Annotated in this window: 61 protein-coding genes (2 of these 61 running past the window's edge); 33 read left to right on the forward strand and 28 right to left on the reverse strand. The window is 45.3% G+C overall.

Features of this window, described 5'->3' with window-relative positions:
• Positions 1-310: the 3' end of a multidrug resistance ABC transporter ATP-binding protein/permease BmrD gene (gene bmrD / locus M1D98_RS05175; RefSeq protein WP_456280062.1), read on the forward strand. It extends 1,712 nt beyond the left edge of the window; only the last 310 of its 2,022 coding nucleotides appear in the window; the start codon falls outside the window, past its left edge; the stop codon is at positions 308-310.
• Positions 311-354: 44 nt separating this feature from the next.
• On the opposite strand, the gene M1D98_RS05180 is transcribed toward bmrD, so the two are convergent.
• From M1D98_RS05180 to spaC, 6 genes are all read right to left on the reverse strand, one after another.
• Positions 355-975, reverse strand: a complete 621-nt coding sequence (locus M1D98_RS05180) for an NAD(P)H-binding protein (protein WP_435576777.1) — start codon at positions 973-975, stop codon at positions 355-357.
• Positions 976-1,013: 38 nt separating this feature from the next.
• On the reverse strand, positions 1,014-1,139 hold the full coding sequence (locus M1D98_RS05185; protein WP_082022483.1) for a hypothetical protein: 126 nt from the start codon (positions 1,137-1,139) through the stop codon (positions 1,014-1,016).
• Between the two features lie 105 nt (positions 1,140-1,244).
• On the reverse strand, positions 1,245-1,448 hold the full coding sequence (gene sspB, locus M1D98_RS05190) for a beta type acid-soluble spore protein SspB (RefSeq protein ID WP_121642235.1): 204 nt from the start codon (positions 1,446-1,448) through the stop codon (positions 1,245-1,247).
• Positions 1,449-1,658: 210 nt separating this feature from the next.
• A complete protein-coding gene (locus M1D98_RS05195; RefSeq protein WP_082022484.1) occupies positions 1,659-1,877 on the reverse strand; it encodes a YheE family protein in 219 nt (72 codons plus the stop codon).
• Between the two features lie 149 nt (positions 1,878-2,026).
• Positions 2,027-3,388 (reverse strand): YheC/YheD family endospore coat-associated protein, encoded by a 1,362-nt coding sequence (locus M1D98_RS05200; protein WP_121642236.1) that lies wholly within the window; start codon positions 3,386-3,388, stop codon positions 2,027-2,029.
• Complete coding sequence (gene spaC / locus M1D98_RS05205; protein ID WP_435576778.1) at positions 3,378-4,469, reverse strand: spore coat associated protein SpaC; 1,092 nt, start codon at positions 4,467-4,469, stop codon at positions 3,378-3,380. Before spaC ends, M1D98_RS05200 begins: the two co-directional genes overlap by 11 nt.
• Before the next feature lie 269 nt (positions 4,470-4,738).
• Here spaC and M1D98_RS05210 point away from each other — a divergent pair, with 269 nt between their 5' ends.
• Both M1D98_RS05210 and M1D98_RS05215 read left to right on the forward strand, forming a co-directional pair.
• Entirely contained in the window at positions 4,739-5,872 is a 1,134-nt protein-coding gene (locus M1D98_RS05210; protein WP_121642238.1) for a DUF445 domain-containing protein, read from the forward strand.
• A gap of 92 nt (positions 5,873-5,964) precedes the next feature.
• On the forward strand, positions 5,965-6,318 hold the full coding sequence (locus tag M1D98_RS05215; RefSeq protein ID WP_010329229.1) for a YlbF family regulator: 354 nt from the start codon (positions 5,965-5,967) through the stop codon (positions 6,316-6,318).
• Positions 6,319-6,362: 44 nt separating this feature from the next.
• Here the strand turns inward: M1D98_RS05215 and M1D98_RS05220 are convergent, their stop codons facing one another.
• Positions 6,363-7,436, reverse strand: a complete 1,074-nt coding sequence (locus tag M1D98_RS05220; RefSeq protein ID WP_121642239.1) for a DNA alkylation repair protein — start codon at positions 7,434-7,436, stop codon at positions 6,363-6,365.
• A 486-nt stretch (positions 7,437-7,922) separates the two neighbouring features.
• On the opposite strand from M1D98_RS05220, the gene M1D98_RS05225 reads away from it, so the two are divergent.
• Complete coding sequence (locus M1D98_RS05225) at positions 7,923-8,789, forward strand: Cof-type HAD-IIB family hydrolase (protein ID WP_010329231.1); 867 nt, start codon at positions 7,923-7,925, stop codon at positions 8,787-8,789.
• 111 nt (positions 8,790-8,900) lie between these two features.
• A complete protein-coding gene (locus M1D98_RS05230; RefSeq protein WP_268574236.1) occupies positions 8,901-10,406 on the forward strand; it encodes a coproporphyrinogen III oxidase in 1,506 nt (501 codons plus the stop codon).
• Between the two features lie 221 nt (positions 10,407-10,627).
• On the opposite strand, the gene khtU is transcribed toward M1D98_RS05230, so the two are convergent.
• The 3 genes from khtU to M1D98_RS05245 all read right to left on the reverse strand — a co-directional run bounded on the left by khtU (position 10,628) and on the right by M1D98_RS05245 (position 12,729).
• On the reverse strand, positions 10,628-11,845 hold the full coding sequence (gene khtU, locus M1D98_RS05235; RefSeq protein ID WP_435576779.1) for a K(+)/H(+) antiporter subunit KhtU: 1,218 nt from the start codon (positions 11,843-11,845) through the stop codon (positions 10,628-10,630).
• 7 nt (positions 11,846-11,852) lie between these two features.
• A complete protein-coding gene (gene khtT, locus M1D98_RS05240) occupies positions 11,853-12,350 on the reverse strand; it encodes a K(+)/H(+) antiporter subunit KhtT (RefSeq protein WP_010329234.1) in 498 nt (165 codons plus the stop codon).
• Between the two features lie 61 nt (positions 12,351-12,411).
• Positions 12,412-12,729, reverse strand: a complete 318-nt coding sequence (locus M1D98_RS05245) for a hypothetical protein (RefSeq protein ID WP_010329235.1) — start codon at positions 12,727-12,729, stop codon at positions 12,412-12,414.
• A 185-nt stretch (positions 12,730-12,914) separates the two neighbouring features.
• Here M1D98_RS05245 and M1D98_RS05250 point away from each other — a divergent pair, with 185 nt between their 5' ends.
• Positions 12,915-13,682, forward strand: coding sequence for an enoyl-CoA hydratase (locus tag M1D98_RS05250; RefSeq protein ID WP_268551735.1), 768 nt, complete (start codon positions 12,915-12,917; stop codon positions 13,680-13,682).
• 20 nt (positions 13,683-13,702) lie between these two features.
• Here the strand turns inward: M1D98_RS05250 and M1D98_RS05255 are convergent, their stop codons facing one another.
• Positions 13,703-13,888, reverse strand: coding sequence for a YhzD family protein (locus M1D98_RS05255; RefSeq protein ID WP_010329237.1), 186 nt, complete (start codon positions 13,886-13,888; stop codon positions 13,703-13,705).
• Between the two features lie 126 nt (positions 13,889-14,014).
• Between M1D98_RS05255 and M1D98_RS05260 the strand changes: the two genes are divergently transcribed.
• The 6 genes from M1D98_RS05260 (at position 14,015) to yhaL (ending at position 21,753) form a co-directional block, all read left to right on the forward strand.
• Entirely contained in the window at positions 14,015-14,911 is an 897-nt protein-coding gene (locus M1D98_RS05260) for an ATP-binding cassette domain-containing protein (protein ID WP_435576780.1), read from the forward strand.
• Entirely contained in the window at positions 14,904-16,163 is a 1,260-nt protein-coding gene (locus tag M1D98_RS05265; protein ID WP_010329239.1) for an ABC transporter permease, read from the forward strand. Before M1D98_RS05260 ends, M1D98_RS05265 begins: the two co-directional genes overlap by 8 nt.
• 106 nt (positions 16,164-16,269) lie before the next feature.
• Positions 16,270-17,496: a metallophosphoesterase family protein gene (locus M1D98_RS05270; RefSeq protein WP_456280063.1), complete on the forward strand. Its 1,227-nt coding sequence runs from the start codon at positions 16,270-16,272 to the stop codon at positions 17,494-17,496.
• 4 nt (positions 17,497-17,500) lie between these two features.
• Positions 17,501-20,398 (forward strand): AAA family ATPase, encoded by a 2,898-nt coding sequence (locus M1D98_RS05275; RefSeq protein WP_435576895.1) that lies wholly within the window; start codon positions 17,501-17,503, stop codon positions 20,396-20,398.
• A gap of 73 nt (positions 20,399-20,471) precedes the next feature.
• A complete protein-coding gene (gene yhaM, locus M1D98_RS05280) occupies positions 20,472-21,416 on the forward strand; it encodes a 3'-5' exoribonuclease YhaM (protein WP_010329242.1) in 945 nt (314 codons plus the stop codon).
• 124 nt (positions 21,417-21,540) lie between these two features.
• Positions 21,541-21,753 carry a sporulation protein YhaL gene (gene yhaL, locus M1D98_RS05285; protein ID WP_010329243.1) on the forward strand — a complete coding sequence of 71 codons (213 nt, stop codon included), beginning with the start codon at positions 21,541-21,543 and terminating at the stop codon, positions 21,751-21,753.
• Positions 21,754-21,793: 40 nt separating this feature from the next.
• Here the strand turns inward: yhaL and M1D98_RS05290 are convergent, their stop codons facing one another.
• Positions 21,794-22,660 carry a peptidylprolyl isomerase gene (locus M1D98_RS05290; RefSeq protein WP_010329244.1) on the reverse strand — a complete coding sequence of 289 codons (867 nt, stop codon included), beginning with the start codon at positions 22,658-22,660 and terminating at the stop codon, positions 21,794-21,796.
• A 159-nt stretch (positions 22,661-22,819) separates the two neighbouring features.
• Here M1D98_RS05290 and yhzE1 point away from each other — a divergent pair, with 159 nt between their 5' ends.
• On the forward strand, positions 22,820-22,906 hold the full coding sequence (gene yhzE1 / locus M1D98_RS05295; protein WP_003327753.1) for a sporulation protein YhzE1: 87 nt from the start codon (positions 22,820-22,822) through the stop codon (positions 22,904-22,906).
• 123 nt (positions 22,907-23,029) lie between these two features.
• A complete protein-coding gene (gene yhzE2, locus M1D98_RS05300; RefSeq protein ID WP_003155248.1) occupies positions 23,030-23,116 on the forward strand; it encodes a sporulation protein YhzE2 in 87 nt (28 codons plus the stop codon).
• 55 nt (positions 23,117-23,171) lie between these two features.
• Here the strand turns inward: yhzE2 and M1D98_RS05305 are convergent, their stop codons facing one another.
• Positions 23,172-23,354, reverse strand: a complete 183-nt coding sequence (locus tag M1D98_RS05305; RefSeq protein ID WP_082022485.1) for a hypothetical protein — start codon at positions 23,352-23,354, stop codon at positions 23,172-23,174.
• A 107-nt stretch (positions 23,355-23,461) separates the two neighbouring features.
• Positions 23,462-23,980: a DUF3267 domain-containing protein gene (locus M1D98_RS05310; protein ID WP_010329245.1), complete on the reverse strand. Its 519-nt coding sequence runs from the start codon at positions 23,978-23,980 to the stop codon at positions 23,462-23,464.
• Between the two features lie 207 nt (positions 23,981-24,187).
• Here M1D98_RS05310 and M1D98_RS05315 point away from each other — a divergent pair, with 207 nt between their 5' ends.
• Positions 24,188-24,529 carry a YhaI family protein gene (locus M1D98_RS05315; RefSeq protein ID WP_010329246.1) on the forward strand — a complete coding sequence of 114 codons (342 nt, stop codon included), beginning with the start codon at positions 24,188-24,190 and terminating at the stop codon, positions 24,527-24,529.
• On the opposite strand, the gene M1D98_RS05320 is transcribed toward M1D98_RS05315, so the two are convergent.
• Entirely contained in the window at positions 24,526-25,137 is a 612-nt protein-coding gene (locus tag M1D98_RS05320; protein WP_010329247.1) for an HTH-type transcriptional regulator Hpr, read from the reverse strand. The two genes, M1D98_RS05315 and M1D98_RS05320, sit on opposite strands and share 4 nt — an antisense overlap.
• Positions 25,138-25,314: 177 nt before the next feature.
• The gene (locus M1D98_RS05325) at positions 25,315-25,671 is read right to left on the reverse strand and encodes a YtxH domain-containing protein (RefSeq protein ID WP_010329248.1); all 357 of its coding nucleotides are present in this window, start codon (positions 25,669-25,671) and stop codon (positions 25,315-25,317) included.
• Positions 25,672-25,800: 129 nt separating this feature from the next.
• Between M1D98_RS05325 and M1D98_RS05330 the strand changes: the two genes are divergently transcribed.
• On the forward strand, positions 25,801-25,992 hold the full coding sequence (locus M1D98_RS05330; RefSeq protein WP_010329249.1) for a hypothetical protein: 192 nt from the start codon (positions 25,801-25,803) through the stop codon (positions 25,990-25,992).
• A gap of 73 nt (positions 25,993-26,065) precedes the next feature.
• On the opposite strand, the gene M1D98_RS05335 is transcribed toward M1D98_RS05330, so the two are convergent.
• The 3 genes from M1D98_RS05335 to M1D98_RS05345 all read right to left on the reverse strand — a co-directional run bounded on the left by M1D98_RS05335 (position 26,066) and on the right by M1D98_RS05345 (position 28,371).
• Positions 26,066-26,584 carry a tryptophan transporter gene (locus tag M1D98_RS05335; RefSeq protein ID WP_010329250.1) on the reverse strand — a complete coding sequence of 173 codons (519 nt, stop codon included), beginning with the start codon at positions 26,582-26,584 and terminating at the stop codon, positions 26,066-26,068.
• 123 nt (positions 26,585-26,707) lie between these two features.
• On the reverse strand, positions 26,708-27,787 hold the full coding sequence (gene serC / locus M1D98_RS05340) for a 3-phosphoserine/phosphohydroxythreonine transaminase (protein ID WP_456280064.1): 1,080 nt from the start codon (positions 27,785-27,787) through the stop codon (positions 26,708-26,710).
• A gap of 146 nt (positions 27,788-27,933) precedes the next feature.
• The gene (locus M1D98_RS05345; RefSeq protein ID WP_010329252.1) at positions 27,934-28,371 is read right to left on the reverse strand and encodes an HIT family protein; all 438 of its coding nucleotides are present in this window, start codon (positions 28,369-28,371) and stop codon (positions 27,934-27,936) included.
• Between the two features lie 484 nt (positions 28,372-28,855).
• On the opposite strand from M1D98_RS05345, the gene ecsA reads away from it, so the two are divergent.
• Genes ecsA through M1D98_RS05360 form a run of 3 tightly spaced genes read left to right on the forward strand, consistent with a single transcriptional unit; the run spans position 28,856 to position 31,549 of the window.
• Positions 28,856-29,599: an ABC transporter ATP-binding protein EcsA gene (gene ecsA, locus M1D98_RS05350; protein WP_010329253.1), complete on the forward strand. Its 744-nt coding sequence runs from the start codon at positions 28,856-28,858 to the stop codon at positions 29,597-29,599.
• On the forward strand, positions 29,592-30,818 hold the full coding sequence (locus M1D98_RS05355; protein ID WP_456280065.1) for an ABC transporter permease: 1,227 nt from the start codon (positions 29,592-29,594) through the stop codon (positions 30,816-30,818). The genes ecsA and M1D98_RS05355 overlap by 8 nt, the downstream gene beginning before the upstream one ends.
• 20 nt (positions 30,819-30,838) lie before the next feature.
• A complete protein-coding gene (locus M1D98_RS05360) occupies positions 30,839-31,549 on the forward strand; it encodes an EcsC family protein (protein WP_456280066.1) in 711 nt (236 codons plus the stop codon).
• A 17-nt stretch (positions 31,550-31,566) separates the two neighbouring features.
• Here the strand turns inward: M1D98_RS05360 and M1D98_RS05365 are convergent, their stop codons facing one another.
• From M1D98_RS05365 to hmoB, 4 genes are all read right to left on the reverse strand, one after another.
• Positions 31,567-32,757, reverse strand: a complete 1,191-nt coding sequence (locus tag M1D98_RS05365) for a M20 family metallopeptidase (protein ID WP_456280067.1) — start codon at positions 32,755-32,757, stop codon at positions 31,567-31,569.
• Between the two features lie 67 nt (positions 32,758-32,824).
• Entirely contained in the window at positions 32,825-34,216 is a 1,392-nt protein-coding gene (locus M1D98_RS05370) for a hypothetical protein (RefSeq protein WP_456280068.1), read from the reverse strand.
• A gap of 67 nt (positions 34,217-34,283) precedes the next feature.
• Complete coding sequence (locus M1D98_RS05375; protein WP_456280069.1) at positions 34,284-34,604, reverse strand: hypothetical protein; 321 nt, start codon at positions 34,602-34,604, stop codon at positions 34,284-34,286.
• A 43-nt stretch (positions 34,605-34,647) separates the two neighbouring features.
• Entirely contained in the window at positions 34,648-35,148 is a 501-nt protein-coding gene (hmoB, locus tag M1D98_RS05380) for a heme-degrading oxygenase HmoB (RefSeq protein WP_456280070.1), read from the reverse strand.
• 122 nt (positions 35,149-35,270) lie between these two features.
• On the opposite strand from hmoB, the gene M1D98_RS05385 reads away from it, so the two are divergent.
• From M1D98_RS05385 to M1D98_RS05410, 6 genes are all read left to right on the forward strand, one after another.
• Positions 35,271-37,415 carry a transglycosylase domain-containing protein gene (locus M1D98_RS05385; protein ID WP_121642249.1) on the forward strand — a complete coding sequence of 715 codons (2,145 nt, stop codon included), beginning with the start codon at positions 35,271-35,273 and terminating at the stop codon, positions 37,413-37,415.
• A 126-nt stretch (positions 37,416-37,541) separates the two neighbouring features.
• Complete coding sequence (hemE, locus tag M1D98_RS05390) at positions 37,542-38,603, forward strand: uroporphyrinogen decarboxylase (RefSeq protein WP_010329261.1); 1,062 nt, start codon at positions 37,542-37,544, stop codon at positions 38,601-38,603.
• 72 nt (positions 38,604-38,675) lie between these two features.
• A complete protein-coding gene (hemH, locus tag M1D98_RS05395; RefSeq protein ID WP_121642250.1) occupies positions 38,676-39,608 on the forward strand; it encodes a ferrochelatase in 933 nt (310 codons plus the stop codon).
• Positions 39,609-39,622: 14 nt separating this feature from the next.
• Positions 39,623-41,035, forward strand: coding sequence for a protoporphyrinogen oxidase (gene hemY, locus M1D98_RS05400; protein WP_456280071.1), 1,413 nt, complete (start codon positions 39,623-39,625; stop codon positions 41,033-41,035).
• A 145-nt stretch (positions 41,036-41,180) separates the two neighbouring features.
• The gene (locus tag M1D98_RS05405; RefSeq protein ID WP_010329264.1) at positions 41,181-41,756 is read left to right on the forward strand and encodes a TetR/AcrR family transcriptional regulator; all 576 of its coding nucleotides are present in this window, start codon (positions 41,181-41,183) and stop codon (positions 41,754-41,756) included.
• Positions 41,757-41,826: 70 nt separating this feature from the next.
• Entirely contained in the window at positions 41,827-44,154 is a 2,328-nt protein-coding gene (locus M1D98_RS05410) for a YhgE/Pip family protein (RefSeq protein WP_456280072.1), read from the forward strand.
• Positions 44,155-44,401: 247 nt separating this feature from the next.
• On the opposite strand, the gene fabHB is transcribed toward M1D98_RS05410, so the two are convergent.
• Complete coding sequence (fabHB, locus tag M1D98_RS05415; protein WP_121642253.1) at positions 44,402-45,379, reverse strand: beta-ketoacyl-ACP synthase III FabHB; 978 nt, start codon at positions 45,377-45,379, stop codon at positions 44,402-44,404.
• A 130-nt stretch (positions 45,380-45,509) separates the two neighbouring features.
• On the opposite strand from fabHB, the gene M1D98_RS05420 reads away from it, so the two are divergent.
• The 3 genes from M1D98_RS05420 (at position 45,510) to M1D98_RS05430 (ending at position 48,160) form a co-directional block, all read left to right on the forward strand.
• Positions 45,510-46,286 (forward strand): YhfC family intramembrane metalloprotease, encoded by a 777-nt coding sequence (locus M1D98_RS05420; RefSeq protein WP_121642254.1) that lies wholly within the window; start codon positions 45,510-45,512, stop codon positions 46,284-46,286.
• 413 nt (positions 46,287-46,699) lie between these two features.
• A complete protein-coding gene (locus tag M1D98_RS05425) occupies positions 46,700-47,740 on the forward strand; it encodes a M42 family metallopeptidase (RefSeq protein WP_121642255.1) in 1,041 nt (346 codons plus the stop codon).
• Between the two features lie 12 nt (positions 47,741-47,752).
• Positions 47,753-48,160 (forward strand): ASCH domain-containing protein, encoded by a 408-nt coding sequence (locus M1D98_RS05430; RefSeq protein ID WP_010329270.1) that lies wholly within the window; start codon positions 47,753-47,755, stop codon positions 48,158-48,160.
• 36 nt (positions 48,161-48,196) lie between these two features.
• Here M1D98_RS05430 and gltT read toward each other — a convergent pair whose 3' ends face one another.
• Both gltT and yhfH read right to left on the reverse strand, forming a co-directional pair.
• Positions 48,197-49,486 (reverse strand): glutamate/proton symporter GltT, encoded by a 1,290-nt coding sequence (gene gltT, locus M1D98_RS05435; RefSeq protein ID WP_010329271.1) that lies wholly within the window; start codon positions 49,484-49,486, stop codon positions 48,197-48,199.
• 265 nt (positions 49,487-49,751) lie between these two features.
• Positions 49,752-49,889, reverse strand: coding sequence for a protein YhfH (gene yhfH, locus M1D98_RS05440; protein ID WP_010329272.1), 138 nt, complete (start codon positions 49,887-49,889; stop codon positions 49,752-49,754).
• A 157-nt stretch (positions 49,890-50,046) separates the two neighbouring features.
• On the opposite strand from yhfH, the gene M1D98_RS05445 reads away from it, so the two are divergent.
• The 4 genes from M1D98_RS05445 to lcfB all read left to right on the forward strand — a co-directional run bounded on the left by M1D98_RS05445 (position 50,047) and on the right by lcfB (position 54,157).
• Positions 50,047-50,781, forward strand: a complete 735-nt coding sequence (locus tag M1D98_RS05445) for an MBL fold metallo-hydrolase (RefSeq protein ID WP_456280073.1) — start codon at positions 50,047-50,049, stop codon at positions 50,779-50,781.
• Between the two features lie 12 nt (positions 50,782-50,793).
• The gene (gene lplJ, locus M1D98_RS05450; RefSeq protein WP_456280074.1) at positions 50,794-51,789 is read left to right on the forward strand and encodes a lipoate--protein ligase LplJ; all 996 of its coding nucleotides are present in this window, start codon (positions 50,794-50,796) and stop codon (positions 51,787-51,789) included.
• A 64-nt stretch (positions 51,790-51,853) separates the two neighbouring features.
• Entirely contained in the window at positions 51,854-52,498 is a 645-nt protein-coding gene (locus M1D98_RS05455) for an SDR family oxidoreductase (protein ID WP_456280075.1), read from the forward strand.
• Positions 52,499-52,615: 117 nt separating this feature from the next.
• A complete protein-coding gene (lcfB, locus tag M1D98_RS05460; RefSeq protein WP_121642259.1) occupies positions 52,616-54,157 on the forward strand; it encodes a long-chain-fatty-acid--CoA ligase LcfB in 1,542 nt (513 codons plus the stop codon).
• 39 nt (positions 54,158-54,196) lie between these two features.
• Here lcfB and M1D98_RS05465 read toward each other — a convergent pair whose 3' ends face one another.
• A complete protein-coding gene (locus M1D98_RS05465; RefSeq protein WP_121642260.1) occupies positions 54,197-54,592 on the reverse strand; it encodes a hypothetical protein in 396 nt (131 codons plus the stop codon).
• Between the two features lie 145 nt (positions 54,593-54,737).
• Here M1D98_RS05465 and M1D98_RS05470 point away from each other — a divergent pair, with 145 nt between their 5' ends.
• Positions 54,738-56,015, forward strand: a complete 1,278-nt coding sequence (locus M1D98_RS05470) for a M48 family metallopeptidase (RefSeq protein WP_121642261.1) — start codon at positions 54,738-54,740, stop codon at positions 56,013-56,015.
• Positions 56,016-56,053: 38 nt separating this feature from the next.
• On the opposite strand, the gene M1D98_RS05475 is transcribed toward M1D98_RS05470, so the two are convergent.
• Positions 56,054-56,609, reverse strand: partial view of a S8 family peptidase gene (locus M1D98_RS05475; RefSeq protein WP_010329279.1) — the 3' end only. Its footprint extends 590 nt past the window's final position; only the last 556 of its 1,146 coding nucleotides appear in the window; the start codon falls outside the window, past its right edge; its stop codon occupies positions 56,054-56,056.

Consider the following 56,609-nt stretch of genomic DNA (forward strand, 5'->3'; position numbering starts at 1 on the left):
GCGGCAATTAATATCTTTCGCAAGAGCTCTGGCCTTTGATCCCGCTATTTTGATCTTAGATGAAGCTACGGCGCATATTGATACAGAGACAGAGGCCGTGATCCAGAAGGCGCTCGATGTCGTAAAACAAGGACGCACCACTTTCGTCATCGCCCATCGGCTTTCAACAATCAGAAACGCAGATCAGATTTTGGTCCTTGATAAAGGAGAAATTGTTGAGAGAGGGAACCATGAGGAATTAATGGCGGTCAAAGGACAATACTATCAAATGTATGAGCTGCAAAAAGGCAAGAAACATTCCATCGCATAATGCTCACAACCCCAAAACAATCGTGTTTTGGGGTTGTTATGTAGTTAATAGGCCAGTCCGGCACGATATCCGGCATACTCGCCTGTAATGAGCTCATGATATAAAAAATTAGCTGTATCGCCGACCGTAATGCTTGTGCCGCCCTCCGGCAAAACGTTACGCTCCACACGGTACTCGCCGGTTGCTGCTCCGTCCGGGAGGTAAGTGGGGCAGATGATTGTCCAGTCTAAAGATGATTCTTTTAGCATTTCGTATACTTTTGCATGCTCCTTGGCTGCTCGGGTTAGCTTTCGTTTTGATTCACTTGTTTCAAACCGGTACTTTCCCGGTTCATATCGGGAATTAAGAATGCCTGCGGTACCGATCGTAATCACCCGTTTGATATGCTGTTCTTTCATAATGGCGATTATATTTGCCATCGCTACAGACAAGGTATCATCACCATCCGTGCCGAGACAGCTGATCACGATTTCAGCATCCTTCACAACTTTTTCCACATCTTCCCGGCGGCGCGCATTTCCCATGATGAGCCGGTCTTCTGGAAGGGGAAGCCCAGATTGCTGAGCTCTGAGTAGAGCGTACATATCAAATTGTCCATCTGCGGCCGCTTGTTTCAAAAAAGCTTGTCCGACGCGCCCGCTGGCTCCAAATAAAGCGATTCTCATCAAAAAACCTCCTTGCCCCTCATTATAAAAGGATGCTTTCAGTTTGAACAGCGCGGGAAAGAATACCTGTACATATAGGCAGAACGATGGGAAACATATTCATGAAGCATGGATATACTGACGAACTGAACCAGCTCCCAATTCACAAAGGCGATGAATGCCACCCTCATTCCCTCCCTTTTTTTCTAGGATATGTGAAGCGGGAAAAAAGGGTGACAAATAGAAAGAGAGCGCGGAAAATGCGCCCTCTATAGCCAGATATTGAGTTGTTATTGTACGCTGCCGCCCATATGCTGCTGAGCAAAAGAGACTAAACGCTTAGTGATTTCTCCACCGACAGAACCGTTAGCGCGGGAAGTTGTATCCGCTCCAAGGTTAACGCCGAACTCAGAAGCGATTTCAAGTTTCATTTGATCGATAGCCTGAGCTGCGCCAGGAACTAATAATTGATTTGAAGAGTTTTGGTTAGCCATGTGTAAAATCTCCTTTTTGTTTAGTATGGTTGGGTTAACTGGAGTTGCACCAGTCTGTGGACCCGTCTCGGGTGTCACTGCCGCCTCGGCGTAACCCAATGCTTTGCCGGCTTGTTACTAGTATTATGTTAAAATGGCCGAGGACGCATGCGAAAAATTGAGTGGTAAATGTTGAGAAGGCATAAAAAAAGCTTAGCCGTCCAGGCTAAGCTAGTCATAAATATGAAAAAGCATCAGTTCATGTATTTCGTTTGTAAGAGCAGGTTCATCAGCGCGGGCGGGAAACAAATCTCCCCATTCAATTTCACCGCTTTTATGATAGATGCCTTCATAATGGGTTCCTTTATAATAAAACGAAATTCTCCATCCGGGCAGCTTTTCTTTTTGGAACAACGGTTTCCAGCTGAAATGAGAAATCATGGCGGCCACGCTCCTTACTATTGATATCAAATGACCTGGTGACGAACGAATTATTTTTATTGTACCACTGTTTCAGAACATCATTGTAGGCCTAATTGTGAAGCAGTTTGTCCCAGCGACGGATAAAGAAAAGCCCGCTTATCAAAAAAGCGGGCAGATTACGAAGGCCATAGCGCTTCAGGGGAGATAATCGCCTTCTCGGATAGATATGACGCGTATTCAAAGCTTCTTCGTTTTGTCAGAGAATCAACATGATGCAAATTCGGATGAGAAAAAATACTGCGACCCGGACGTGAATTCGCTTCAAACATCCATACTTTACCGTTCTGATCTATGCCAAAATCGAAACCGATCTCCCCGATCAACCCTTCGATATGGTCGTGAAGCACATGGCTTGCTGTCAGTGCTGCAGCAGAAAGCTTTTTAATGACCTCAATTCTTTCAGCGGGATTACCGTATACTTCTGCAAGTGTTTTGACGATTCCGCCATTAGAAAGATGTGTTGTAATGCTGTTTTCTCCGGAAATTTTCACGGCGATTGCTGTCACAGTCCATTTTCCTTTTCTGTTTTTATTGGTATGGACACGGAAATCCGCTGGTTTGCCTTGAAACTTAATCAAATCGACACCTTGCTGAATGAGAAAATCGGACAGATTGTGCTGTTTTTGAAATTCTTTCAGAAATGAAGCGGCATCGGAATATTCAACTGAAGAAAACGTTTTAGCATCATTCGTATGTTTCACTGTCAGGCCATCGTCTGTTTTTGTCAGCTGGTAAATGCCGGTTCCGAGTGCTCCGTTGGCCGGTTTTATATAAACTTTTTTGTATGCGTCACAAAGCTCATCGATCCGCTCCTCAGACGGTGCCAGCGCGGATTTCGGCAGAAAAGGGGCTGTTCTCGGATCTTTTTCGAGCAATTGATGAACGCTCCATTTATTAAAAAACGTTTTATTAAACCATGGAATCTGGTATTCATCGATGAGTCTCTTTTTTGTATGTTGCAAGAGAAGCGAATCTTCAATTTTTCGGTTTGGCAAACGGTCATAAACGACGTTCGGCAGCGGGACGACTTTTTTCTCCCAGCCGTTTTCCCTGTAAAGGAGCCCCTCAATCGTACCTTCCTCCCAATTGATTTGGTGAGCGCCAAACACGAAGCAGTAGCCTCCTGCTTGCTCGTGTAATGTGAGAAGCTTTGAAAAAAAGAGGGAGCGATCCTTAAATGGGCGTTCAAGTGATACGGTAAACCCTGCCGTAAAGATGCCGATTAACGGCCCGATATGTACCGTATGATCATGAATCAGAATGTCAGCTCTGCTTCGATGGGGAAGAAAAAGCTCGTGAAACAGATTTTCAGAGAGAAGGACGGTTTGTTCTAAATGCCGTCTGTAAGAAACGTGGCATCTGACAACCTTCGTTCCGAACGCGGCATGCAAGAGACCGTCTCTTTTCAGCGAAAAGGGCAAAATTAAGGTGTTTTCACTGGTTTTGTCTATGCCGATCAAAAACCGTTTATGATTCACGCGGAAGAACTCCTTTCCGGCTTTGCTCAGAAAACAGATATTGGCAGCGTTTTAGGGGACAAGTGTACATTTGTTCTTTTTGCTCGGGAGAGACTCGCAAAATTGACTTTCTGCCTGGTTTGGAATTAATATCCAATATCCAGATCCTCCCGTCCTTCGCAAGGCATATATCGAGGCCTAGTTCAAACAGAGGCCCATAGCGCTCATCAAGATAATAAGGAACCGACTGGGTAATCGAGAACACGTCATCAAGTAAGACCACTTGCTGTCTTTTCGGTATACCTTCAAACCAAGAATCGAATGTAAGTACATCAGACCCGCCTGACAAATTGGCTAGCAGCCCGTGTTTATATCCGCGTCTCACGGCCTTTCCCACTGTATTCCATTCACCTGCTTCGTTTTTTTCCATGAACAGGCGGATATCACATGGGTATTGCTCTTTATCTTGAATATTTAAATAAGGCTGAAGCAAATAGTGATGCTGTAGCACTTTTTTGCACCATGTTTTAAAAGAAGCATGGTTGGAAAAGGTTTTTGTCTGCTTATCCTTTCCGATGTGATACGTGGCGGTTATGTGTTTCTTGCCGAGCGCCAATAGAATAACGCCTCTGCCTCCTGCGCCGAACGCCGGTTTTAGGATGCAGGCTTTATCCTTGGATAAAAAGGAATGGATTTGCTCATAGCGGCTCACCTTCATCGTCTCCGGAATATAAGGATTGATCACAGCGTGCTGCTGCAAATCATGAAGGACAGTCCATTTATCAGGAAGCCCCCGGCCGATGAATTCTGTTTTCGGATATTTTTTGAGCCATTCAACGATCGGCTTTGCTTTTTGGGATTGTGAATCTTTGCCGTAAAAACAGCGGTCATAAATATATTCTGGAATGGCTAATTCAGTTTCGTTCCAAGTGCTGTTGGCCGAATGATAGACCGAGGCTTTGACACGCAACGTGTCAGGTGAAATATCGAACGGTGTAAACCGGATGAATCGTATGCCGAATTCGGGTGCTCTTTTGGCCAATTCTGCGGAATAATCCGCTTCATGCTGGCGGGATAAGGACATAAAACCGAGTGTTATCATGATGAGACTCCCCCTTTTATTCAAAAGCTGCCGGCGGGTGTCAGCAGCTTTGCGGTAAAAACATTCAGGACGAACGCAGCTGACGGTATTCTACTTTACAGATTACGATTCTTCACCTTGCCCTATTCCAGATAGACAAGCTGATTTTCTGACAATAGGAATTTGTCTCCTCGTTTGCTAAGTGATTGCATCAGCCTCTATAATACGAATAGGTACATGATGAACAATATGAAAAAAGATGAAGCACAGATGGAGGAAGATGAATAGGAATGGGTATTGCAGGAACCTTTATTTTTATGATCGTGATCGGCGCTGCCATTGGCGCGGTGACGAATCATTTAGCAATTCAAATGCTATTTAGGCCATATAAAGCGCACTATTTGTTTGGGAAACGAGTCCCTTTTACACCCGGACTGATTCCGAGAAGACGGGATGAGCTTGCAAAACAAATGGGACTGATGGTCGTCAATCATCTCTTAACCCCTGAAGGCATTAAAAAGCGGCTCGTCTCTGATACAGCCAAAAAGCAGGCTCTACAAGTCGGTGAACAGCTGATTCAAAAGCTGTCACTTTCTGAAATGACAGTAAAAGAAGCGCTTGAAAGAGCCGGGATCAAGCGTCCGGATGAAGCGGCAGACGCATGGATCAGCAGCTGGACGGATGATAAGCTGAATGAGCTTTTCCGCCAATACGAACACCGATCGTTAAAAGAGCTGGTGCCTTTGGAAGTGCAGGAAAAGCTTGAGGAAAAGATTCCGATGATCTCAGAATATATATTGTCACGCGGCATCAATTATTTTGAAAGTGATGAAGGGAAAATCCGTCTCGGCCATATGATTGATGACTTTTTAAAAGAGCGCGGCATGCTTGGAAGCATGGTGCAAATGTTTTTGGGCAATACCAGCCTCGCGGATCGCGTGTTGCCGGAGCTGCTGAAGTTTTTGCGGAATGACGAGACAAAAAGGCTGCTTTCTGACCTTTTGAAAAACGAATGGGGCAAGCTGAAGGAGTATACGTTTTATGAAGCAGATGAAAAATGGAATGCCAAGGCGCTCATTTTCAGCCTGAAACGAAGAGTGCTGCAAACATTTTCGACTGCCCCTTTCTTCAATAAGACGATCGGAACGCTTACTCTCCGGTATGAATCTGAATTGACCCAGCAAATGCTGCCGGCACTGTTAGACAAATTGCTTGAAGGCGTTTCAGCCAATCTTGAAAGCGTCTTAAAACGGATGCGCCTTGAGGAAATCGTCAAGGAGCAGGTGGATCAATTCCCGGTACAGCGTCTTGAAGAAATGGTGCTGTCCATTTCAAAAAAAGAATTTAAAATGATTACCTATTTAGGAGGCCTTCTCGGCGGAATTATAGGTGCGGTTCAAGCGTTGTTTGTCACCCTTTTTTAAGAAGAAATGGTCCTTGATTAATGAAAGGAGCTCCATAGTCTGTTATAGTGGAGTGGTATGTCAAATGGCAATGATGAAAGGAGCTATTTACAATGGCTGTTAATTTTTATGATGTAGCATATGACCTGGAAAAATCATTACGCGGGAGCGAAGAGTTCACCCGTTTAAAAAACCTTTATGATGAAGTAAACGCAGATGAATCTGCAAAGCGCATGTTTGAAAACTTCCGTGATGTGCAGCTTAGACTCCAGCAAAAACAAATGGCAGGAGAAGAAATTACAGAAGAAGAAGTAACGCAGGCTCAAAAAACAGTTGCGCTTGTACAGCAGCACGAAAAAATTTCTCAGCTGATGGAAGCGGAGCAGCGCATGAGCATGCTGATCGGCGAATTGAACAAAATCATTATGAAGCCTTTGGAAGAGCTTTACGGCAGTGTCGAAGGCTAAACAGCAAAATCCCTTCTTGGAAAAGAAGGGGTTTTCTTATGCAGTCAGCAAACTTGGAAATCCAATGAATCTTTTGCCTCTCCATTGATGATTACTGATAATGTATGAATTCCTTTGTAATGTTTTCTGGTGGTTAGATCCCTAAAGGAATGAACTTTTGTGTATGACTTCGTTTCGTTTTTTCTTATGGTTGTTTCTGATATTTTAAATACTTTTTGATGACGCTGGCCTCTTGCTTTTACAAAATCAATTGCGTATTCAATTCTTACTTTTTGATCCCTGTCTGAATGAATAGAGAAAGAAAATTCAAGGCTTTCGCCAATGGCTATACGGCTGGATTGGCATGTGAAATCATGTAATTCTATCAAATCAGCATTTTCATAACCAAACAGCGCTAAGGCCTGTTGATCACCCTTTTTTAATAAGGTCCGATAGGCGTGTTTGATGATCCAATCGGCATAGCGATGTGTTCCGTACCATTGGTCAGCGACTTTTCTCAGCAAGTGAGGGTGCGTTTTTGATATATCGTTAAGGTTATTGGCCACGCTTTTCCTCACATACAAGGACTCGTCCTGCATCAGCTTCTCAAGGATCGGCAGAACGGGGGAAGGGTCCAATTTCAAAGCGGGTATCGTTTTTCCCCACGGCAGCCGGGGTCTGCTTCCTTCGCTCGCTAGTCTTCTCACGTGTTCATTTTCATGCTCAGACCATTTTAGCAATTGCGCAATCATTTTTTCTTGATCTAAAAGCAAAAAAGGCCTTACAGCAAATTCTGAGGTAGAATATTGTGTAAAGTATTCCAATGCCTTTATGGATTCGTCCCAATGCGCTAACCCATACTGTTCCACATAATCAGGGAATAGAATGCCGCTGAGCCCTTTAAAATGAGGGGCTGCATCCCGTAAAATAGCGAGTGCTTCATTGTACGGTTTTGGCAGTGTTTCGTATAAGGAAGCTGTAATGCGGCGCATCCGCTCTTTTAAAGCGAGTTCAGGCCAGTCTTCCTTCAGCAAATGTTCCTCGAAGCGGCCTTGATGAAAACCAGGGCAAGATGCCTTTATATGGTGTATCAATTGAGATATCAGTTTTTCATTGTAAATTTCTTTTAAATCAGCCATCTGATCACCGCTTTTTCATTTATTGTTTATATCGTACGGGAATATATGTTCTGCATCAAGTAGATAGCTCCAAAAATTAACAACAAATCCTACCTTAGTATACATCATTTGGTTACTTTTTTTAGTTAAAAAAACCCTTGTCATCAGCAAGAAAAACTGAGATAATGGCATTGAAAGCGCCTACACTTACCTGATTTCAATTGGATACGGTCGCATATCATGCCGTTATATAGAGGGGATAAGCAACAGAGAGTAAGTGTTCGGAGCGCGTCATTGGTCAAACAAGGGGTTCCTGATACATGATTTTTCGTAAATCGAAATAACGATATTAGGGAAAATGGCAGCTTCGATCGTATCCTATCATCATGCCATACATAAAGTCTGCTGAGCCAGGCTTTTTTTGCTTGGCGGAAAAGGTTGTTCTAAACACAGAGACAGGGTCATATCCTATACACAAGTACAGTCATCAAGGAGGGGGACATCTCTGTGTCAAAACAATTGCTTGCCTTAAACATAGATGGAGCGCTGCTTCGGTCGAACGGAAAGATTCATCAGGCAACGAAAGACGCGATAGAATATGTAAAGAAAAAAGGGATTTACGTCACACTCGTGACCAACCGACATTTTCGTTCAGCACAGAAAATAGCGAAATCGCTTAAGCTGGATGCCAAGCTGATCACCCATAGCGGAGCATACATCGCTGAGAAAATAGACGCCCCGTTTTTCGAAAAAAGAATTTCTGATGATCATACTTTTAATATTGTTCAAGTGCTGGAGAGCTATCAATGCAATATTCGGCTTCTTCACGAGAAGTATTCCATTGGAAACAAGAAAAAGGTGAATTCTAATTTATTGGGGAAAGCACTTATTCATCCCTCTGATCCGATCTTTTATCCCGTCCAGTTTGTTGAATCATTAAGCGATCTTCTCATGGATGAGCCGGTGAGTGCGCCTGTCATCGAGGTGTATACGGAGCACGATATTCAGCATGATATGACAGAAACGATTACGAAAGCTTTTTCGGCGGTTGACGTCATCCGTGTAAGTGACGAGAAGCTGAATATCGTCCCGAAAGGTGTCTCGAAGGAAGCGGGCCTGGCCCTTGTCGCTTCTGAACTTGGGCTGACCATGGATGATGTCGTGGTCATTGGGCACCAGTATGACGATCTTCCGATGATTGAACTTGCAGGTCTTGGGGTAGCGATGGGGAACGCCGCTCCGGAGATCAAGAGAAAGGCCGATTGGGTCACAAGGTCCAATGATGAGCAAGGTGTCGCTTACATGATGAAGGAATACTTCCGAATGCAGCAGCGAAAAGGATTTCTTGATAAGTTCCACATGAAACGTGTGTAAAAAAGCCGCTCGCGCCCTGACAGGTGCGGCGGCTTTTTTGCCGGATTGATTTTAGCGGTTTATTTCTGTACACTAAAGAAAGTTTTGAATTTGATAAATTAGGTGATGAAGTTGCAAATTAAAATAGAAGGCATACATGATGACCGCCTGCATCGGCCTCTGCAAAATATTGCAAATTTGTTTTATGAAGAGTGCGAGCTTGTGTACGGCGGAGAGGAGCACGCAGATGTTGTCATTTCTTTAGACTGCTTACAAACGGAAGAGCGTGTGACGGTTTCGGGAGAGGTGAAGGAAACTGGCATCACGGAACAGCATACAAAATCTTTCTCTCCCGACATGAATGAAAAAGAAGTTTTTAAGCAAGTGAAAAACACGATTTCGTATGTATATCTCAACCTTCTTCAAGCGCACACGGGCATCACGCAAAAGTGGGGAATCCTTACAGGAATCCGGCCGACAAAGCTGCTTCATAAAAAGCTGCAAAGCGGAATGCCGAAGGAGCAAGCGCATGCAGAATTGAGAAAAGACTATTTAATTCACGATGAGAAAATCGAATTAATGCAGGACATTGTTGACCGGCAGCTGGCGGCAGTGCCGGATTTGTATCAAGTGAAAGATGAAGTCAGTATTTATATTGGCATTCCGTTTTGTCCGACAAAATGCGCGTATTGCACATTTCCTGCGTATGCCATCCAAGGGCAGGCGGGCAGAGTCGGCTCATTCTTATGGGGGCTGCATTACGAAATGCAGAAAATCGGTGAATGGCTGAAGAAGCATAATGTGAAGGTGACAACCATTTATTTTGGCGGCGGGACGCCGACAAGCATTACAGCGGAGGAAATGGATCTGCTGTATGAAGAAATGGTCCGCTCCTTCCCGGATGTGAAACACATTCGCGAGATTACAGTGGAAGCTGGCCGCCCTGACACGATTACAGAAGAAAAGCTCGCCGTTTTAAACAAATATGACATTGACCGAATCAGCATCAATCCGCAATCCTATGAAAACGAAACGCTAAAGGCGATCGGACGGCATCATACGGTTGAAGAGACCATTGAGAAATATCATCTGTCCCGCCGGCACGGCATGAATAATATCAACATGGACTTGATTATCGGATTGCCTGGAGAAGGCGTGAAGGAGTTCAGACACAGCCTTGCAGAAACGGAAAAGCTGATGCCGGAATCTCTTACCGTTCATACGCTTTCCTTTAAACGGGCGTCAGAAATGACGAGAAACAAGCATAAGTACAAGGTCGCCGGCAGGGAAGAGGTTTCTCAAATGATGGATGACGCGGTAGCCTGGACGAAAAAACATGGATACATGCCTTATTATTTATACCGCCAGAAAAACATCCTTGGAAACCTTGAAAACGTCGGATACTCTTTGCCGGGACAAGAAAGCATCTACAACATCATGATTATGGAAGAGGTGCAGACGATTATCGGAATCGGCTGCGGCGCGGCAAGTAAATTTATTGACCGCGATACAGGGAAGATCACGCACTTTGCCAATCCGAAAGATCCGAAATCGTACAATGAGCGATTTGAGCACTACACGGAGGAAAAAATCAACTATTTAGAGCAGATTTTTGTGAAAACGACAAAGCAGCACTGATCACAGTGCTGCTTTCAGCGTGTCGACAAACCCTCGCATTCGTTGTCAGTCCTGCGCGTTGGTGCTCACGAATCATAACATTCGCTCCGCTCCAATGCTCGTCCTTCCTAGACTTCAAGGGTTTTCAATCACGCTGAAAAGGTGACAAAGTCCTAAAACAAAAACCGTTTTAGGACTTTGTCTACAATCTGAAGACAGCACTGATCACAGTGCTGCTTTTTTTATCCCCGTTTTCTTGCAGGCTGAACATCGGGCTTCCATTTAAATACTTTGTTCAGCAGGCGGTAGATTCGTTTTGATTCCTTTGTTAAAAGCGGTCCTAAAATCGCCAGAATGAGGACATATAAGGCGGCAAACGGCTTTAATGTGGCTGACAGGCCGCCGGCTATCCCGAGGTTCGCAACAATAATCGAAAACTCTCCCCGTGATACGATCGTCAGTCCGATATTGGACGAAGCCTTATGAGAAAGCCCTGCGCGTCGTCCGGCAACCATTCCGGCGATAAAGTTTCCGAGAATGGTCAGAATCACTGCACCCAATGCAAGCCAAACCGCGTCACCAAGCGAAAACGGGTCAATGCTGAGGCCGAAGCTGAAAAAGAACATCGCGCCGAAGAAGTCACGAAACGGAACGACAAGATGCTCAATTCGATCAGAATGCTCTGTTTCCGAAAAAACCAATCCGAGCAGCAGCGCGCCGATCGCTTCCGCTACATGAATTGTCTCTGAAAACCCGGCGATAAAAAAGAGCGCGGCGAAAATGACGATAATAAACACTTCGTTTGAGCGAATGTCCAACAGTTTATTCAACAGCGGCGGGAGCTTTCTTGCTGCGATAAAAAACAGCAGCATATAACCGAAGGCGATCAAAATGGACAAGAACGCACTCCCGACTGATGTCGCATCACCTAACACAAGGCCGGAAACAACGGACAAATATACGGCAAGGAAGATATCTTCAAACATAATGATGCCGAGGATCAGCTCGGTTTCCGGATTGGCTGTTCTTTTTAAATCGACGAGCACTTTTGCGACAATCGCACTTGATGAGATCGTAATAACGCCTGCGAGGACGAGGACTTCCAGAAAAGAGAACCCGGTGATAAACCCGTAAAGCAGTCCGAGGCTGAAATTGATCAAGATATAAATCGTTCCGCCGACCGCGATTGATTTTCCCGACTTAACCAACTTTCCGACGGAGAATTCGAGTCCGAGATAGAACAGCAGGAACAGCACGCCCATTCGCCCGAAAAACGCGATGATTTCACTGCTTTCTATAAATGTAAGGTCAATAATCCCCGCTTTGGGCGCATGCGGTCCAAGCAGCATGCCCAGCACAATCAGAAACGGAATAATCGAAAATTTAATTTTATTGGCGATCACACTGGCAATCGCCACAAGCACAAGCGCTGTCCCGACTTCAAATACAAGATGGTCCATCGGCCGTTCACACGCCCTCTCCAGAAAGAAAATCGTGAATCAGCTTCTTCAGATGCTTTCTTTCACCTGAGAGGACAAGGGTGTCATTTTCTTCAATAACCGAATCGGCTCCGGGGTGCAAAAGCTTTTCCTGGCTGTGCTTGATGATGGCGATGACAGTGACATCGCAATTCTGGCGGATATCAAGCTCCCCGAGTGTGCGCCCGATCGATTTGGCGCCTTTTTCGACTTTAAACCATTCAATAATGAGATCGCTGAAAGCCATTTCGATGGACTCCAGTGTTTGCGGTTTATAGACCATGCCACCTAGAATAGCGGCAACTTGCCTTGCTTCAGAATCATCCAATGAGATATTGGAAAGAAGCTCATCCGGGTCGCGGTCATGAAAGCGATAAATTTCTCTTCTTCCGTCATCGTGAATGATAATGGTCATCTTTTCGTGGCTTCTCGTTTCGATTTCAAATTTTTTGCCGATGCCCGGCAGATCGTTTTCTTTAATATTCAATGAAAATCCCTCCGAATGTAGTGTTGGCCAAGTGGGTCTGTTACAAACAAAACTTGATCATTTATATTCGGAGGTAATTAGACTGGTATTTGACAGGGACGGCGCAAACCTTTTCCAGCCTGTTTATCAGCGGTTCGTCAAGAGGCTTCACAGACAGCTGCCTGATAGAATGCGCCAGCGGACTGTACTCTTTGTTCAGCTCTGCGATGGACAGGCTGCCCGGCGAAGGCGTTTTGGCCGACTGAGTTTCCTGAGGATATGAGGACATAGGCACATAGCTGTCGGTGGTTTCTTCAAGCTGGGAAGGCAGAACCACGTCCGAAGGGGGAAAGTACACCACAAATAAACTTAACAGTAAACTGACTATCAATTTATCCATGCTTCCCCTCCTCCTTTTCTCATACTCATATCCTTTCTTTCACTATATAAAACTTTATGTTTCCACTCAAATAATATGCGTTTTTCAGTATCTATTGATCTTGAAAAATAAAAAGGTTTATTTGAGGATGGCGGGGAATGTATAAGAGAAAGAAAAAAGCAAACGCATACATGGAGGTGTTTCATATGGAGTTTATTCAGTATGAAGTGAATGGAGCCGTTGCAGAGATTATCCTGAATCGCCCTGATGCCCACCATGCCTTGAATGAACAGATGCTGTCTGAACTGAAAGAGGCGGTTGAAAAGGCGGCTGAAAGCGAGGCGCTCATCGTCCTTCTGAGAGGAACCGGGAAAGGTTTTTCGGCCGGCGGAGATATCCGGATGATGACATCAGAGCATGACCCTGATCAATTTAAGCGGCTGATGGATACGATTGAAGCTGTCACGCTGTCGTTATATCAGATGAAGAAAGTGACAATTGCAGCTATTCACGGCGCTGCTGCGGGACTGGGCTTGAGTTTGGCGCTCTGCGCTGATATTGTGCTCGCGGAAAAAAACGCCGTTCTCGCGATGAATTTTATCGGCATTGGGCTTGTTCCAGACGGCGGAGGGCATTATTTGCTGAAGAAAAGAATAGGGGAAGCGAAGGCGAAAAAGCTGATTTGGAGCGGGAAAAAATGTTCCGCCGCGGAAGCCGCCGATATGGGGCTCCTTGACGGAACATTTGCCGGAGACCCTGCGGAAGGTGCAAGACCATTTATCGAAACCCTGTTGGCCTCACCTTTATTGGCGATGATCGAAACGAAAGCGATTTTTCAAAGCCTTCAGCTTGAAGAACTGAAAATGGTGCTTGCCCTTGAACGCAGCGCTCAAGAGAAAATGAGAAGAACCAAGGATCATCAGGAAGGAATCCGTGCCTTTTTGGAAAAACGAGAGCCGAGGTTTCAAGCGTAACAGATCAGCCGGAAAGCTGATCATCTTTGAAACAAAATCAGCTTTCCGGCTGCATTGACTACACGATGGGTATGACTATAAAGGTCTTTTTCTTTTAACAAGGCTTCACCACGCCATTTAGCCGCTTCTTCATTTTCCGCCTCGAACTGCTCGTTCATCAGTATTTCCCCAGAAGGATCAAAAGCTGTAAGGAAATAATCAGCCATCAGGTCTCCCCTCCATTTTAAGGTTTATCAATCTATCTATATTTATATTCTAATACGGAAATGAAAATCCTTTATTAAATTTGATCCAAAACTAGTATATAATGGGTCAAGGAAGGAGGAGATACGGTGCTTAAGATTGATCACGTAACAAAGACATTTGGAGCTGATAAAGCTGTTGACGGACTGAACTTAGACATTCCGGAACAGCAAATGTTCGGTCTTCTAGGCGCAAACGGAGCGGGTAAAACGACGACGTTTCGCATGATTCTTGGTTTATTAAGCATTACGGAGGGCTCAATCAGCTGGAAAGGCCGTCCTGTGAATTACAATATCAGCAACAAAATCGGTTATTTGCCGGAAGAACGGGGCCTTTATCCGAAAATGAAGGTAAAGGATCAGCTTGTCTACCTTGCCAGATTAAAAGGGATGGAGAAGCAGGAGGCTGTTAGAGAGCTTGGCACATGGCTTGAACGGTTCAATATAACAGATTACGAGAATAAGAAGGTGGAAGAGCTTTCGAAGGGAAACCAGCAAAAAATCCAATTCATTTCGGCTGTTTTGCATAAGCCGGAGCTATTGATTCTTGATGAACCGTTCAGCGGTCTGGACCCTGTCAATGTTGAGCTGTTAAAAGAGGCTGTGATTTCTCTGAAAAACAGCGGTGTTTCTATTTTATTTTCCAGCCACCGGATGGAGCATGTGGAGGAGCTTTGTGAGAACCTTTGCATCCTGCAGAAAGGAAGGCCGGTTGTGCAAGGCAAACTGAAGGAGATCAAGCGTTCCTTCGGAAAAAAGAATGTTACCATTCACTCCGATGACGATCTGGGTTTTTTGCAGTCTCATGAAGGCATTCTCCAATGGAAGGAAACGGCTGGCGGCGTCAAGCTGCAGATCGCTAATGAAGACATGTCTCAAGAGATCTTTGCCATGCTCCAAGGAAAAGGGTTTATCAGAAAGTTTGAGCTTGAAGAGCCGTCACTGCATGATATTTTTATAGAAAAGGTGGGGGCTGTCTATGAATAAATTTTGGATCATGCTTTCTCATACATATAAAAATAAGATAATGTCAAAATCTTTTATTATCTCGACTGTCATTACGGTACTGCTTGTATTAGTTGTAACGAATCTGGAGTCGATCATTTCTTCTTTTCAAGGTGATGATGCGAAAGAGAAAATCGCTGTTGTTGATGAAACAAACGAATTATATCCAATTTTCTCGAGGCAGCTGAAAGCGGTGGATACAAACGGTGATCTTGATGTGAAGCAGTCGAAGCAATCCGCTGACGAGGTCACAAAGCAAGTCAAAGATGAAACGCTTGATGGCATGCTGATCATCAAACGAGATGAAAAAGGGGCCATTTCAGGAACGTATAAAGCGTTAACGATTTCTGATGATAGCACGTATCAAACGTTGCAGCAGGCGCTGACGCAAACCAAAACAGCTGTCGGAACAGCGGAGCTCGGCGTTTCGCAGGAAACGATCAGCAGCCTTTATGCGCCTGTTGCTGTCGGGCAGGAGGTACTGAAAGAAGGGGCGAAGTCTGAGGAAGAGCTTGGCCAGACAGTAGGGCTTGTTTACATTATGCTGTTTGTCATTTATTTCTCAGTCATTATGTATGCCAGCATGATTGCGATGGAGGTCGCAACCGAAAAATCCTCGCGCGTCATGGAAATATTGATCTCAAGCATGCCGCCGATCCAGCAGATGTTTGCAAAGCTGCTTGGCATCGGGCTTGTCGGAATCACGCAGCTTGCTGTCATTATTGCTGTCGGCTCTCTGTCGCTTAAGCTGAACAAAACGGGTGAAACAGCTTCATCTGTCGGCGGTTTTCTTAATCTGACCGACGTTTCCGCAACCACTGTCGTCTATGCTGTGATTTTCTTTTTGCTCGGATACTTTTTATACGCGACACTCGCCGCATTTCTTGGCAGTGTCGTCAGCAGAATAGAGGACGTGCAGCAAACGATCACGCCGATGACGCTTTTGGTTGTCGCCGGTTTTATGATCGCGATGTTTGGCTTGAGTACACCTGACGCAGGATTTATTACGGTAACCTCGTTTATTCCTTTCTTTACGCCAATGATTATGTTTTTGCGCGTTGGGATGCTTGATATTCCGTTTTGGCAGGCAGCTACTGGAATTGGAATCACATTGCTTACCATCGTCATACTGGCCGTCATCGGCGCCAGAATTTACAAAGGCGGTGTGTTGGTTTACAGCAATTCAAGCGCATTCAAAGCAATCAAACAAGCGCTTCGTTTAGCGAAAAATTGATTAAAAAACAGCCTGGGAATCCTCAGGCTGTTTCTTTTTTGACAGAACGTGCATTCGTAAGAATTCGGTGCTAAAATAAGGGTACTTCATCCTGGAAAGGAGCAGAATGTTGACTGATCTAACCTTTATTCATGCGGCAGATCTTCATCTCGACAGCCCGTTTTACGGAATATCGCATCTGCCGGAACCGATTTTTGCCCGGATTAAAGAAAGCACGTTTGCAAGCGTGAGACATATCATGGACGCCGCAGTGAGAGAAAACGTTGATTTCATTTTGCTTGCGGGGGATTTGTTTGATGAAGCCAATCGAAGCTTAAAGGCGCAGCTCTTTTTGAAGAAACAGTTTGAGAGACTGAGAGAAAGCGGGATTTCAGTTTATGTGATCTTTGGAAACCACGATCATCTGGGCGGGGAGTGGACGCCGATTGAATGGCCTGAGAATGTCCACATCTTTTCGTCGGCTGTTCCTGAAGAAAAATCGTTTTATAAAGAAGGCAGGCGCTTAGCGAGCATTTACGGCTTTAGTTATCAGGAAAGAGCCGTGACGGAAAACCAAGCCGCCCGCTATCGGAGGTCGACTGACGCGCCTTTTCATATCGGTATGCTTCACGGTACGCTATCAGGAGCTGAAGGACATGATCCGTATTGCCCGTTTACACATGACGATCTCGTGAAGAGCGGAATGGATTATTGGGCGCTTGGCCATATTCATAAACGCCAGATTCTTTCTGCCGAGTACCCCGCGGTCATCTATCCGGGAAACACGCAAGCACGCCATATGAAGGAGACCGGGGATAAAGGCTATTATCTCGTTCGTGTGGCAAACGGAGACATATCGTATGACTTTCAGAAAGCGCACGATGTCCTGTGGGAAAAAGCGGCAGTTGATGTGACGGAGGCCAAGAATATGACCGTCCTTTTCCAAATGGTTGAAGACGCGTTTTCGAAGCTGCGGACAAAGGGCAGCCCTGTTTGTGTCAGGCTTGTATTGCAAGGGACCGCGCCGCAATGGCTGCTGGAGGCGCCAAGAGGCACTTTGGATGAGCTTCTTGAAGCGTTTCAGGAGCAAGAGGCCGAGGAGGAACACTTCATTTGGCCGTTCTCATTGGAAGACGAAACAGAACATGAAACAAACCTTACAAACCTTGATCCTTTTTTTGGCGGTTTATTTGCAGATATTGACCGCGGCGATCTGTCAGCTGTGCTGGAAGGGCTTGAGCGGCATCCTGTGTATAGAAGGCATGCGGACCGGTTTAGCCAAGAGGAGGTAAAGGAAATAAAAGAGCAGGCACAGATTTTATTGAAAAGACAGCTTAAGGTGCTTGAAACATGAGGCGGTGAACGCTTTGCGAATTAAATCTTTACATATCTACCAATACGGGAAATTTTCCAACCGCACCTTTCACTTTTCCGCCTCACCTGTCCAATTAATCTACGGATTAAATGAGGCAGGAAAAACGACGATCATGTCATTTATTGAAAGCATGCTGTTTGGTTTTCCGAAAACGAAAAAATATGAACCGAAAACAGGCGGTGTCTACGGTGGTTTTCTTGAAGCTGAACATCCAGAATTTGGGCTGTTGAAGATCGAAAGGACGAAAGGGACCGCCGAAAAGCTAAGAGTGTACACAGAAAAGGGCGAAGTGAAGCAGGGAGATGTTTTAAAGCAGCTGTTTCAAGGCACGGACAGGGCGCTGTACAAAGCCATTTATTCGTTTGATGTATTCGGGCTGCAGGAAATTCACGCTTTTAATCGGGACAAGATTGGGGAGTTTTTGCTGTTTTCCAGCTTGTTTGGCGCTGAAGCCGTATCGAAGCTTGATTCAAAGCTGACAAAGGAAAGCGAAAGGCTCTATAAACCAAACGGGCGGAATCCTCAATTAAATCAGGAGCTGGAAACGCTTAAGCAGCTGGCAGCGAAGCTAAAACAGGCTGAAGCAGAGGAAGCGGGCTATCATCAGCTCCTTGAGAAAAAAAGAACGCTCGAAGCCCGTCTTGCAGCTGCAGAAACCGAATTGAAAGAAGCGGCAGGACATATCCGAACCATTGAGGGAGCGATTGAGCTGAAACCGTTGCTAGATGAAAAAGCGGCTCTCGAACAGGCGATGGCACAATATCCGGAGCAGGCAGGACAATTTCCTGCTGACGGACTGCATCAGCTGGAAAAATATGAATCCCACCTTCACCCGAAATCCGCGCAGCTTGAGGCGCTTCGGGTGAAGATGGCGGAACTGGACAAACAGATGCAAAAGCTTAACCCAGATCAAGAAATGTTGGCGAAAGAAGCGCTGATACAAGAACTTTCGGCAGCGTTCCATCTGTATCAATCCTACGGAGAACAGCTCGCCGCCATTCAGGCACAGCTGCGCCAATCGTCCGCACAGACAGCGGCCGGACTGGAACAGCTCAATCAAACGGATGAAAATGAGCTTCTGAATATGAACACGTCATATGACTATGAATGGCAGCTTCAGCAGGCGGTGCAGCAATATGTGCAGGCAAGAGACAGAAAACGGCAGCTTGATGAGACGTTTGAGCTTGCCCGCCAAGAGCTGGAGGAGGCGGAAAAGGCCGTTCATGCCGCTTCATCCGCCATCCTAGAAAACAGCGATAGAAAAGAGAAAGAAGCCGCCCTAAAAGCATATGATGAAGCACAGGGGCATCATCAGGAGCAAGCGAAACTGCGAGAACAGCTGAAGTATGTTGAAAGGCAGCAGGTGAAACAAAAAAAGACTGTCATGGCAGCTGGTATGTTGTTCATTGTTCTCTTTCTGCTGCTGCAGCAATGGATTCCCGCCATCTGCATCGGCGCTGCACTTATTGTGTATTGGCTTGCATCAGGTAAACAAACAACGTCTTCCCGAAACAGCCGGGAGAACGGACAGCCAATGGCGGATATGCCGCCGGCAGAAGCCGAAGCGCTTAGAGAAGCGTTATGGGAGGATGACCGAAATAAACAGCATCTCATCACACAGCGGGCAGTGCTCCAGCAAAAAGAGGCGGCTTATGAAAGGGTTATCCAGCAGTTTGAACAGTGGGAAGCCGATATGGCCCCGTCCTTTGCTCAGGTCGAGCGTTTTATGAAAGAGCTCAGATTCAAGGAAGATCCGTCTTTTTTGCTTGATGCATACAATTTGATGAAGGATGTCAAAAAAGAAGTGAAGAAAAAGCATGAGCTGACAATTGAAGCAGGCAGGCTGAAAAAGCACCGTCGAATCTTTGAGGAGCGGGTCAACAAGCTTCTTCCTGCTGATCAGAGTGAGCATATCTCCATCTCGGACGCTCTACATACATTGCGGAACAATGTTGAACGTGAAAAAGAAATTGAGAAGCAGAAAAAGGGAATGGAAACAGATAGTCATTATGCAAGGGAGCAGCTGCTGGAGCTTGAACAAGAAACACAGTATTTTCAAACGCGGATCGAACAGTTATTTTCCGCGGCGGGTGCGAAAGACAGAAATGAGTTTTGTGCTTTAGCTGATATTAGCAGGCAATTGAAGGAGACAGAGAACAAGCTCCATCACGTAAACGCGCAGCTTCAAGGCGGACACCCGGAGGAGCTTGAACTGGCGGCTTCCCATACACTTTCTGAATTGAAAAGCAAGCAAATCATTGAGAGTGAAAGAACAGCGCAGCTGACTGAAGAGATCGAGCAGCTTCGCAGTCAGGCCGCAATGCTCTTCGTTAAACAAGATCAATTAGAGGCCTCAGGATTGGTTTCAGATCTCAAGCTGCAAATGGAAATGCAAAAAGAACGTGTGAAAGACACAGCTAAAAAATGGTCTTCAATCCAAATGATCAAACAAGTGATCCGAAACAAATTGGAGCGGCATAAAAAAGTCGAGCTCCCGCGCCTTCTGGAGACGGCGGGAGAATTTGTCCGACCGCTGACTGACGGAAGCTACCGAACGATTTATTTTTCTGAAACCGATGATTCCATGATGGTCACGCATAGTGATGGCACTGTCTATCATGCGGAAGAGCTGTCGCAGGGAACGTGTGAGCAGTTGTATACAGCGATCCGATTTGCTTTGGCGGTTACGCGTCAGGATGAGGCAATGCTCCCGTTCCAGCTTGACGACAGCTTTGTTCATTTTGATCAGGAAAGGCTCAAACGTGTAGTAGATGTTTTATATGATTTATCTATAGGAGGCAGGCAAATTTTGTATTTTACATGCCATGAGCATGTAAAGAATGCGTTTCAAAGCAGCCAAATCATTGATTTGGGGCTATAAAAGAGGTTCTATAGCTGTCAATCGGTATGTGATATACTGATATTATGTAAGATACGGAGGGAGCTTTAATAGAATGGCTAAAGGGATTATGCTACATGAGGTTGGCGAACAGGTGGACCAATATCTATTGATTAAATCCTTGACGAAAGGGATTGCCAGCAATGGGAAACCGTTTTTAACGCTGATGCTGCAAGATCAGTCAGGCGATATTGAAGCGAAGCTGTGGGATGCCAAGCAAAGTGACGAAGTGACCTATGCGCCGCAGACGATTGTGAAGGTCGTGGGGGATGTCCACCATTACCGCGGGCGCACCCAGCTGAAGCTGAGAAATATCAGGCCGGCGGGCGAGCATGAAAACGTCAGTATTGATGATTTTTTAGAAACCGCGCCAATTCCGAAAAATGAAATGATGGATACCATCACTCAATATATATTTGAAATGAAAAATCCGAATATCCAGCGGATCACAAGGTTTTTAGTCAAAAAACACGAAGCAGAGTTTATGGATTATCCAGCGGCTACGAAAAACCACCATGAGTTTGTTTCAGGTTTAGCGTATCATGTTGTCTCGATGCTGAATCTGGCGAAATCGATTGCGGATTTATATCCTTCTCTTGACCGTGATCTGCTTTATGCCGGCGTGATCCTGCATGATCTCGGAAAAGTGAAAGAGCTGTCCGGCCCTGTTTCCACGTCGTATACGGTCGAAGGCAATTTGCTCGGCCATATTTCGATTATGGTCACAGAGCTGTCAAAAGCGGCTGAGGAGCTTCAAATCGATTCTGAAGAGGTGTTAATTCTTCAGCACTTGATTTTGAGCCACCACGGCAAAGCGGAATGGGGCAGCCCGAAACCGCCGATGGTGAAAGAAGCGGAAATCCTGCACTATATAGACAACCTGGATGCAAAAATGAATATGATGGACAGAGCGCTCGAGCGCGTGAAGCCGGGTGAGTACACTGAACGTGTATTCGCGCTGGAAAACCGTTCCTTTTACAAACCGACTTTTCATAAATAACCAAAAAGGACTGATGCTGAACCATTCAGGTCAGTCCTTTTTTATGCGCGTTTGCCGCTCATAACTCGTCTCATTCCCGCATAGATTTAAGAATAAAGAATCTATGCAAAAGGGGGAGAAGCCCGTGTTATTTTTTCCGTGGTGGGTGTATCTTTGTATTGTAGGCATCATTTTCAGTGCATATAAACTTGTGGCGGCAGCCAAAGAGGAAGAAAAAGCAGATCAGTCCTTTATTGAAAAAGAAGGGCAGATATATATGGAGAGGATGGAAAAGGAGAGAGAGCGCCGCAGTTCTCAGCAGACTGAAGACGAAAATCAAAACCATTCCATCGCATAAAAAAGCTGTGCAGCTCAATGAGTCTGCACAGCTTTTTTTATTATTTAGAACTAGAAGTGCTGTCGCTTTCTGAAGATGTTTTAAATGTGTCTTTCAGATCTTTATCTTTTACTTCAATGTCAGCTTTCTTCATGACTTTTTGAACAGCTTCCTGAACGGCTGCGTTGTCATTTAGCTTTTGTTCAAGAACTTCAGATTTCAGTTCTTTTTTCATGTCATCGTATTTGCCGCGTTCTTCTGTCTTTTTAATAATGTGATAGCCGTATTGTGATTTGACAGGATCACTGACTTCATCTGTTTTTAGTTTAAATGCAGCTTTGCTGAATTCTTCCACCATACCATCTTTTGCGAACCAGCCAAGGTCGCCGCCTTGAGAAGATGAAGCAGTGTCTGTAGAATATTCTTTTGCAAGGTCTTCAAATTTCTCGCCTTTTTTCAGCTTTTTCTCTACTTCTTCAGCTGTCTTTTTATCAGCGACTAGGATGTGGCTTGCGCGGATTTTGTCTTTTAAGCCTTCCCAGTACTCTTTCGTATCAGCATCTGTTACTTTGATTTTATCTTTAGCCGCTTTTTGTGTAAGCAATTCATATTTTACCTGCTCTTTAAGGTAATTCTTTCCATATTGTTCTTCAAGAGCAGTATATTGATCGCCAAGCTGTGTTTTGTATTCTTTCAGCTTTTTGTCAATTTCTTTATCTGTTACTTTATATTTCTCGTCTAATACTTTTTCTTGCACCAGCTGTGTCAGGACGCTTGCACCAGCTGTTTTCTTCATGTTTGTGTAGAGCTCGCCTTTCGTTACATCGCCTGCGTCTGTTTTTGCGATGACTTCTTTGTCGCCGCCGCTGCAAGCACTGAGAGCGAGGATGCTTGTCGCGGTGATAGCTGCTATTGTGATTTTTTTCATTGTTTTCAAACACTCCTAATCATTCCAAATTAAATTACCTAAGCGTATCATAACACATTGTAGCTACCTGTAAAAAGATTTTAAATAACGGGCATTCGTCTAGTCAAACTTTTGCTGACGGCATACTTATATATTGATCAAGAAAAGGAGGTATGTAACATGAGCGGAGGATACTCTAACGGTTTCGCATTGCTTGTCGTACTGTTCATTTTGCTTATCATCGTAGGTGCAGCATACATCTACTAAGCAGCCCAGGGATCGCTTGCAAGATAAGCGATCCTTTATTTTCCTAGCGCCTAATCGTTTCAATCGTGAATTGCATAAGATGTAATTGGAAAATAAAGCTTTTTACAGGAGGTGCTTTTTAAGATGGGTGAAGTATTTGCAGGCGGTTTCGCTTTATTGGTTGTGTTATTTATTTTATTGATTATCATCGGCGCTTCTTGGCTGTACTAATCAAAATAAAAAGCATAGCTGCAAAATCAGCAGCTATGCTTTTTTTCATACATAATTACACAGTAAAGGAGATCTCGACGAATGAAGAGATCAGTAAAATTAATATAGATATATTGATAAAACGGAATACCTTATCCTGCCGTTCTTCAGGAATCTCTCTGACAAGGCATAATGTATTGGTGAGCCTGTTTATGAAATATAAAATAAACACGGCAGCCACGATAAAATAGAATAAAATGATGGGAGATTCCCCCTCTCTCTGAACTGTCCCATATTACATTACCAAATATTTATTAAAAAAGATAGAATGCAAATTGAAAAATCGCCGCTAGCGACAAGGTTTGGCTACTTTTCAACAAGAATATCCAAGCCATCTGCTTCCTGATCAATGAAAGCGGCTTTCGGCGCTTGTATGAGCTTGAGGGCCAGCAAGAAATCAGGCAGACAGTAGCCGGCATGGATGCCCGAAATCATACAGAAATAATGAGCGTGATTCGGAAAAGCCAGCGCGGCGTAAAACAATACAGGCGTTATCAGCAAGAACGGGCTTACGAGTGAAATCAGCATTGTCGTTTTTGGTATTCGTTTCCATGCGGGCATGCGCAAGATGGTAAACTTTTTATCTAATTTTCTTTTTTTGCAGATGATCGGCAGGACATGGATGACTTTATGTACAAATAAAATAACGACGAGCAAACCGCCGAATAAAGCTACATATTCATCGCTTAAGCTGGTGCCGGGGCGAAGCAGCTCAAATGCTAAAAAGGTCGATATAAAAACAAAAATCATAAAACATACAGCAATTAGTATGAGGCGAACGGCGCCATAATCCTTCATGAGATTTATGGTCTTCCAGCAATTCATTAAAGTCATCCTTCCATACATCTTGAATAGAATCTCAAAATAATTTACTCCTCCTATGAGAAAAAATCAATGCTTTTTTAAGAAAAAAAATCATCCGGAAGGTATTTTTTTGAAATAGGCAAACAAACAGCGAAATATAGGGTTAGAACTTTCTTCTCAGTGAATTATCAGCTAAAATAAGATTAAAGATAGAAAGAAGTGGTGTGGATGGATTCGATGGATCATCGCATTGAGCGATTAGAATATTACATACAATTATTAGTGAAAACAGTAGATATGGACAGGTACCCTTTCTATGCGCTTCTCATTGACAAAGGGCTGAGCAGGGAAGAAGGGGAAGAGGTGTTAAGGATATGCGTTGAATTGTCAGAAGAGCTGGCAGCACAAAAAGCGCAAGGGTTTGTAACCTTCGATAAGCTCCTTGCGCTTTTTGCCGGACAGCTGAATGAAAAATTAGATGTTCATGAAACGATTTTTGCCCTGTACGAGCAGGGGCTTTATCAAGAGCTGATGGAAGTCTTTATCGGCATCATGAAGCACTTTGATTAACTGTTTACAGGTTCGAGCTCTTCTGCCGGTTCATCCGCAGCACTGTCCTTTGCTTTTTTCTTCAGTTTTCCGTTTTCGCTTTCAAAGTCATGGTCAATATTGGTGAGTGACGTTTCGAAAATTTCCATAAAATCATCGCCGTAGATATGGCGTATCATACACATCAGTTCTGCCACTTCAGGGAATTTTCCGAATAAATGATAAAGTGGCTGTGACCCTTTAAAAACCGCGTTGCGAGTCGGATCAAATTCCTCAAGCAAGCTCCAGAATACCTCAGTTCCTTCCTCAGTCAATTGGACGTATGTGTTCCGTTTATCATTCAGCCGTTTGGAGAACCTTAAATATCCTCTCTCTTCCAGCTTTTTTGAAAAGTTGAATGCGGTTGATACGTGCATGACGCCGAATTTCGCGATTTCAGAAATGGAAGCTCCATTCAATTGGTACGCAATCCATAAAATATGATGCTCATTAATATTCAGGTCATACGGTTTAAGCCATTGCTGCCAATCCTTCTCGATCGATTTCCAAAGAGCCTTGCTAAGCTGAGCCATTTTCTGGGTAAAGACCAGAGCCTCTTTCACATCATAGGGCGGTTCCACTCGATTCATTACGTCACCTGCTTCTCTTTTTCTTTTTCTCTATTATGCCAATAAAATAAAGATTAATAAAGATGAAAATGTAAGAATTTTTTAATAAATTCTCCATCCATTGCTATGAGAGGCTTTTTAGGCAAAAAAAAATGCGGGACCCATTTTGGCCCGCATTTTTTTCTTTTGAATAGGATATTAGTTTTGTAAGGTTTTCTCCAGCTGTTTGATCTTTTCTTCAATATCAGCGATTTCTTTTTGCAGATCCTGCTGATGAGGTTTGATCTCTTCCTGCCATTTTTTAATTGACGTTTGGAGCTCGCCGCTCACATCTTTAATGACATCTGTGCTTTCTTTTGCCGCTTTGATCAGCTGGTCTTTTAACGCAAGCCCGTCCGATTTTAAGCGTTTGATTGTTTCCTCGAAAGAATCATAATTGGTTTTCATTTTTTCACGCAGCTGCGCTCCTGAAGAAGGTGCAGTAAGTAGAACTGCTGCCCCTCCGATAATGCCGCCTACGAATAGTCCTGTTAGCAGAGAACGTCCGTCCGCCATTACAATCACCCCGTCTTTTTCTTGAAAATAGGATTCATTCAGTATGTTTCATTTTTGTTGAAAGCTTGAACTTCTATACATAGCTTGCTTTATTTTAGCATATTTTTTAAGTGAAAAGGAGGGAGAAGGTTGTCTGTCTTTACGATTGTGTTATCCTGCATCACCCTTGCCTTCGCTTCGGGCGCTGTTTACTATCTCAGACTCCTCAGCCAGGCTGCTTCTTATCCGCCCAAGAAGGTCATCCGGCAGAAAGCGCTCGTTTGTTCAACCGGAACCGCCTTTACACTATGTCTTATCTTTTTCACAAAACTCTTTGCTTAAAACATGCTGACGTGCTGCGGACTCTCTGTCGAAAAAAACCTCTCCCGGAAGCGGAAGAGGTTTTGGGTGACAATTATTCAGCAGCTTCCATAAAGCTCGAACGTCTTAAAATGGATTGTACAATCGGATAAATCACGATCAGTGCGATTGTATTCAGTACAGCGGCCGGCAGAACAACAGCCGCGAACAATGCGGCAAAACCGCCAGGCAAACCGACAATCAAAAAAGCTGACGATAAAAATACAATTCCCGATAAGATGGTCCCGATCGCTGTCAGCACAGCGGCTGCACCTGTTTTCTGGCTCTTTCTGCACAAGAGAAACAGGGTGAAGAACAGAAACGCGGACACGGGTTTATCGATGATGTTGGGAATCTGTCCGGCTGGAAATGCGGTTGTAAGCGCGGAAATGATTCCGGTGACAATCCCGATAGTGAGTACATTTTGCACCCGCGGGAACAGAAGGACGCCCAGGAACATCATGACTAACATCATATCTGGTTTCATGCCGCCTAAAAAAGGCGGAATAATGGAATGAAGCGCTGCGCCGATTGCGGCAAACAGAGCCATAATAACTAACTCTTTCGTTTTCATATCTATGCTCTCCTCTGCTAAGCTTTTTGCCCTCCAATAATATGCTCGTCATTTATTGCGAAGGCTTAAAGAATGTATTATGCAAACAGTATACCAAACGAACGGTTTGCATAGCCAGACCTTTTACTCATTTTCCTGCTGGAATTTCTTCATGAACGCAGCTAATTTTTCACAGTCTTCTAGGGACACAGCATTATAAATGGAAGCGCGGCAGCCTCCTACTGAACGGTGTCCGCCGAGGCCGATCATTTTTGCTTCTTTTGCTTCCTGAACGAAAGTTTTCGTTAATTCGTCTTTACGAAGCGTGAAGGTAACATTCATGCGTGAGCGGCTGTCCTTTCTGGCATGCCCTTTATAGAATCCGTTGCTTTCATCAATACAGCTGTAGAGAACCTGCGCTTTTTGTTCATTACGCTGTTCAGCAGCTTCTACACCGCCGTTTTCTTTCAGCCATTCCAAAACAAGGCTCAGCATGTAAATCGCAAATGTCGGCGGCGTGTTGTAAAGTGAATCCGCTTTGACATGCGTTGAATACGTCAGGATTTTTGGAACGTTCGCATTTTCTTTTTCTAGCCACGTTTTTTTCATGATGACAACAGTCACACCGGAAGGGCCAAGGTTCTTTTGGGCGCCTCCGTAGATCACGTCAAACTTGGACACGTCGATTTTTCTGCTTAGAATATCGCTGGACATGTCGGCGACGAGCGGGATTGGGGAATTCGGGAAATCCTGCCACTGTGTGCCGAAAATCGTATTGTTGGACGTGATATGTACATACGCGCCGTCTTTTATATCTGTAAGGTCAACTTCAGGAATAAAGCTGTAATTGTCTGCTTCACTTGTAGCTGTCACAGAGGTGTTCCCAAACAGCTTTGCTTCAGCGAGGGCTTTTTCGGACCAAGCCCCGGTCATCACAAAATGCGCGGTTTTTTCAGGTGTTAAAAAGTTCATCGGAAGCATTGAGAATTGAAGGCTTGCCCCGCCTTGAAGAAACAAAATATCGTAATCTTCCGGGATGCCCATCAGTTCCATTAAAAGGCTTTTCGCTTTTTGGTGCACCGCTTCATACTCTTTGCTGCGGTGGGAAAGCTCCATAACAGACATGCCGGAGTTGTTAAAATCAATAAATTCGTTCTGTGCTTTTTGCAGAACTTCCAATGGCAGCGCTGCAGGACCTGCGTTAAAATTCGTTGTACGTTCCATCATGATCCTCTCCCTGTTTTCCACGTTAATGTATAAAATAATACAATTATCCTATCACAAAAATTCAGTTTTTTGATAAAAAATTAGAATAATCAAAAGAAATTGACAGGTGTTTGCGAAATGTTCACAAATAAAATAACCTCATCTTATGATGAGGCCAGGCGTTTCGCGATAGAGGAAGAGATGCTCTGCAGATCCTCCGGTTTGTAGTCTTCAGCGTGTGTTTTCCAAACCGCTCCGAATCCGTCTCCTTTTCCGTAGCGCGGGATAATATGCATATGGTAATGGAAAACAGATTGTCCGGCTTTTTCGCCGTTATTATTCAGCGTATTTAAGCCGATCGGTTCGAATTCATCCCGAATAGCGCGGGCGATTTTCGGAACAGCGTGAAAATATTGTTTTGCTAATTCGTCGGTAAACTCATACACATTTTCAATATGTGTTTTTGGAATGACAAGCGTATGGCCCTTAGTCACTTGGCTTATATCAAGAAAAGCCAGTACATGCTCATCTTCATACACCTTTGCGGACGGGATGTCGCCGGCGATAATTTTACAAAAGATGCAATTCTCTTCACAATGCATGAGGGTTCCTCCTTATGAAATTGTTTCGTATGTATACACTCATCGTACCACAGAAATGCAGAAAATAGAAAACAGGATGAACGGCGAGCGTTCACCCTGAATGCAGAGGAAGAGCTTATGTGAAGAAAATGTGATATGCCTTTGGTAAGCACCTCATTTGTCGATAAAATGAAGACTTGTTAATGCTTAACGATTCCTGCGATAAACACCTCATTTGACAATTTGCTTCATAGAAGAATTCATCAAGTTCAGTGAAGAGAAATGGTTTGAGCATTGGACATGTTTATTTTCTATCCAACTGTATCTAAGACGTCTTTGACAAACACCTCATTTTTCAGTTGATATGCTTTTCCTCTACAACTATTATCATGTCCAGAACCCTGTCTCTTTATGACAGCAAATTCACGATATGTTAAAAGGGAATTGTTTCAAATCAGGCTTTGTTTTTGGTACTATGAAGAAAAACAATATAAGGGGAGAAATTATGTCTCTGCTATCGGTAAAAGACTTGACCGGCGGATATACAAGAAATCCGGTTTTAAAACGTGTATCATTTACCCTTGAACCAAATCAAATTGTCGGCTTAATTGGGCTGAACGGTGCTGGCAAAAGTACAACAATCAGACATATCATCGGGCTGATGGACCCGCACAAAGGATCAATCGAATTAAATGGGAAAACCTTTGCTGAGGATCCGGAAGGCTACCGTTCACAATTCACTTATATACCTGAAACACCCGTTTTATATGAAGAGCTGACGCTAATGGAACATCTTGAATTAACAGCCATGGCATACGGTATCTCAAAAGAAACAATGGAGAAAAGGCTGCCGCCGCTTTTAAAGGAATTCCGAATGGAAAAGAGGCTGAAGTGGTTCCCGGCTCATTTCTCTAAAGGAATGAAGCAGAAGGTGATGATCATGTGCGCATTTTTGGCAGAGCCTGCGCTCTACATCATCGATGAGCCTTTTCTAGGGCTTGATCCGCTTGCGATAAACGCGCTGCTTGAGCGGATGAATGAAGCGAAAAAAAGCGGGGCAAGCGTCCTGATGTCAACACATATTTTGGCAACGGCTGAGCGCTATTGCGATTCGTTTATTATTTTACATAACGGCGAGGTGCGGGCGCGCGGCACGCTGTCCGAACTGAGAGAGCAGTTTGGAATGAAGGACGCGGCGCTGGACGATTTGTACCTTGAGCTTACGAAGGAAGACGCTGGCCATGAATAATATGCTAGATATTTGGCAGTCGCGGCTGCAGGAGCATATGAAAGAAACAAGGATGTATATGAAATATATGCTCAATGATCACTTGGTCATTGTTTTGATCTTTTTTCTAGCGGGCGCCGCAAGCTGGTACAGCAAATGGATACGGGACATTCCTGCTCAATTCCCGTCCTTCTGGGTGCTGGCCGTGCTGTTTTCGCTCGTGTTGACGAGCTCTTATGTACGGACGCTTTTGAAGGAGGCTGACCTTGTCTTCTTATTGCCGCTAGAATCCAAAATGGAGCCTTACTTGAAGCAGGCGTTTGTTTATAGTTATGTGTCTCAGCTGTTTCCGCTGATTGCACTGAGCATCGTTGCGATGCCGCTTTATTTCGCTGTCGCACCAGGGGCTTCGCTCGCATCGTATGCGGCAGTCTTCGTCCAGCTTTTGCTGCTGAAAGCGTGGAATCAGGTGATGGAATGGCGTGCGACCTTCCAAAATGACCGAGGCATGAAACGGATGGGTGTCATCATTCGCTTTGCGGCGAATACACTTGTTCTTTATTTCGTTTTCCAGTCTGTTTATATGTATGCGCTTGTGGTTTATGTCATTATGGCAGCTCTATATCTGTATATGTCTTCGGCAGCAAAACAGAAAACGTTTAAATGGGAGAGCCATATTGAGTCCGAATTGAAACGGAAACAGCGATTCTATCGGATTGCCAACCTGTTCACTGATGTGCCGCATTTACGAAAGCAAGCGAAACGCAGGGCGTATCTCGACTTTTTGCTGCGTCTCGTGCCGTTTGAACAGCGCAAAACGTTTGCCTACATGTTCACCCGCGCTTTTTTGCGTTCAAGTGATTATTTGGGCATCCTCGTCAGATTGACGGTCATTTTCGCGCTGATCATTATGTATGTATCGGCAAGCCCGCTCATAGCAGGTGTTCTGACTGTGTTTGCCATTTTCATTACGGGTGTTCAGCTTCTGCCGCTGTTCGGCCATTTTGACCATTTGGCGCTTCAAGAGCTTTACCCTGTGAAAAAAGAAACGAAGCGGAAAAGCTATTTCTCTTTATTGAAAACAGCACTTAGCGTACAAGCGCTGCTAATGTCTGCGGCTTCTGCCTACGCTGCCGGCTTGACAGGTTTTCTGTACGCGCTGATCGGTTCTGCCATCCTGATCTTTGTTATCCTGCCGTCTTATATGACAACTAGACTGAAAAAACATGGAAAGCTGTGAGTATAAAAAGGGGTAGTCGTATGACAGACAATCAGCTTCTGATCCAGGAAGCCCTTCAATGGAAAATGCATTTTTTGCGTAAGGATTCCATGTTTGAGCGCTTTTCGAAGCGTATACAAACGAAGGTGAATGAGCGAATTCCTGAAAAAATCCATACGGTCGTTACCGAGAGTGTGAAAAAAATGGTAGAAGCGACGATGGCCGGCTCCAATATCATTACCTATAAGAAGGATACAAGCGCACTTTCGCTCAGTGAAAAAAATGAACTGGCGAAAAAAACGATTGCTTCCTATCAAAAAGTGGCGGCTGCTGAGGGGGTCGGCACCGGTGCGGGCGGCATTTTTTTAGGGATGGCCGATTTTCCGCTGCTGCTTTCTATTAAGATGAAGTGTTTATTTACCTTATCCTCCATTTACGGCTTTGATGTGAAGGATGCACAGGAAAGAATGTTTTTGCTCCTTGTGTTTCAGCTTGCATTTTCGAGTGATGACTGCCGCAAATCGCTGTTTGCTGTCATCGACAATTGGGAGGCGGAGAAAAAAAGTATCGACTGGAGAGTGTTTCAGCAGGAATATCGCGATTATATCGACATCATAAAGCTTTTGCAGCTTTTGCCCGGAGTAGGTGCGGCAGTCGGCGGAATTGCCAATTATAAGCTGCTTTCTCAGCTTGGGGAGACGGCAAGACACGTTTTTCATCTGAGAATGGTAAAGGAAACAGCCGGAGACTAAACACGCCGGCTGTTTTTTTATAGCTTATAATAGGTGATCGCGGCACCTGCAAGCACCTTTGCTGCTGTCAGCATTGCTTTTTCATTGATATCGAATTTCGGATGATGATGGGAAAAGACGCGCTCCGGCTGTTCAGGGGCGGCTCCTGTAAAGAAAAAAGTCCCTTTGACGTTTTGTAAGTAATAAGCAAAATCCTCACCGCCCATTTGCGGTTCACCGTCAATGACCTGCTGAACGCCCTCGATGTTTTTGGCGATGTTGGCCAGGTGGCTCGTTTCGGCAGGATGGTTCACAACTGCCGGATAGCCTCGTTCATAATTGTACTCATAGGAGGCGCCGTGCATGCTGCACACCCCTTTAACAACGGCTTCAATTTCTTTCTCCAGCATGCTGCGGACATTATCGTCAAACGACCGCGCTGTGCCGATGAGTGTTGCTTGATCTGCGATAACATTAAACGGATTGTCGGCGATGAAAGAGCCAACCGAAATGACGGCGGATTGAATCGGATTGACTTTGCGGCTGACAATGTGCTGCAAAGAGGAAACAATCTGCGAGCCGATCAGGACGGCGTCTTTTGTATCTTGCGGGTGAGCGCCATGGCCGCCCTTCCCGTAAATGTTGATCGTAAATCGGTCTGCCGCCGCCATCACGGCGCCGGGGCGGCAGAGAATGGTTCCGAGCGGCTCAGTCGCCCAAAGATGCGTGCCGAATATCACATCCGCGTTGTCGAGACAGCCGTCATCTATCATTGGCTTTGCGCCTCCCGGATGATATTCTTCCGCATGCTGGTGGATCATCACAAATGTTCCCTTCAGCTCATGCCTATTTTGGTGAAGGACCTTCGCCACTGCGAGAAGAGCTGCCGTATGGCCGTCATGGCCGCATGCATGCATGACACCTGGCACTTTGGAGGCGTAAGGAACATCTTTTTCATCTTGAATGGGAAGGGCGTCAAAGTCGGCCCGCAACGCCACGGTAGGGCCGGGTTCGCTTCCTTCTACATATGCCAAAACCCCTCTGCCGCCAACGTTCGTACGGATCGGGACACCTAATGATTCATAATAGGACGCAATAAATGCGGCGGTTTTTTCTTCTTGAAACGAGAGCTCAGGATACATATGAAAATGGCGCCTGATCTCGACCATTTCTTCAAAACAGCCGTCGAGCTGTTTATTTATTTCTTTCTGCAGTGTGGATATAGACAAAACCGCTTCCCCCTTTTTCTGCTTTTCCATGATTGTATAGAAAAAGTCTGAATATTTCAACTTGGTTTCAAAGCAATGCAATGGCTGCGATGGTTGTCACTGAAAGGCCAATTGCGACGGGAATGAAGTTTTTTCTGGCAAGCTCAAAAGGATCAACTTTGCAAATGGCCGCGGCGGGAATCAGCGCCCATGGGACCAGAGTTCCGCCGCCCACCCAGATGGCAGATATTTGTCCGAGTGCTGTCAGAATGGCTGGATCAGCATGAAGAGCGGACGAAAAGAGGCTGGCGATAGAGCCGGCTAGAGAAATGCCTGAAAACCCTGATCCGTCGAGACCGGTTATTGCTCCAACGGCAGTTAAAGCAACAGCGGCAAGCTCCTTTGACATAGGCATCATGTGGGATAAAGCATAACCGAGATCATTGACAATACCGTGGGAACTTGTAGGGAGTGCAGTGCCTAGTATGCTTTCAAAGCCTGAGTCGCCAAGGTAAAAAAAAGCGGCAATCGGAATGACGGGACCGAAAACCTTAAAGCCGAACTGGAACCCATCAATAAAATAACCGGTGATTTTTTCAAGCCCTTGTTGCTTATACACGAGAAAATGGACGGTCAGGAGGATGCAGATCGCAGTCCCGCCGATTAACGCGGTCGCCTCATTTCCCTGCAGATTAACCAGAAGCATGCAGGCGATATCGCCAAGAAAGACAAGCGGAATCAAAAATGCCAATATGGACCGCAGGCGTTTTGGTAAGTACATCGAGGTGTCTTGTTCTTCGGAACGTCCGGGGGAAATAGAAGTCGGACCCAGCTGTTTTTTGCGTTCGCGCTGAATCATGATAAAAGCTGCAGTTGTAGTGGTCACGCCCATAATCAGCACAAGGGGAATACTCGCTGAGATGACATCACCGACTGGAATGCCTGCCGCATCGGCTGTCAGCTTCGGTGCCGCCTGAATGACAAAGTCTCCGGACAGAGCAAAACCGTGCCCGAATAAATTCATGGCCATGGCGGCGGCGATTGGCGGCAACCCTGCACGGGCGGCGGCCGGGAGCAGGACGGCGCCGATCAAAGCGACACCCGGAGAAGGCCAGAAGAAGAGAGAAATGACGAACATCAGGCCGCCAATCAGCCAGTAGGCTGTTACAGGTCCTTTCACAAGGCTTGCAAAAGGGGAGATCATCGCTTCATTTATCCCTGTTTTTGTTAACAAATCACTCATCGAGACGATAAAACAAATGATGAAAATCGTGGGCAGCAGTTCACCGGCCGCGTAGATAAGGCTATGGAATAAACTGCTGACAGAAGCTGAAAGTGAATGGCTGGACCATAGCGATATCATAAATATGCCGAATAAGGAAATAAAGGTTGTATCTTTCCGCAGCAGCATAAATAGGATAATCGCCCCGATAAAAATCACATAAAGAACGTGGACAGGCAAAATCCCGACTTCCATCATTGATCACTCCTTCCGCTTCCTACAGATTATTCATAGGCGGGCGGAAGGTGCGGGACAGAAGGCGGGGTTATGAGGGGAGATCATGAACATTGATTTGTTTGAGCTGCTCAAGCAACTGCTGTTTTAACACTCTATTCGCTTTTTGCTGATGCTTCGGGAAGCTTTCAGGAGAAAAAATTACGGCGCCATCAGCAAGCCAATTCTTTCTGTAGGCGATGATGCTTTCCGATGGCTCTAAATAGGAACCATCCTCCCGCAGCATCTCATAATCGTCAAATCCGAACTGGAAACCGCAGCATGGGCAAATGTCATAAGAATGATGCCCTTGCTTATCATATGCCGGTTCAGTCAGTCCATGAAAGCCGCAGACTGGGCAAGTATAGTTCATTTTGCTTTCCTCCCAATAAAAAAGCTGCCGGACATGCTGGCAGCTATTCGACAGCGAAATATGTGGTGACATACGAAGGCCGGGAGAAGATCGACGTTGTGTCAATACCGGCAGACGTGCCGCGTTTTTTGTGGGCTTCTTTGTATGAGCCTGACTGTTGCCAGTCCTGAAAGGCTCTTTCTGTTTCCCACAAGGTCAGAATGACGTACGTATCACTGTCAAGCGGACGGAGCACACGAATTGCTTCAAAACCGGGCTCATTTTCGACTTTTCCCGCTCTGTTTTTAAATCTGTTTTCAAACAGCGGACGCCCTTCCTGAGTGACAGCAATATTGTTCAAGACGGCAAAACCCGGGTTTTTCATCTCGCCGGCTTTGTCAATCACTTCATAAGCACGGGGGGCCTGAAAAACGGTATCTCCGTTTGTTTCGTGGATCAAAATCGCGTTTTCCTGCCCCTGCATCAAAAGGATATGTTCCGAGGGATGATTCTTTACGATCGTTTTTAAAAAATCGGCTGTCCCATATGTAATATATACCTTCATATCAGCCACCTCCTGCTTGCTAGTATATCAAAACAATGGTATAAGTTTCTATTGGCGAGTGCTTTGAACATAATTCCAAACAATTTTTCCCATACTACCTTTTAGAAAGGCGAGGTGAGTTCATGTTTAAGGTGAAGAAAAAGAAACTATTTATACCCATGATTATTTTAGTGTTAACTGCTTTTCTCGCTTTAATAGGATATATTTCAATTATTTTTCTCGGGCATTATGTCATAGATGAAAAGAAGCTGATTCTTCATGCCTCTTCAAAAATTGTCGATCAAGACGGAGTTGAGGTTGCCAGCCTGTATACAGAAAATCGTGAGCCGGTCTCGATCAACGAGATTCCGGAGCGGGTCAGAGAAGCGTTTATCGCTGTTGAGGATAAAAGGTTTTATGAGCATCACGGCATTGATGCGAAATCTGTCGGTAGGGCGGTGTACCGCGATATCCTTGCAGGCGGAAAGGTGGAAGGCGGAAGCACGATCACCCAGCAGCTTGCCAAAAATATTTTTCTGACACACGACAAAACGTTTTTAAGAAAAACAAAAGAAGTGATCATTGCGATCAATCTTGAACGGGATTACAGCAAGGACAAGCTGCTGGAAATGTATTTGAACCAGCTCTACTTCGGGCATGGGGTCTACGGCATACAAGCGGCGTCCCATTATTACTTCAATAAAGAAGTACAAGATTTAACTGTATCCGAAGGCGCGGTGTTGGCGGCTATTCCGAAGGCGCCTTCCACGTATTCTCCTGTTTTGCACCCTGATAAAAGCAAGGAGCGGCGTGATACAATTCTCGGCATGATGAATGACCAAGGCTACATCAGTGCGAAAGAGGCTGTCAGCGCGCAGGGCCGGACGCTCGGACTGAACGTGAAGAAACAGTCGGAAACCCCTTGGTTTGACAGCTATATTGATCTGGTGATTGAAGAGGCGGAGGACAAGTACTCGATTTCCGGAGAGCAGCTTCTTCAAGGCGGATACACGATCAAGGTGCCGCTTGATTCGAAGCTTCAGAAGACGGCTTATCAGGTGATGAAGCAGGGAAGCTATTATCCTGGAACAGATCAGAATGCTGAAGGAAGCGCCGTCTTTATCAATAATAAGACAGGCGGTGTGGAAGCGGCGATCGGCGGAAGGGAATACACATCCAAAGGATATAACCGCGTCACAGCTGCACGCCAGCCGGGTTCCACATTTAAGCCGCTTGCGGTATACGGACCTGCGATGCAGGAAAAGAAATTCAAGCCATATTCTCTATTGAAGGATGAGCTGCAATCATACGGAGATTATATACCGAAAAACTATGACAGCCGGTATGAGGGCGAAGTGACCATGTCTGACGCTATCACGTACAGCAAAAACGCGCCGGCTGTCTGGACGCTGCATGAGATCGGAGTCGAAACGGGAAAATCTTATTTGAAAGCAAATGGCATCGATATCCCTGATGAAGGGCTTGCCCTTGCACTCGGCGGTTTGCAAAAAGGCGTTTCACCGCTCCAGCTTGCCGGTGCGTTTCATACGTTTGCCGCGAATGGAATGTATATTGAGCCGTATTTTATTTCCAGCATAGAGGATGAAGACGGAGAAACGATAGCTGACCATAAAGAAGAAGGAAAGCGGGTATTCAGCAAGCAGACGTCCTGGAATATGACGAGAATGCTGCAGCAGGTGGTCAAAGAGGGAACGGCTACGTCAGGAACTTATCACGGCGACCTGGCGGGGAAAACAGGTTCTACTTCTTATACAGGTGTCTCCGGCGCGACGAAGGATGCCTGGTTTGCCGGCTATACGCCAAAACGAACCGGGGCTGTCTGGATGGGCTATGACAAAACGGACCATGACCATTATTTAAAAGGCGGGAGCGCGTATCCGACGAGATTGTATAAAGATATTTTGACACAAGCTGGAGAAACCGGTGAAGTATTTACGAAGCCTAAAAACGTCAAAGAACTGGAAAGCCCGATTAAACTGGAGCCGGTCAAAACGTTGACAGCGGATTACACATTCAAAGCCGCGGGGCTGTTTACCGTTGAATTAAAATGGGATGCGCAAAAGGATGATCGGACGGTATACAGAATTTATGTTAATAAAGATGGCGCGGAGACGCTTCTTGATTCAGTTGAAGGAAAGGGCAGCTATGAAATCCCTTATGCCAACTTGTTTTCAGGCGCTTCTTATAAAATAGTGCCTTATAATACACAGACAAAAAGAGAAGGGGAAGGAACCGATTACGTTCGGCCGAAATTGTTTTCCTCTTAATGGAATTGGAATTCGGCGATTTTTTGAACTTTGAGCCTCATTTCTATACCATTTGCCCAAAACGAGGTATAGTGTAATGGTCAAGAAACACGAACGTATGGTTGCAGGATGAAAGGTGGAAATCAGATGAGTAAACGAGAAACGTTTAACGAAACGTTTTTAAAAGCTGCACGGGGAGAAAAAGCGGACCACACGCCTGTATGGTATATGAGACAAGCAGGGCGCTCACAGCCTGAGTACCGTAAGCTGAAGGAAAAATACGGATTGTTCGAGATTACCCATCAGCCCGAACTTTGTGCATATGTCACAAGACTGCCGGTTGAGCAATACGGAGTCGATGCCGCAATCCTTTATAAGGATATCATGACGCCGCTGCCGTCAATCGGAGTGGATGTTGAAATCAAAAACGGGATCGGGCCTGTGATTGATCAGCCGATCCAGTCTCTGGCGGATATTGAAAAACTGGGCCAGATTGATCCGGAACAGGACGTGCCGTACGTGCTAGAGACGATTAAACTGCTTGTCAATGAGCAGCTGAACGTCCCGCTCATCGGTTTCTCAGGTGCGCCTTTTACGCTTGCCAGCTACATGATCGAAGGCGGTCCGTCGAAAAACTATAATAAAACAAAAGCCTTCATGTACAGCATGCCAGATGCATGGAACCTGTTGATGAATAAGCTCGCCGATATGGTCATCGTGTATGTGAAAGCGCAGATTAAGGCAGGCGCAAAAGCGATTCAAATCTTTGATTCGTGGGTCGGCGCGCTGAATCAAGCGGACTACAGAACATACATCAAACCCGTGATGAGCCGGATCTTTTCAGATCTTCGAGAGGAGAATGTGCCGCTGATCATGTTTGGTGTCGGCGCCAGCCATCTGGCAGGGGATTGGCATGACCTTCCTCTCGATGTTGTCGGGCTTGATTGGAGACTCGGCATTGATGAAGCCAGAGCAAAAGGCATCACGAAAACAGTGCAGGGCAATCTGGACCCGTCCATTTTGCTTGCGCCATGGGAAGTTATTGAGAAGAAAACGATGGAAATACTGGATCAAGGCATGAAATCGGACAGCTTTATTTTCAACCTTGGACACGGGGTATTTCCTGACGTCAGTCCTGAGGTTTTGAAAAAACTGACAGCATTTGTCCATAAATATTCACAAAACCAAAAAACGAGCCAATATTCCTAAGCGTATCTTTTGGTATCTGAATGATATCCTGTCAAAATGTTAGTAGCAGATTAATTAAAGAGGGTGTAAACAGTGAGTAGAAAGAAAATGGGACTTCTCGTTATGGCGTACGGCACGCCTTATAAAGAAGAAGATATTGAACGTTATTATACACATATTAGAAGAGGCAGAAAGCCTGAACCTGAGATGCTTCAAGATTTGAAAGACAGATATGAAGCAATTGGCGGCATTTCACCGCTTGCCAAAATCACAGAAGAACAAGCGCATCAGCTTGAACAGCACTTAAATGAGATTCAGGACGAGATTACGTTTAAAGCGTATATCGGACTGAAGCATATCGAGCCGTTTATTGAAGATGCTGTGGCAGAGATGCATAAGGACGGCATAACAGAAGCGGTCAGCATCGTGCTGGCACCGCATTTCTCCACGTTCAGCGTGCAGTCCTACAACAAACGTGCCAAAGAAGAAGCTGAAAAACTTGGCGGCTTAACAATTACGTCTGTTGAAAGCTGGTACGATGAACCGAAGTTCGTGAAATACTGGGTTGACCAAGTGAAGGAAACATATGCCTCAATGCCTGAGACTGAAAAAGAAAACGCGATGCTTATCGTATCCGCGCACAGTCTGCCGGAAAAAATCAAAGAATTTGGAGACCCGTACCCGGATCAGCTTCATGAATCGGCGAAATTGATTGCTGAAGGCGCAGGCGTTTCCGAATATGCTGTCGGCTGGCAAAGCGAAGGGAACACGCCTGATCCTTGGCTCGGGCCTGATGTACAGGATTTAACACGTGATTTATTCGAACAAAAAGGATATCAGGCATTTGTGTATGTCCCTGTCGGATTTGTCGCAGACCATTTAGAAGTGCTATACGATAATGATTATGAATGCAAAGTGGTCACGGACGATATCGGCGCAAGCTACTACCGGCCGGAAATGCCGAATGCCAAGCCGGAATTTATTGATGCTTTAGCAACAGTTGTATTAAAAAAATTAGGACGTTAAAGAAGGCGATGAACATGAGTGACGGCAAAAAACATGTAGTCATCATCGGCGGCGGCATTACCGGTTTAGCCGCCGCCTTCTATATGGAAAAAGAAATCAAAGAAAAAGATCTGCCGATTGAGCTGACGCTTGTTGAGGCGAGTCCGAGAGTTGGCGGGAAAATCCAGACTGTCAACAAAGACGGCTATATCATCGAACGAGGGCCTGACTCATTTCTGGAACGAAAGAAAAGCGCTCCGCAGCTTGTCAAAGATCTAGGGCTTGAACATTTGCTTGTCAACAATGCGACCGGACAATCCTATGTGCTTGTAAACCGCACCTTGCATCCGATGCCGAAGGGCGCCGTGATGGGCATACCGACAAAAATCGCGCCGTTCGTATCAACCGGCCTGTTTTCTGTGTCTGGGAAGGCAAGAGCCGCGATGGATTTCATCTTGCCCGCCAGCAAATCAAAAGACGACCAGTCATTGGGAGAATTTTTCCGCAGACGTGTGGGGGATGAAGTGGTAGAGAATTTAATTGAGCCGCTTCTATCAGGCATCTACGCAGGCGACATTGATAAGCTCAGCCTGATGTCGACATTCCCGCAATTTTACGAGACGGAACAAAAGCACAGAAGCTTGATTCTCGGCATGAAAAAAACACGTCCTCAGGGCTCCGGCCAGCAGCTGACGGCTAAAAAACAAGGGCAGTTTCAAACCCTGTCAACCGGTTTGCAGACCCTTGTCGAAGAGATCGAAAAGCAATTAAAGCTGACGAAGATAATCAAAGGCACAAAAGTGATGAAGATCGGCCGCGGCGGCGCTGGCTACTCGCTCGAGCTGGATAACGGCGTCACACTTGATGCTGAATCAGTGATTGTGACTGCTCCGCATAAAGCGGCTGCAGGAATGCTTTCAGAGCTTTCTTCTATTTCCAATTTGAAACATATGCACTCCACATCCGTGGCAAATGTCGCCTTGGGCTTCCCTGAAGGCGCCGTCCAAATGGAGCATGAGGGTACGGGCTTTGTGATTTCAAGAAACAGTGATTTCGCGATCACAGCCTGTACGTGGACGAACAAAAAATGGCCGCACGCAGCGCCGGAAGGCAAAACGCTGCTTCGGGCCTATGTGGGGAAAGCCGGAGACGAATCCATTGTCGATCTCTCGGATACCGACATTATCAACATTGTGTTAGAAGACTTAAAGAAAGTCATGAACATCAATGGGGAGCCGGAAATGACATGTGTCACCCGCTGGCATGAAAGCATGCCGCAGTACCATGTCGGCCATAAACAGCGCATCAAAGAGCTTCGCGAAGAACTGGCCACCGCATATCCGGGTGTCTATATGACAGGTGCTTCTTTTGAAGGTGTCGGAATACCAGACTGCATCGATCAAGGAAAAGCCGCCGTGTCTGACGCGCTCACCTATTTATTCAGCTAAAACCCTCCGCTGCGGCGGAGGGTTTTTTGGCGGGCGATGTCAATATTGTGTAAAAAATGATTGAATTGATCAGCGGGTTATGATACATTTGCATATGTACTTAATGACTAAAATGTTCAAATGGTCAGTTTCGAGGTGATAGACAATGTCAATAGATCGAAAAAAGCTCATTTTAGAGGCTGCCACAAAGTCTTTCACGCAGTTCGGTTATAAAGCGACGACAATGGACCTAGTGGCAAAGCTTGCGAATGTGGGGAAGGGAACCATTTATACCTTTTTCAAAAACAAAGAAGAGCTGTTTGACGAGATTTTCACAACTTTATTGAAGGAAATGAAGCAGAAAGCGGACGAAGCGATGGAGCCGGATCTTCCGTTCCATGAAAATGTGCACAGAGCGCTGTTTGCTATTCTTGAATTCAGGAAAACACATCAGCTGACGATCAAGATTTTCCAAGAAAACGCTGAAATTGGTACAATGGCCGTTCAGGATGTAATCCAAAAAATGGAGCGGGGTATTCTCTCTTATATGAAAGATAAGATAGAAAACGGGATCAAAAGCGGTGCAATCAAGCCATGCGACCCTGAGCTGACAGCTTTCGTGATGCTGAAGCTTTATATCGCACTCATTTTTGATTGGGAAAAACAACATCCCCCGCTTGATAAACAGACAATTGCGGAACTGCTTGAATTGTATGTTGTGAAAGGATTGTCAGCCAACTAGATAATCCTTTCTTTTTGTAAGAAAATGACCATTTTTTATGATGAGTCAGTTTTAGAATGGAGGCATCAGGATGAACACAATACGAAGTCAGTGGAAAGACATCGTAACGAGTAAAAAATTATTAATTCCCATCATTGCCATTTTGTTTGTCCCGCTTATTTACAGCGGTGTGTTCTTAAAGGCTTATTGGGACCCATACGGCACGGTTGACCAGCTCCCTGTCGTTGTCGTCAACCAAGACAAAGGGGCAACCTATGAAGGAGAAAAACTCCAAATTGGTGATGATCTGGTCGAAGAATTAAAGGACAATGACAACTTTGAATGGCATTTTTCCAGTGATCTCGACCAATCGTTAAAGGACTTATTAAATCAAAAATACTATTTGGTTGTCGAGATTCCCGAGGATTTCTCTAAGAATGCCAGCACGGTATTGGACAAAAATCCGAAAAAGCTGGATCTGAAATACCATACGAATGCCGGTTCGAACTATGTAGGGGCGACGATCGGTGAAAAAGCGATTGATAAACTAAAAGCCTCTGTTTCTAAAGAAGTGACCGAGCAATATACGAAAGTTATTTTTGATAACTTTAAAGATCTAGCAAAAGGTTTGAGCGACGCGAGCAGCGGCGCGAAAAAAATTGATGACGGCACGAAGGATGCGAAAAACGGAAGCGCCCAGCTGAAAGAAAATCTGGAGAAGCTGAAGGAAAGCACCGCTACCATCAGTGATAAAACGGCGCAGCTCGCAGATGGAGCGGCACAGGTGACAAGCGGCATCCAATCGCTTGACAGCTCGCTTGGAAAATTCCAGGACAGCAGCAATACGATTTATGAAAACTCAGGGAAGCTTGCGGCAGGATCAGGCGAGCTGACGGGCAAGATGAATGAACTGCTTGGCGGCCTTCAAAACGTGCAGCAAGGGTTGCCTAATCTCACAAACGGGCTGGATCAGCTCAACAGTAAAGTCCAAGAAGGTTCTGAGAAGGCAGCAAAAGCGGAAAAGATCATCAATGCGCTCGATTTAACGAAGCTTGAAACCGCAGTGAACAACCTGGAAAATTCAGAAACAGCGATGAAGGAATTCCATAAACAGCTGACCGACTTTGAAAACAGCTTGAAAAACCGTGATCAGGCATTTAAAAATCTCATCAACTCAAGCGATTTTTTAACAGCGGAACAGAAAAGCCAGCTGATCCATTCTGTTGAGAAACAGCTTCCGCAGGTGGATGCGCCTAATTTTGATCAAATCTTAAGCCAAATGCCTTCAGCTGATCAGCTGCCGGACATTTCAGCGATGAAAAGCTCTCTGGAAGATGTGAAAACGCAGGTGGCGCAGCTGAAAGCTATGCCGGAAGCTACATCTAAGCTATATAACGGCGCAAAAGCGACTCAAGATGCGATTGACAAATTAACTGAGGGAGCTGAGAAGATACACACGGCTTCACAGCAGCTGACAGATGGCCAAAATAAACTGACAGCCGGTATCGGTGAATATAATAAGCAGTTTGCAAAAGCAAAAGCGGGTTCAGAGCAATTGGTGACAGGAAGCAGCCAAGTATCCGGCGGCTTGCTGAAACTATTAGACGGCTCTAAACAAGTCCAAAACGGATCATCAAAACTCGCAGACGGATCTGAATCTCTTGATACAGGTTTAGGCAAGCTGTTGGACGGCACAGGAGAGCTGTCTAGTAAACTGAAGGACGCGGCAGATCAAACAGGTGATATCGATGCTGACGATCAAACATACGGCATGTTTGCTGATCCGGTTAAAACCGATGACAACGCCATTCATTCCGTTCCTAACTACGGTACAGGGCTGACACCCTATATTCTGTCTATGGGCTTGTATGTCGGCGGCATCATGCTCACGGTGGTCTTCCCGCTGAAGGAAGCATCAGGACGTCCGAGAAACGGCTTTGAGTGGTTCTTCAGCAAATTTAATGTCATGATGCTCGTTGGAATCATTCAATCGGTCATTGTGGCGACGGTTCTTTTGCTCGGAATCGGCCTCGAGGTTGAGAGCACGTGGAGATTTTACGTGTTTACGATGATTACGAGTCTCGCATTCCTGGCAATGATTCAATTTTTGGCCACAACGATGGGCAATCCGGGGCGATTTATCGCAGTCATTATTTTAGTGCTGCAGCTTGGAGCGAGCGGAGGAACCTTCCCGTTAGAATTGCTTCCGAATTTCTATCAAGTCATTCACGGCGTATTGCCGATGACCTACAGCATTAACGGATTCAGAGCGGTCATTTCAAACGGGGATTTTGGCTACATGTGGCAGATGGCCGGCGTCTTAATCGGCATCGCCCTCGTTATGATTTTGCTGAGCATTACTTATTTTGTCATGTTAAGCCGGAAGGAAGAAACTTCAGAAGAACAGCCGGCTTTATAATGAAAAAGAACTTGTTTCCTCGAAACAAGTTCTTTCAGCGTGTCGACAAACCCTCGCATTCGTTGTCAGTCCTGCGCGTCGGTGCTCACGAATTCCAACATTCGCTGTGCTCCGATGCTCGTCCTTCCTAGACTTCAAGGGTTTTCAATCACGCTGAAAAAATGACAAAGACCTAAAACGAAAACCGTTTTAGGTCTTTGTCTACAATCTGAAAGAACTTGTTTCCTCGAAACAAGTTCTTTTTTTATTACATGCCCCATTTGACAAGTAATCCTGTATAGGTTAATCCGCCGCCAAATCCAAACAGCATCACGGTTTGATCTTTTTTCAGCTTACCGGCTTTCACTGCGAGATCAAGTGCCAAAACAATTGAAACAGAAGACGTGTTTCCGAAATATTCGACACTGGTGAGTGTTTTTTCGATCGGGAACGGTGTTTTTTCACAAATTGATTCGATCATGCGCAAGTTGGCGCTGTGAGGGACAAACCAATCCAGCTCGCCGCTTGTCAGACCTGCCTGCTGCAAAAGGCGTTCAAATTCGTGGGGAACGGTTCTCACTGCCCATTTATACACTTCACGGCCATTTTGGACCATTTTTCCGGAATCGGCAAGTGGAACTCCATTCAGTTCATTCCGCAGTCCGGCACGATACAAGATATCTCCGCCGTTCCCGCTTGTTCCTTGGACAGATGCAAGAAACCCAGACGTTTCTTCATCTCGTTCAACTAACAGCGCACCCGCCGCGTCGCCAAACAGTACGCATGTCGTTCGATCGGTATAATCTGTTACTTTTGATAGTGTTTCTCCGGCGATGACGAGAATTTTTTGATGAAGGCCGGATGTGATCAATCCATTAGCCAAATGAAGGCCGTATGTCAGCCCGGCGCACGTCGCATTAATATCCAGGGCGCCTGTGTGTTCCCAGCCGAAATATTCCTGCACGCGGCATGCCGTGCTCGGGAAGGCATAGTCAGATGTTGTTGTGGCAACGAGGATCATATCGACATTATCAAGTGTCCCTTCATAACGGCTCTTAAGATCCTTCACCGCTTCGATGCATAAATCAGAGGTGAACTGCTGCTCATCGGCTATTCGGCGTTCTCTCATTCCTGTGCGCTGAACAATCCATTCATCTGACGTGTCAACGATCTTTTCTAAGTCAGCATTGGTTAAGCGCCTGATCGGTGCATAGGTGCCGATAGCTGTAATGTTTGCTTTTGACATATGAATCACTCCTTGTGATCAGATTATAACACTAGATATTAGTATCTGGTACTAAAAAAGGAGGATTTTCCGTAAAAAAAGAGAAAAAGTGAAATAAAGAATCTATAAATGAGAAAAAGGAGGCTGAACAATGGTCAGTCAAGATGCAGTAGTCTTTATGGCAGTATCGGGGGCTATTGCGTTTTTGTTGCCGATCGGACTGATCGTATGGTTTAAGCGTCAGTACGGCTCTTCGCTAAAGGTGTTTTTTATCGGCGCCCTCACGTTTTTTGTTTTTGCTCAGCTGTTGGAGGGCGGCGTTCATGTTTATGTGCTACAAGTGAATGAAGTGACAAAAGAAGCTATGCGAAATCCATTGTGGTATGGCATTTACGGTTGCTTGATGGCCGGAATCTTTGAGGAATGCGGAAGGTATATCATGATGCGTTTTTTGATGAAGCGCCATTATTTTTGGGCGGATGGACTGGCTTTCGGAGCAGGCCATGGCGGGCTTGAGGCCATACTGATAACAGGCTTGTCCTCTATCTCACTTATTGTCTATGCAGTTGCGATCAATAGCGGAACATTTGAACAGCTTTTCATCAATGATGATATCAAGCAGGCGCTTCTGCCGATTCAGGAACAGCTGCTGCATACGCCTTCGTATGAATGGCTGCTGGGCGGAATAGAAAGAATCAGTGCGATTGCTGTCCAAATCGGGTTGTCCCTGCTTGTCCTGTATGCGGTTAAAAGCCGCCGGCCGCAGTTTTTGCTGTTTTCTATCCTTTTCCATGCGCTCTTTAATGTACCGGCGGTTTTATACCAAAAAAGAATCATTGAACATGCCGCTGCTGTTGAAATCATTATTGCTCTTATAGCTGCCGTATCAGTCTATTGGATCGTGAAAGCAAAAAGGCTGTTTCAATAAAAAGTCCAAGCAGCAGCAAAGCCCGCTTGGAAAAATGCAGATAGAAATATACCTGAAGCATGGGTTAACAGAATATTTCTGATTCAGTCTTTACCAATGGCAGCAACAGTGTCTGTGTTTTTTACAAGAGAAACAATCGTGTTTCTTTTTCTTCTTCTCGCAAGGGTCATGGCATTCTTTCTTTTTCTTGCAATGGCCGTGGAAATCTTTATCGAACCACTCGTCAAAGAACCAAAACGCATCAAACCAATCGTGACAATGATGTTTCCGTTCATGTGAATGACGACAGCACATAGATATCCCTCCTATTCCCATGCTCTCTACAGCATATGAGAGATTCATAGGAAAAGATTGGACGGGTCCCTCAGGAAAAGAGTATATTTTAAATAAGAATCTAAAAGGAGGAATGCCCGATGACGTCCGTACGTAAAACGATGGAGCTCATTAAAGAACTTGTATCAATCCCAAGTCCCACAGGAAATACATATGAGGTGATCAATTATATTGAAAACCTTTTAAGAGAATGGAAGGTAGAAACGGTTCGGAATCATAAGGGCGGCTTAATTGCCACCCTTCCAGGCCGCGACACATCCCGGCACCGCATGCTGACGGCGCACGTTGACACGCTCGGCGCCATGGTGAAAGAAATTAAAGCTGACGGCCGGCTGACAATCGATTTGATCGGCGGTTTCCGCTACAACTCGATTGAGGGGGAGTATTGCCAAATTGAGACCGCCTCGGGAAAAACGTATACAGGCACCATTTTAATGCATCAAACGTCTGTACACGTTTACAAGGATGCAGGAAAAGCTGAACGGAATCAAGAGAATATGGAGATCCGCCTGGATGAGCCTGTTCACTGCCGGAAAGATACAGAAGAGCTCGGCATTGGCGTGGGAGATTTTGTGTCGTTTGATCCCCGCGTCGAGATCACATCAAGCGGATTTATTAAATCGCGCCACTTGGATGACAAAGCAAGCGTTGCTTTATTGTTGCGCTTAATCCATCACATTCAAACAGAAGACATTGAGCTTCCGTATACAACTCATTTTCTGATTTCAAATAATGAAGAAATTGGGTACGGCGGCAACTCGAATATTCCTCCTGAAACAGTCGAATATTTGGCGGTCGACATGGGGGCTATCGGTGACGGACAGGCGACAGATGAATATACAGTATCCATCTGTGTGAAGGATGCGAGCGGGCCGTACCATTATCAGCTGAGAAAACATTTAGTCCATTTAGCCGAGAAGCATCATATCGACTATAAGCTTGATATTTATCCATACTATGGGTCGGATGCGTCAGCGGCGATTAAATCCGGGCATGATATTGTTCATGGCCTGATCGGGCCGGGAATTGACGCCTCGCATGCGTTTGAACGCACTCATCAATCATCTCTTCGCCATACGGCCAAGCTTCTGTATTACTATGTACAGTCAGAAATGGTGTAAGGGGGAGGGCGAATGAAGATTTATGAGCTGAAAAGCACATTTGGCTGGGAGGGTGATGACGGCTTGGGGGAACAGCTGATTCAGCAAATCCTAACCGGCGAAAAAACAGCCACGTGCGCGCCGAAATCATTATATTCCAAAGATGAATTGAGTGAAGTGTATCAAACAGCGGGGCAGCTTGTGACCGTTTATGATAAGGATGGCAATCCGAGATGCAATATAAAAGTGACAGATATATTTGAAACGACCTTTGGAGCGCCTGATATGAGGTTAGTCAAAGGAGAGGGAAATGAAGAGCGAATTGAGGAGTTTCAGAAAGACCATCTGATGGCGTGGGCGGAGCTGATCCAAAACGGTGAACTAGAGCTGAATGAGGATACCGTTTTGATTACAGAGCTGTTTAAGCTTGTTCATGATTAAAAAAGCCTGCGGGGCACGAACCCCGCAGGCTTTTCATTAACCGGAAATGGTTGCGTTTTGGTCTGTTTTTGCTTGGGACATGACGGTTTCTGCTTTCGCAGGATTAAACATGCCTTCCCATTTAGACATCACAACGGCAGCTAGTGCGTTACCAGTCAGGTTGACAACTGTGCGTGCCATGTCCATGATCCGGTCTACGCCGGCAATAAAGGCAAGTCCTTCAGCCGGAACGCCGATCGTGCCAAGTGTCGCCAGCAAGACGACAAAAGAAGTACCGGGCACGGCAGCCATCCCTTTAGATGTGACCATGAGGACGAGGACAAGCGTAATTTGGTGCCAAATCGTCAAATCAATACCGTATACCTGTGCCAAAAACAGCGCGGCAATCGATTGATAGAGAACGGAACCGTCTAAGTTAAACGTATATCCGATTGGAATGACAAATGACACAATGCCTTTCGGGCAGCCGATTTTCTCCATTTTTTCCATGATGCGCGGAAGAACGGTTTCAGAGCTGGACGTACTGAACGCCAGTAAGATTTCGTCCTTCATGTAAGCAAGGAATTTGAAAATGTTGATGCCGGCAATTTTTGCGACAATTCCAAACACGACAATTAAGAAGAAAGCAAGTGCGACATACACCAATCCGACAAGCTTTCCGAGAGAAAGAAGGGAACCGAGCCCGAATTTAGACACAGTCACTCCGATAAGCGCGAAAACACCGAATGGAGCCACTTTCATCACGAGATTTACAACGTGGAACATGGCATGGGATACACCTTCAAAAAAGGCTAATACAGGCTTTCCTCTTTCGCCGATCGCGGAAATACCCAATGCAAATAGTACCGTAAAGCAAATGATGGCAAGAAGATCTCCTTCAACCAAGGATTGGAAGAAGTTTGTCGGTACAATATGTAAGAACGTTTCAGCTACTGTTTTATTACTTTGCTCTTTTTCAGTTTCGACATATTGACTGATGTCTGATTTTTGAGCTTCGTGTATATTAACTCCTGTACCCGGGTGGAAGATGTTTGCAAGTGCGAGTCCGAGAATGATGGCAAAAGTCGTAATGATTTCGAAGTACAGAATCGTTCTGAAGCCTAATTTACCAACTTGCTTTCCATTTCCTGCTCCGGCTACACCGATGATTAAGCTGGAGACAACAATAGGAATCACTATCATTTTGATTAATCGTAAAAAGAGATCCCCGACTGGCTGCAGGTAAGTAGGCAATGCTGGGTTGCCGTACCAAATAACGCCTGCAATGACACCTAGAATAAGTCCAACGAATATTTGTGTGGCTAATCCAAACTTCATTCTTTTCATAGATTACCTCCCAAAAAACAAAGTATCAACATATATCATGAATCGACATATATTTAATCTCACTATTAGATCAAATTATAATAGATATGAAATGAATTCGTCTATAGTAAATTATATTTAGAAAATAAATAATATTGTAAACTGGGACTGAAATCACCATAATTCTCTAAAAACGGGTGATCTTTGACCTAAACTGACTATTATCTCGATATAAAGAATTATGAATTAAAAGAAAATCCCGCGCGTGCTGCGCGGGATTTTCGCTTCATGATAAATCGTTAACTTTTATACAGTCATTGCAGGTATTGCCATAACACTCATGCTGCTCTTCTATTTTTTTTCCGCATTCCGCGCACTTTTTCGAAGGCAGGTTTCTAAAAAAATCTGTGATTTTCCCAAGCATAACCAATCCCTCTTTCCCCTTTGTAGTGATTTGATTGTAATATAACAGATGTGAAAAATCAATAACTGTTTTGATACAATGTTTAAAACATGCTTTTTTAAAGAAAAATGGGTATATTGAAGGAGGATCAATTTTTTAGGGAAAAGAGGAGGACATGATGAAAGTTACAGTTATCGGATGCTATGGCGGTTTTCCGGCCGCCAATGAAGCGACGTCGGGCTATTTGTTTCAGTCAGGTGATTACTCTTTGCTTGTTGATTGCGGCAGTGCCGTATTATCCAAGCTGTTTAACTATGTGCCGGCGGAAAAGCTGGACGCGGTGATTCTGTCTCATTACCACCATGACCATATCGCAGACATCGGGCCGCTGCAATTTGCCAAGCAGGTCGGTTCATTTCTCGGCAAAGGAGAGCATACGCTCCCGATTTACGGACATGATGCTGATATAGAACAGTTTCAAAAGCTTACATATAAAACACATACGAAAGGGATTGCCTATCAGCCAAACCAGCCGCTGACTGCCGGTCCGTTTACGATCACCTTTTTAAAAACGATTCACCCGGTGACGTGCTATGCCATGCGCATTACTGACGGCAGCCATACTGTCGTTTATGCCGCTGATTCCAGCTACCAGGATTCATTTATCCCATTTTCGGAAAATGCCGATTTATTGATCTCTGAATGTAATTTTTATGCTGATCAAGACGGGACAAGCGCAGGCCATATGAACAGCCTGGAAGCCGGGCGAATTGCAAAAGAAGCGGGAGCGCGAGAACTGCTGCTGACGCATTTGCCTCATTTCGGCGTTCATGACAATCTTCGCAAAGAAGCGAAAACCGTTTTTAACGGCGAAGTGAATATTGCGAAATCAGGTTTTGTGTGGGAAGGATAAAGGAGGAGCACCATGTTATTTATCGACAATCAAAATATGAATGATCCGCAGATCAACCTTGCTATCGAGGAGTACTGTGTAAAGCATTTAGACCCTGAACAACAGTATTTGCTTTTTTATGTGAATCAGCCGTCTATTATCATTGGGAAAAACCAAAATACAATCGAGGAAATCAATACAAAATACGTAGAGGAAAACGGGATTACCGTTGTCCGCCGTTTATCAGGCGGGGGCGCTGTTTATCATGATCTGGGGAATTTGAACTTCAGCTTTATTACAAAGGACGACGGAAACAGCTTTCATAACTTCAAAAAGTTCACTGAGCCGGTGATCCAGGCGTTACATCAGCTTGGGGTTGAAGCGGAATTGAGCGGCCGCAACGACATTGTAGTGGATGGCCGGAAAATATCCGGAAACGCCCAGTTTTCGACAAAAGGACGCATTTTCAGCCACGGCACCCTCATGTTTGATTCAGCCATTGATCATGTTGTGTCAGCATTAAAGGTGAAAAAGGATAAAATTGAATCAAAAGGCATCAAATCGATCAGAAGCCGCGTGGCAAACATCAGTGAGTTTCTTCATGAGAAAATGACCACCGAGGAATTCCGCAGCCATTTGCTTCGGTATATTTTTAATACAAATGACATCCAAAACGTGCCAGAGTATAAGCTGACGGAAAAAGATTGGGAGGTCATTCATCAAATTTCGAAAGAGCGTTATCAGAATTGGGATTGGAACTACGGCCGCTCGCCGAAATTTAACCTTAATCATTCAAAACGTTATCCGATCGGGTCGATTGATTTGCGCTTGGAAGTCAAGAAAGGCAAAATTGAGGACTGCAAAATCTTCGGAGACTTCTTCGGTGTCGGTGATGTATCTGAAATCGAAAACCTGCTGGTCGGAAAACAATATGAACGCAGCGTCATTGCTGATGTGCTGGAAGGTGTGAATCTCAAGCATTACTTTGGGAACATTACGAAAGAGGATTTCCTTGATCTGATTTATTAAGGCCAAACACATTGTTTGAAAGAGCGGTTGTGTTTTTGAAATAATGGTGGCAGGAGGGATTCACATGAAAGTGTTGTTAATCGGAGCGAACGGACAAATCGGACAAAGACTCGTTTCTTTATTCCGAGACAATCCTGATCATTCTGTCAGAGCGATGGTCAGAAAAGAAGAACAGAAAGCGTTTCTTGAAGCTGCCGGTGCAGAAGCTGTGCTTGCGAATCTGGAAGGCAGCCCGGAAGAAATCGCCGCCGCGGCGAAAGACTGCGACGCGATTATTTTCACAGCAGGTTCCGGCGGCAGCACAGGCTATGATAAAACGCTGCTGGTGGATCTGGACGGAGCGGCAAAAGCCATTGAAGCTGCGGATATCGCGGGCATCAAGCGGTTTATCATGGTTAGCGCCCTGCAAGCCCACAACCGTGAAAATTGGAATGAATCGCTTAAACCTTATTATGTGGCCAAGCATTATGCTGATAAAATTCTGGAAGCAAGCGGTTTAATCTATACGATTATCCGTCCGGGAGGCCTTCGCAATGAGCCTGGAACGGGAGCTGTTTCAGCGGCCGCCGATTTGGAGCGGGGATTCATTTCTCGTGAGGACGTGGCGAAAACAGTCATTGCCTCTTTAGATGAAACCAATACGGAAAATCGGGCCTTTGATCTGACAGAAGGAGATACGCCGATTGCCGAAGCATTAAAGAAACTATAACAGTACTGACACTCGGGGCTTTTTGCTCTTGAGTGTTTTTTTCTGTTTCTCTATAATGAAGGGGAAAGCTTATCTTCAATAATGAATGACTGCTCATTCACTTTAAGGGGTGGGAGAATGAATCTCGTTTCGAAATTGGAAGAGACAGCATCTAAGAAGCCCGACAGCATCGCATGCAGGTTTAAGGATCGTATGATGACGTATCAGGAGCTGAATGAAAGCATTCAGAGATTTGCGGACGGCCTTCAGGAAGCCGGTATGGAGAAAGGGGACCACCTTGCTTTGCTGCTTGGCAATTCGCCGGATTTTATCATCGCGTTTTTTGGTGCGTTAAAGGCCGGGATCGTGGCCGTGCCCATCAATCCGATGTACACGCCGACAGAAATCGGTTATATGCTGACAAATGGCGATGTAAAAGCGATCGTGGGTGTAGATCAGCTTTTGCCGCTGTATGAAAGCATGCATGAATCGCTGCCGAAGGTGGAGCTCGTCATTTTATGCCAAACGGGAGAGTCCGAGCCGGAAGCTTCAGACCCAGAGGTCAGAATGAAAATGACAACGTTTGCAAAAATAGCGCGTCCGACATTTGCCGCTAAACAAAGCCCGAAGCTGGTCCCTGATGATACCGCGGTTATTTTATACACATCAGGAACAACCGGAAAACCAAAAGGCGCGATGCTGACCCATCAGAATTTGTACAGCAATGCCAACGATGTCGCCGGCTATTTGGGAATGGATGAGAAGGACAATGTCGTCTGCGCTCTTCCGATGTTCCATGTGTTTTGTTTAACGGTCTGCATGAATGCCCCGCTGATGAGCGGCGCAACAGTCCTGATTGAACCTCAATTCAGTCCGGCATCTGTATTTCAGCTTGTGAAAGAGAGGCAGGCGACCATTTTTGCCGGTGTGCCTACGATGTATAATTACTTGTTTCAGCATGAAAACGGCAAAACAGATGATTTTACTTCCATCCGGCTGTGCATTTCGGGAGGGGCTGCCATGCCAGTCGCGCTGCTGACGGCGTTTGAAGAAAAATTCGGCGTGACCATTTTGGAAGGCTACGGGCTCTCGGAAGCCTCGCCCGTCACATGCTTTAACCCGTTTGACAGAGGCAGAAAGCCGGGCTCCATCGGGACAAGTATCTTACATGTCCAAAACAAGGTTGTAGATCCACTCGGGCGCGAGCTGCCCGATCACGAGGTCGGTGAATTGATCGTAAAAGGCCCCAATGTGATGAAGGGCTATTATAAAATGCCGATGGAAACAAAGCATGCGTTAAAAGACGGGTGGCTTTATACGGGGGATTTGGCGAGACGGGATGAGGACGGCTATTTTTACATCGTTGACCGGAAAAAAGACATGATCATTGTGGGAGGATATAACGTGTATCCTCGTGAGGTGGAGGAAGTGCTGTACCGCCACCCTGATGTCAAGGAGGCTGTTGTCATCGGGGTGCCGGATCCTCAAAGCGGGGAAGCGGTAAAGGGGTATATTGTACCGAAACGTTCTGGCGTAACAGAAGCGGACATCATGCAACACTGTGAAACACATCTGGCAAAATATAAACGGCCTGCCGCCATAACGTTTCTTGACGACATTCCGAAAAACGCGACGGGGAAAATGCTCAGGCGGGCGCTAAGAGATATTTTGCCCCAATAATACGAAAAAGCGAAGCGGCGAGGCTTCGCTTTTTCATTTTCAATCCTTTGCTTCTTTTTTCACAATGTTCAGCAGCGCCTTTGTGTCTCTTTTGCTTAATTTGTAGTATGTGCCATCCTTCAAATAAACGGCTTGCTGGCTGCCGTCAACCCATAGCCTGAATGAGTCGTACCGGTCTTTATGAAACTTGATTGTCCCTTCGTAATCAGGGGTTGATGTCTTTTCTGTCTTCAGCTGTTTTCCCTGATTCATAATGTCGAGCATATCTTTGACGTTCTGCCTTTTTTCGATTTCGATATCTTCCTGGCCGCTTGAAGAGAGCGTGATCAAATCCGCGTCTACAGATTGATACACATCGCCTGACCGGCTGTAAAGATAGAAAAATGTGAGAAACACAAGGCCGATAACCACGATGGCTGCCACGATTTTTTTCATTTGCATCACTCCAAACTCTAGTTTTCCCATTGATTGGGCTTTCCATGCTTAAAAGGGAGGAAAAGTACGGCATACAGCTTGGTTCTAAGAATTTGAATTTATGATTACAATAGAAGTAACCGGTTGATGTGAGGAGTGAGGCGTTATGCGCAAGTGGATTGCGGCGGCAGGGCTTGCTTACGTGCTGTACGGACTGTTTTTTTATTGGTATTTTTTCCTGTCCGGTGATTCCGCAGTGCCGGAGGCCGTGAAAGGGACGCAGGCTGATCCGGCTTCTTTCATGAAGCCGTCTGAATTGGCAGTGGCCGAGCAGTATTCGAATGTAAAACATTTTTTGTTTTTTATCGGGATTCCTCTTGATTGGTTTCTGTTCTTTGTATTGCTGGTCAGCGGCGCTTCCAAGAAAATCAAAGGATGGATGGAAGCCGCCGTGCCTTTTCGTTTTTTGCAGATCATTGGTTTTGTGTTTGTGCTTTCGCTGATCACAACGTTGGTGACGCTGCCTTTAGATTGGATCGGCTATCAAGTATCACTTGACTACGACATTTCCACGCAGGCAGCGGCCAGCTGGGCTAAGGATCAGGTCATAGACTTTTGGATCAGCTTTCCGATCTTTACACTTTGCGTTCTCGCTTTTTATTGGCTGATTAAAAGGCATGAAAAAAAATGGTGGTTATATGCTTGGCTGTTAACTGTGCCGTTTTCGCTGTTTCTGTTTTTTATTCAGCCGGTCATTATCGATCCTTTATATAATGATTTTTATCCGCTGAAAAACAAAGAGCTTGAAAGCAAAATTTTAGAGCTGGCAGAAGAAGCCGAGATTCCGGCTGATCATGTATATGAAGTGAATATGTCTGAAAAAACAAATGCGCTTAATGCCTATGTCACAGGAATCGGAGCCAACAAACGGATTGTATTGTGGGATACGACGCTGAACAAGCTTGATGATTCAGAAATTCTCTTTATTATGGCTCACGAAATGGGCCATTATGTCATGAAGCACGTCTATATCGGACTGGCTGGCTATTTGCTCGTGTCGCTCGCTGGATTTTATGTCATTGATAAGCTTTATAAGCGGATGGTCCGCTTAACCCGCAGCATGTTTCATGTAGAGGGACGGCATGACCTTGCAGCGCTGCCGCTGTTATTGCTTTTGGTGTCTGTGTTGAGCTTTGCGGTCACGCCTTTTTCTCATGCGGTCTCACGTTATCAAGAAAATCAGGCTGACCGGTATGGGATCGAGCTGACGGAGAACAGGGAAGCCGCTGTCAAAACGTTTCAGGATTTGGCCGTGACGGGACTGAGCCAGGTTGATCCACCGGTGCTTGTGAAAATGTTCAGAGGCAGCCATCCTTCAATCATGGAACGGATTCAACACGCGGAAAAAGAAGAGAATGCAAGAGAAGCGGATCATGACAAATAAAAAGAAGCAGGTATGGAGGAACCTGCTTCTTTTTGATATTATTGTGCAGCTGCTTGGACATTGATTAACCCTTTTCCATAATAGAAAGAGCTTCCAAGGTATGTTGTAGTGCTCTCTAAACGATTACGGACTTGCGTGTTTGTCCAAGTCGGGTGTTTAGAAAGAATTAACGCGGCTGCTCCGGCAACGTGAGGAGTCGCCATTGATGTTCCGTTGTAAGACCCGTAAGTGCCTCCAGGAAGTGTGCTTTGGATGGACACGCCAGGAGCCATCACATCAAGCTCAGGGCCTACGCTTGAGAATGAACCTCTTTGGTTGCTGCTGTTTACCGCACCTACTGCAATGGTAGATGGATATTTTGCAGGATAGCCGATTGTGCTTGAGCTTCCGGAAGTGCCTTCATTTCCGGCTGCAGCAACAACGACGATGCCGCTGGCTACGGCTCTATCAACGACTGATTTCAGCGCTGTAGAACCAGATGGTCCGCCAAGGCTCATATTGATCACGTCCATTTTGTTGGAAATGGCCCACTCAATGCCGTTAATAATCCAGCTGTATTGGCCGTTTCCTGTTGAATCAAGAACTTTTACTGCA

The organism is Bacillus sp. K7 (genome assembly GCF_053903245.1).

Bases quoted from the DNA above. Each gene is read 5' to 3' on its own strand.
- M1D98_RS05405 (WP_010329264.1), top strand. From the start codon at position 41,181: ATGTCAATAGATCGAAAAAAGCTCATTTTAGAGGCTGCCACAAAGTCT.
- M1D98_RS05180 (WP_435576777.1), bottom strand. From the start codon at position 975: ATGAGAATCGCTTTATTTGGAGCCAGCGGGCGCGTCGGACAAGCTTTT.
- M1D98_RS05255 (WP_010329237.1), bottom strand. From the start codon at position 13,888: ATGGCTGATTATTTCCTTACAGCTTTTGATCCTTCTGGGGAAATACTG.
- M1D98_RS05455 (WP_456280075.1), top strand. From the start codon at position 51,854: ATGAAAGTGTTGTTAATCGGAGCGAACGGACAAATCGGACAAAGACTC.
- M1D98_RS05290 (WP_010329244.1), bottom strand. From the start codon at position 22,660: ATGAAAAAAATCACAATAGCAGCTATCACCGCGACAAGCATCCTCGCT.
- M1D98_RS05320 (WP_010329247.1), bottom strand. From the start codon at position 25,137: ATGAATCGAGTGGAACCGCCCTATGATGTGAAAGAGGCTCTGGTCTTT.
- khtU (WP_435576779.1), bottom strand. From the start codon at position 11,845: ATGGACCATCTTGTATTTGAAGTCGGGACAGCGCTTGTGCTTGTGGCG.
- yhaM (WP_010329242.1), top strand. From the start codon at position 20,472: ATGGCTAAAGGGATTATGCTACATGAGGTTGGCGAACAGGTGGACCAA.
- M1D98_RS05355 (WP_456280065.1), top strand. From the start codon at position 29,592: ATGAATAATATGCTAGATATTTGGCAGTCGCGGCTGCAGGAGCATATG.
- M1D98_RS05370 (WP_456280068.1), bottom strand. From the start codon at position 34,216: ATGATGGAAGTCGGGATTTTGCCTGTCCACGTTCTTTATGTGATTTTT.
- M1D98_RS05335 (WP_010329250.1), bottom strand. From the start codon at position 26,584: ATGAAAACGAAAGAGTTAGTTATTATGGCTCTGTTTGCCGCAATCGGC.
- yhzE2 (WP_003155248.1), top strand. From the start codon at position 23,030: ATGGGTGAAGTATTTGCAGGCGGTTTCGCTTTATTGGTTGTGTTATTT.
- ecsA (WP_010329253.1), top strand. From the start codon at position 28,856: ATGTCTCTGCTATCGGTAAAAGACTTGACCGGCGGATATACAAGAAAT.
- M1D98_RS05410 (WP_456280072.1), top strand. From the start codon at position 41,827: ATGAACACAATACGAAGTCAGTGGAAAGACATCGTAACGAGTAAAAAA.
- M1D98_RS05465 (WP_121642260.1), bottom strand. From the start codon at position 54,592: ATGAAAAAAATCGTGGCAGCCATCGTGGTTATCGGCCTTGTGTTTCTC.
- M1D98_RS05425 (WP_121642255.1), top strand. From the start codon at position 46,700: ATGACGTCCGTACGTAAAACGATGGAGCTCATTAAAGAACTTGTATCA.
- M1D98_RS05345 (WP_010329252.1), bottom strand. From the start codon at position 28,371: ATGCATTGTGAAGAGAATTGCATCTTTTGTAAAATTATCGCCGGCGAC.
- hemY (WP_456280071.1), top strand. From the start codon at position 39,623: ATGAGTGACGGCAAAAAACATGTAGTCATCATCGGCGGCGGCATTACC.
- lcfB (WP_121642259.1), top strand. From the start codon at position 52,616: ATGAATCTCGTTTCGAAATTGGAAGAGACAGCATCTAAGAAGCCCGAC.
- M1D98_RS05420 (WP_121642254.1), top strand. From the start codon at position 45,510: ATGGTCAGTCAAGATGCAGTAGTCTTTATGGCAGTATCGGGGGCTATT.
- M1D98_RS05470 (WP_121642261.1), top strand. From the start codon at position 54,738: ATGCGCAAGTGGATTGCGGCGGCAGGGCTTGCTTACGTGCTGTACGGA.
- M1D98_RS05215 (WP_010329229.1), top strand. From the start codon at position 5,965: ATGGCTGTTAATTTTTATGATGTAGCATATGACCTGGAAAAATCATTA.
- M1D98_RS05265 (WP_010329239.1), top strand. From the start codon at position 14,904: ATGAATAAATTTTGGATCATGCTTTCTCATACATATAAAAATAAGATA.
- M1D98_RS05385 (WP_121642249.1), top strand. From the start codon at position 35,271: ATGTTTAAGGTGAAGAAAAAGAAACTATTTATACCCATGATTATTTTA.
- M1D98_RS05250 (WP_268551735.1), top strand. From the start codon at position 12,915: ATGGAGTTTATTCAGTATGAAGTGAATGGAGCCGTTGCAGAGATTATC.
- fabHB (WP_121642253.1), bottom strand. From the start codon at position 45,379: ATGTCAAAAGCAAACATTACAGCTATCGGCACCTATGCACCGATCAGG.
- M1D98_RS05270 (WP_456280063.1), top strand. From the start codon at position 16,270: ATGTTGACTGATCTAACCTTTATTCATGCGGCAGATCTTCATCTCGAC.
- M1D98_RS05310 (WP_010329245.1), bottom strand. From the start codon at position 23,980: ATGAATTGCTGGAAGACCATAAATCTCATGAAGGATTATGGCGCCGTT.
- yhfH (WP_010329272.1), bottom strand. From the start codon at position 49,889: ATGCTTGGGAAAATCACAGATTTTTTTAGAAACCTGCCTTCGAAAAAG.
- M1D98_RS05360 (WP_456280066.1), top strand. From the start codon at position 30,839: ATGACAGACAATCAGCTTCTGATCCAGGAAGCCCTTCAATGGAAAATG.
- M1D98_RS05210 (WP_121642238.1), top strand. From the start codon at position 4,739: ATGGGTATTGCAGGAACCTTTATTTTTATGATCGTGATCGGCGCTGCC.
- serC (WP_456280064.1), bottom strand. From the start codon at position 27,787: ATGGAACGTACAACGAATTTTAACGCAGGTCCTGCAGCGCTGCCATTG.
- M1D98_RS05375 (WP_456280069.1), bottom strand. From the start codon at position 34,604: ATGAACTATACTTGCCCAGTCTGCGGCTTTCATGGACTGACTGAACCG.
- hemE (WP_010329261.1), top strand. From the start codon at position 37,542: ATGAGTAAACGAGAAACGTTTAACGAAACGTTTTTAAAAGCTGCACGG.
- spaC (WP_435576778.1), bottom strand. From the start codon at position 4,469: ATGATAACACTCGGTTTTATGTCCTTATCCCGCCAGCATGAAGCGGAT.
- M1D98_RS05430 (WP_010329270.1), top strand. From the start codon at position 47,753: ATGAAGATTTATGAGCTGAAAAGCACATTTGGCTGGGAGGGTGATGAC.
- yhzE1 (WP_003327753.1), top strand. From the start codon at position 22,820: ATGAGCGGAGGATACTCTAACGGTTTCGCATTGCTTGTCGTACTGTTC.
- M1D98_RS05325 (WP_010329248.1), bottom strand. From the start codon at position 25,671: ATGGCGGACGGACGTTCTCTGCTAACAGGACTATTCGTAGGCGGCATT.
- gltT (WP_010329271.1), bottom strand. From the start codon at position 49,486: ATGAAAAGAATGAAGTTTGGATTAGCCACACAAATATTCGTTGGACTT.
- M1D98_RS05220 (WP_121642239.1), bottom strand. From the start codon at position 7,436: ATGGCTGATTTAAAAGAAATTTACAATGAAAAACTGATATCTCAATTG.
- lplJ (WP_456280074.1), top strand. From the start codon at position 50,794: ATGTTATTTATCGACAATCAAAATATGAATGATCCGCAGATCAACCTT.
- hmoB (WP_456280070.1), bottom strand. From the start codon at position 35,148: ATGAAGGTATATATTACATATGGGACAGCCGATTTTTTAAAAACGATC.
- sspB (WP_121642235.1), bottom strand. From the start codon at position 1,448: ATGGCTAACCAAAACTCTTCAAATCAATTATTAGTTCCTGGCGCAGCT.
- M1D98_RS05445 (WP_456280073.1), top strand. From the start codon at position 50,047: ATGAAAGTTACAGTTATCGGATGCTATGGCGGTTTTCCGGCCGCCAAT.
- M1D98_RS05245 (WP_010329235.1), bottom strand. From the start codon at position 12,729: ATGGATAAATTGATAGTCAGTTTACTGTTAAGTTTATTTGTGGTGTAC.
- M1D98_RS05315 (WP_010329246.1), top strand. From the start codon at position 24,188: ATGGATTCGATGGATCATCGCATTGAGCGATTAGAATATTACATACAA.